We start from the raw sequence: 57,671 nt of genomic DNA on the forward strand, positions 1-57,671 counted from the left end.
TGTTCTGCGCGGTGATCGCGGTCAGCACGCTGGCGCCGTAGACCCCGAGGGCTGAAAATGTCTTGAGGTCGGCTTGAATGCCCGCACCGCCGCCGCTGTCGGAACCGGCGATCGTCAAAGCAATGGATGTCATCGGCGCAACTCCAGTGCGGCATCGATTTCGTCACGAAAAGACTTTGTGGTCATTGTAATATCGGGGGTGCGGAACAGCGCCGAAATTACCGCGACGCCATCTGCGCCAGCGGCGATGACGGGCCGCACCCGTTCCAGTGTGATACCTGCGATGGCACCGACCGCCATTTCGGGTCGCGCCTGTCTGAGATAGCTGCGCAACTGCCTGAGACCATCCAGCCCCACCGGTGCATCCGGGTTCACTTTGGAGATCGTTTCGAAAACACCACCGATGCAAGCGTAATCAGCGGGTGCCTGCGCCGCACGTTCGGCATCCGCGAGGCTCTTCACCGTGAGTCCGATAATCGCATCCGCTCCAAGCAAGCGCCTTGCCGTTTCGGCATCCATATCATCAGCACCCAGATGAACGCCATCGGCCCCCGATGCCAGCGCCACATCGACGCGATCATTGATGACGAGCGGAACGCCTGTCGGCTTCAAGGCATCTAGGATGCGCTTGGCCTGCTCTATCATCGCGCGGGTTGTAGCCTGTTTGTCGCGATACTGGATAATGGTTGCCCCGTTGCGGGCCGCTATAGCCGCGAGATCCGGCAGCGGCGCAATGTCGGTCAACGAAGCATCCACAAGGGCGTTCAGCCGGTAGTCAACGGTCATCATGTTCAATCCTTGCATGGGCGATAATGTCTGCTGTGTCGATGGCGTTGAGCGCATCGAGAAAGGTGGCCTCGAAGGTGCCGGGCCCGCGCGCGTGTTCGGCGGCCAGTTGGGCCGATACGCCGGTGACTGTCAGCGCCGCCGTGGCCGCCAACATCGCATTGGGCTCTACCGCCATGAAGGCTGCAATCACCCCGCCAGACAGGCACCCGGTGCCCGTAACCTTTGCCATCCACGGGTGGCCGTTCCTGATCGTTACCACGCGTGTAGTCTCGGCAAGCAGGTCTTGCGGACCTGTCTGAATGCGAAGGGCACTGCCGACATCGCCGATGACATCCATTTCCGCAGCGTTTCCACGCACGATCGTGGGCTTGAGTGCGATGAGTTCGCGCGCGAAATCCAGTCGGGAGGGCGAGTAATCGCAATGCACCGGGTCGATGATCCAAGGCTTGCTTGTGGCATTCGCCACCTTGACCGCCGTCCGAATAACGTCACGGCGGGCAGCGTCCAGTGTTCCCAGATTGATGGTGAGAGCACCAACCTTGGCCACGAAGCTCTCGATTTCCTCCTGCGATGACGTCATGGAGGGGACCGCGCCAACGGCGGTGATACCGTCTGCGGTAAACTTCTGCACGACGGTATTCATCAGGCAGTGAACCCGTGGCCTTTGTTCGCGCACCCGTGACAGAACGTCTGCCACCGCTTGCGCCGTCGGAAATTTCGCCATCGGTATCGCACTCCAGATATGACATCACGGAGATCCGGTTATGACGAAGAAAAGAAAAGCATGGCCAAGGGGCGACTGTTCCGTTCCTACGCCGGCATGACCCGGATCAGGTTCAAGGGTCCGGCTCAGCGCCATCTCAGCATCGTCAGATGCTCCCCTCGGAATGTCTGGAAAGTGTCGTTTTTTGCGCCCGCTGTCAATGGGCGGGTGAGGGGCGGAAAACGTTGTTTCCGCCCGTCGATATATGGATCAGACGATCTGGACGACGACTTTTTCGCGTGCGGATTTCAGCGCCGCATCGGCGAGTTTCAGCGCGATCAAGCCGTCATGGGCCGATGGTGATGGCGCCACGTTGTTTTCGATGGCGTCGATGAAAGCCTTGATTTCTGCGGCATAGGCTTCCGTGTAGCGTGTCATGAAGAAATCATGCAGCGGCGGGCGCGTATAGCCGTCCTTGGTCGCGATTTCGATGGAAACCGGGCGCTGGTTTTCGGCAGCGACGGAGCCGAGCGATCCGTGCACTTCGATACGCTGATCGTAACCATAGGTCGCGCGGCGCGAGTTGGAAATGATAGCCTGGCGTCCGCTGGCAGTGGTCAGAATGATGCTGGCGCTGTCGAAGTCGCCCAGTTCGCCGATCTTCGGATCGACCAGCACGGACCCTGTCGCGAACACACTGACAATGTCTTCTCCCAGCAGGAAGCGGGCGATGTCGAAATCATGGATGGTCATGTCGCGGAAAATGCCGCCGGAGACCTTGATGTATTCGGGTGGCGGTGCGCCGGGATCGCGGCTGGTGATCGTCACCATCTCGACCTTGCCGATCTGGCCATCATCGATGGCCTTGCGCACGGCGCGGAAATGCGGATCGAAACGGCGGTTGAAACCGAGCATGATCTTCGCATCGGTTTCCTTGACCACCTCGATGCAGGCGGCAGCGCGGGCGACATCCAGATCGATAGGCTTCTCGCAGAAGATCGCCTTGCCAGCGCGCGCGAACTGCTCGATCAGATCGGCATGCGTATTGGTCGGTGTGCAGATGATGACGGCGTCGATCTCTGCATCTGCCAACACGGCATCGATGGTGCTGATTTTGCAGCCGGTCTCATCAGCAATCGCCTGAGCTGCGTCCTGAAAGGCATCGACAACGGCAACCAGTTTGGCGCGTTTGTCGGCGGCAATCGCCTTGGCATGCACTTTTCCGATGCGACCCGCACCCAGCAAAGCCAATCTCGTAACCATCGTTTTCCTCCCGATGTGAATGCCGGGTTCCGTTATGACTGTCGTCTCGCCTGGAACGGCAACGTGCACAATAGACCCATTTGGAATATATGTTCCATCTTGCTAGTGCGCCATTTCATTTGTGTCAAGCCACCGATGAGCGGTCCTGCGGTGGCGTACAGGAGGGAAATATCCGACCGCAGATATCTACGCAGATGCACGGGTTCAGGCGGCGCGGGCAAGTGCCGTCTAACGTCAGTTGTCAGGCATGCCGGGAATGCGATTGACCTCGATCATCTGCCGGATGGTGCGGTCCGCGACCCGTTCAGCACGGGCTTTGGACTGCTCCACATCTTCGGGGAACGTATAGGTCATGTAGGATAGGGATGTTTCGAGGTCGTTGTTGTTGTGACCGAGGATGGCTGCAAAGTAGCTGTTTTTCGTCACGCTCGATTGCGCAAAATTGCGATAGGCGATTTCCGCATAGAGATGGCGCAGGCCGTAGGGCTTCGGGGGTTCTTCCTTCGGCCAGATGTCCTCGAATTTGGCCATAACGGCGTCGCGTAGCGGCAGGCGCACTTCGGCTGTGAAATCATCGACATTGAGGCCGAGCCATAGCTTGCCATCGCTGCTGTTGCGCAGGCGCCCATAGGCATCCAAAACGATTTTCGATTGTTCCAGCACCGGGATTTCATAGGTAACGCCAAATTTCGTGCCTTCGCCCTGCTTGGTTTTGGCCTGCCCATTGAACAGCACGCTCCATTTGGAAACGCCTTTGCCATAGGGCGCGGGTGTCAACTCAGCCTGGGTGAAGATTTCATAGGGACGACGCCCGGTGGTGCCCATCAGGCCTATGGCGATCGTCATAGGGTCCGAGGAGTGCAGATAGCGCCGACAGCGTCTCATGACTTCGGCATAGTTCTCGAAGGTAATGAGCGATCCGTGCTTGGTGGCGATCTTCGCCATTTTTATCTTGCGGGCTTCGTCGTAAAGCTGAGGCGTACCAGCGGCGATGCGCAACATCGGGTGGTCATCGCCGAAGGCTTCGCGAACGGCATTGCGGTATTTGGTGATGTAGGAAATGACGGTCGCCTGCGCCTTGTCGCCCATGGACGCCATCTCGGCATCCCACAGAGTCTGCATCTCCTGTTTCGTCGTCAGCCCGTTGGTGGCCGCGATGAAGTCCGACACGCGCAGCAGAAACCGGGGTTTGCGGCCTGCCATGTTGCTTTCGGCACGCTCCAGCTTCTCCTGAATGGAATTGGCAACCCCACGCAGCGGGTATTCGACCGTTCGGATATAGGTGTCCAGCCGCTCCCGCAGTTTTTTCATGTTGCAGATGGCAAGCGGTGTCGTCTTTGGCCCGAAGGCATCCTTGAGCGCGTATCTATATTTTACGATGTAGAGTTCAAGCGTCTTTTCCGTGCGGCCATTGTCGAAATGGAAGCGTACTTCTTCATTCCATAGGGCACTGATCTTCTTGGGATCGAACGTGCCATCCGGCTTGCGCGTGAGCTTCACCTTCTCGATGAAATCCGCGATACGCTCGACCAAAACCGGTGTTTTTGTTTTTCTTTTTTCGGCCACGGGCATCGTCAGCTCCAGCAATATGATTCGCTTTTAGAAAAGTATATTTTATATACATCACTCAAGGGCATTGTTGACTGCGTTTTTTACGCGAATGGGTCCGTAGGCGAGTTCGCGGGCTGCGTGAACCAGTGCGCGCCATCGTGGTCCATATAAATATGGTCTTCAAGGCGAATGCCGAAACGGCCGGGATAAACGAGCATGGGTTCGTTGGAAAAACACATGCCCTGCGCGAGCGGGGTGGTGTTTCCGCGCACGATATAGGGAGCCTCGTGAATTTCGAGCCCAAGCCCATGACCGGCGCGATGGGGCAGGCCCGGAAGCTGATAATCCGGGCCCAGACCGTGCCCGGCCATGACACGGCGGGCGGCGTCATCGAGTGCACTGCATGGCGTGCCGAGCTTGGCCGCATCGAAAACCGCCTGCTGCGCCTCGCGCTCGATGGCCCAGGCCTCTGCGAAATCCGGCGATGGTTCGTCGATCATGTATGTCCGCGTCAGATCGGAATGGTAGCCATCGATGCGCGTGCCGGTATCGACGAGGATCGCGTCTCCTGGCTGCAAAATCTGGTCGCCATCCGCACCATGCGGCAGGGCAGTGGCAGTGCCGAAGGACACGATGCAGAAAGACGAGCCGCCTTCGCCGCCGAGTTCCAGATGCTGCTCATCGATGAAACGCACGACCTCGGATGCGCGGATGCCATGCTTCATGATGCCATGCGCCCGCTTCTGTACGTCGAGCGTCAGGTTCATGGCATACTGGATGATGGCGATTTCGGTCGTGGATTTGCAAGCCCGTAGGCTGCCAATCATCGGCCCGCCGTCACAAAGCCGGTCCTGACCCAGTTCTCTGGCAAGGCTGTGATAGATGAAGAGCGGCAGCGCATCGTCAAGTGCGACGCGACCCGTGGCGCCAACGAGAGAGGCGACCAGTGCTGCCGGGCGCTCCTCTTCCTGCCAGATGTGAACCTCGCCATCGAGATGGGGCAAGGTATCGACACGGCTTTTTTCGAAACCGGGCACGACATAATGCAGTGCATCCTGCGTAACGACGGCGCCCAGCAGGCGTTCACTCTGATGCCAGACGAGACCGGTGAAATAGCGCAGGCTTTCCGACGAACCCAGAAGCAGAGCGCTAACACCTTGTTGCTCCATCAGGCGGCGCAGGCGATCCAGCCGCTGCTTGCGTTCCGCATCGCCAATCAGGTCCGGCTTCATTCCCAGGAGCATCGTCGTTCTTTCTCTGTCATCGCACGGGGATGGAATACAGAAATGCTGCCTTGTATTCAATATGTCGACAGACGTTTGAGCGAAGAGTTTTAGGGTTGTAGCCGCTTCTTCAGAGAGGCCACGATCCGTTTCGTCAGCGCTTCGTAATCCTCATCGAAGTGGTGGCCGCCGTCGATGCCGATGATCTCGGCGCCCTTGTCCTTCAATGCCGGGCAGGCAGCGTCTTCATCATCTGTGCCGTAGACGCACTGCACGATTTTCGGATCGACCTTCTCCAGATCGGTGACGGGGTCCTGCGTGCCGGAGCCGGAGACGCCAAGCCAGCCGCCCACCGAAATTTCGTAGGAGACCTCATGGGACAGCGACAGCAGGCTCATCTGCACGACGCGGCTTTTGTCCTTTTCCGGCAACAGGTTATAGGTTACGGGAATGACGTCGGCACCGAAGGAATAACCGATCAGCACAACGTTCTTGACCTTCCACTCCTTGCGGTAAGTGTCGATGATGCGGGACAGATCATCGGCGATGTCCTGAGGCTTTTTTTCGGACCAGAAGTAACGCAGCGAGTCCACGCCGATTGTCGGCACGCCGTCCTGTTGCAGGAAACTGCCGACATCCTTGTCCAGATCGCGCCAGCCACCATCGCCGGAGTAGATGATCGCCATCGTATCCATGGTTGGCTTTGCTTCCAGCACGGTCAGCGGCAGACCGAGCGGATTATCCGTATTGCCGGCGGCATCGATGCGATCCTGCAAGGCTTCGGCAAGCGCTGCCTGCGGCTCGTCGGTGACGTCCTTGATGTCGATGTCGGAATGGGATTTCAGCAGTTCTTCGACATGCGCGCGACCCTTGGCATCGGCCTTGGGCGTGAAGACGACGCTAACGGGCGCGGGTAGGGCGCCGTCGGTCAGGCCGTAAATCGTGCGGTTGCCGTCTTTCTGCTTGGTGGCGGGGGTGCAGAGGATCTTTTCAAGTGGAATACCTGCAACAGGATCGACGGCCACGGCCTCGCCGATGGTGGCAGCCGGGCTTTGCGCAATCATGGCCAGCGCCAACGTCGCGCCATCACCCATACCTGCGATAATCGGCGGGCGGTAGTTGGAGACATTGGCCTTGCGCTGAATTTCCTGCGCCAGTTCCTCGATGTCGGAGATCATATAGACGCAGTCATCATCGTCGGCCTGAAGAGCCGCCATATATTTTGGAAAATCGATTCCGACGACTGCCGCACCCTTTTCCACCAGCGCTTCGGCTTCGGTCTGCTCCTGCTCACCCCAGCCGCTCTGGCCGGAGATCAGGAAAATATTGGCTGCCACGTCGCCATCCGGCAGCATGATGTGATCTGGCGGGATCATGCCTGTCTGAAAGCCGTTGGCGTCCTGTGCCGACACTGAAAACGGAATGGAAAGTGTCGCTGCTATCAAGGCGGCTTTCAGATATGTCAGGCCTGTCATTTACCAATCACTCCTCTGACGCCGCCGCTGATGAGAACGGTTGCGTCCATAAGCGCCAATGCGGCGCTGGTACCGTTGGAAACCGCGACATAGCGTGGTTCCCATTTCGGGTGAAACTTAGACTTGAACGCTCTTAATCCCTTGAAATTATAAAAACGTTCGCCGTGTTCAAACAAAGTTCCGCCTATCCGGTCCCAGACCGGCGCAGCGTCACGCTTCGACATGCCGGAAAGCGGGGCCATCCCAAGGTTGAAATAGGAGTAACCCTGTTCGCGCATATATTCAATAATGCTGACGAACAGAAAGTCCATCGCCCCACGCGGTGCATCGGGTGAAAAGCGCATGAGATCGACTGTGACTTCCTGCTTGGTCTCCGTCATCAAAAGGTTGGCGAAAGCCGTGATCTGACCGTCTTTGTAGAGGACGGCAACCGGCTGAGACAGGATGTAGTCCTTCTCGAAAGACCCCAGGGAGAACGTCTTTTCGCGGGTATTGTGGTGCGCAAGCCAGGATTCCGAGACGCGCTTGAGGTCCTCGTAGACTTCTGGAACCTGCGGCGTGTCGATGACCGAGAAGGTCAGGCCATCGCGGGCACCACGGCTGAGCGACTGTCGCAGATTGGCGAGCTTGCCGCCCTTCAGTTCGAACTTGGTAAGGTCAACCATGGCCAGTTCGCCAAGCTTGAAAGCGCGCAGACCGGCATCGGCGCAATAGGTCAGGATGGCAGGTGAAATCTGGTAGAAGACCGCGCGACCACCGGAAGAGCGTGCCGTTTCCACGAACTGCCAGACGAGATCGGCAAAATCCTTTTCGTCGCCAACAGGATCGGCAAGAGCAATCCAAGAGCGGCCACGAATGCCGTACATGATAAAGGCGTTGCCGCTTTCCGACAGCATGACGTGCTTGTCACCCATGCGGACGAGATTGGCGTCGGCGACATCCTGCTTCTGGACGATAGCAGTGGCTTTTTCGACATCATCAGGGTGAATTTCGTCCGGTTTGTAGATGACCGGGCGTAGCAGGCTGAAAATCGCAACCGTGGACGAGGCGAGAACCAGCCCCAGAAGCGCGCGCAGGCTTCGCGGTGCTTCCTCGGAAAACTCGAACTGCCACCACAGCGTCTGGCTGTAATCCGTATCGCGGTAGACGAAGAACAGAATGGTGGCGGCACCGGCAACGATGACGGCCATGGCGGCAAGCCATGTGGGCCCGAGCGCCTGGCGCAGCAGCGAGGCGTGGCGTGTGAAGCTTCTGATATTGAAGAACAGCGCAACGATGAAAATGCCGAGGAAAATCGCCTCGAAAACCGCGATGGCCTTGATCAGCGACAGGAACAGACCACCGGCAGCCGCCACCAGTGCTACCCACCATGCGCCATCGAGACGCTGGCTGAGGCCGCGTGAGGCAACAACCAGCACGAGACCGAGGATACTCGACAGAAAGTGCGCGGCCTCGATGATCGGCAGAGGTACGAAGCCGGACAGGAAGTCCAGGTTGCTATCTGGTGTTGGCGTCACGCTCGAAAAAATAAGCATGGTGCCGAGAATGAGGGCGTAGGCAGACAGCAGAGAGGGCGCAAGCCGCCCGGCCAGATTGCCGATATCGGCCATGACAGGCTTGGAGGCGAACTGTTTCATCTCCGTTGCCAGCATCAGCATGATGGCGACGAGAAGCGGCAGGACGTGGTAGATCATGCGATACAGCACGAGGCCGCCAAGAAGCTGATCAAGGCTGATGGCATTGCCAAGGCCCGCGACCATCACCGTTTCGAACACGCCGAGACCCGCCGGGACGTGGCTGAGAACACCAAGACCCACCGCCGTCGCATAGATCGCGAAAAAGCTTGGCCAACCGACATTCGTCTCTGGCAGCAGCACGTAAAGCACCGAGGCCGACGCCGCGATATCGAGAGCGGAAACCAGGAACTGGCGGGATGACGTTCTGCTATCGGGAAGGCGAAGTTTCAGACGCTTGATTTGAAGCACGCGGCCATTGCGGCCCAGAAACATCAGTGCCGCCATGATGCAGATGACGACAAGTGCGGCACCCCGCAACCAGATGGCATCAACGCCGATGATGGCGGCTACGCGCGGCGCAACGATAAGGGTTGAAAGGGCGCTAACGGCCAGCAAGCCGAGACCGAAGGACAGGGTGACGAAAGCGATGATGCGCGCAATATCCGAAGGCGTCAGCCCCATGCGCGAATAGGCACGGAAGCGGATGGCACCGCCGCTGAGCGGCCCGAAGCCCGCCGTGTTGCCCACGGCATAGGCGATGAAGGCGGTGGCAATGACCGACGGTGTCGGGACCTTCTTGCCAATATATTCGATGGCGTTGGCGTCGTAACAGATTAGCGCTGCGAAGCTCAGTCCCGTGAACAGGATGGCAAGTGCGACCGCGCGCCAACTGGTATCAGCCAGGGCATCGACGATGTCGTCATAGCGCACTTCCGATGTCAGCTTGTAGATGGTGAAGGTCATCATCACGAAGACGATCGTCACCGCGATGGATGTGATATGCGGCCTGTACCGCTCAAAAAAGCCTTCAAGACCGGCTTCGGCCTCTTCGATCTGCGCTACGTCTGTCTTCTCTGTCATAGGCTTTTCCACAGGATCAGATTGCTTTTTGCGAACCACAACATTTTGACGCTAGTTCGTTGTGTTTTCACAAATACGAAGATTTGATTTTTATTTCATAAATTCGTTGAATGATCGGCGCGGCGACCCAGCAACCGGTCTTGTTGCGTCGGTTTGATCCTGCATGGACATGAAAGCAATATACCGGCGGCTGTGCGACGGTATATTTTTAACCGGTCATGCGCCCCAGGTCGCTTCGAGCACCCGGACCCAGTTGCCGTGGCAAATCTTTTCCAGCGAGGCCTGCTCGTAACCGGCATTTCGCAGGGCATCCACGAGAAGCTGGAGATCGGCGACATCTCTCATTGCAGCGGGAATGGTGGTGCCATCGAAATCCGAACCGAATGCGACGTGGTCGATACCCATGCGCTCCACCATGTAATCGACGTGCCGCACCAGTTCGCCAAGGTCCGTATCGGCATTCTTCACACCATCCTGGCGCATGAACAGCACGCCGAAATTAACACCGGCGAGCCCGCCCGTGTCCTTGATGGCATCCAACTGCCGGTCGGTGAGATTGCGGCTGTGATTGCACAGCGCGTGCGCGTTGGAATGGGACGCGACGAGAGGGGCATCGGAGATTTTGGCGATATCCCAGAAGCCCTGCTCGTTCATGTGGGAAAGATCGACCAGAACCTTCAACGCGTTGCAGGTCTTCACCAGTCGCACGCCCGCTTCGGTGAGGCCGGGGCCGATATCCGGCGTTGAAGGGAAGCGGAAGGGAACGCCGTGCGCGAATATATTGGGGCGGCTCCACACCGGGCCCAGCGTGCGCAAACCCGCCTGATGCAAAACGTGCAGCGCATCCAGGTCGGCATCGAAGGCTTCGACACCTTCGATGTGCAGAACCGAGGCGAACGCGCCACGATCCATCGCGCCGCGAATATCTGAAGCACTGCGGCAGACCTTGACCGCGCCGTTCGAGGCGGCTTCGATTCGAAACAACAGGCTGGCCATGCCGAGTGTGGTCGCAAGCGCATCCGGCTGCGCAGGCGCGATGAAATCGCCATTGGCATCGAAACCGCGCGGGGAGGGGACGTAGATCGCGCAGAGACCACCGGCTAGACCACCCTTCCGCGCCCGCGGCAAATCGATATGCCCCGCCGCGTCGCCGTTCAGAAACTGTTCTTCCGGTACCGGATAATCGGACAGTTTAAGCCGCAGCAGGGTATCGTTATGGCCATCGAAGACGGGTACGGCGGTGGAGCTGGTCATGAGGCGTTCGCTTTCGGAAAGTGTATCACTGGCATTGCTGTATGCGTCAGATAGGTGCAAATGCAATGCCGCAACAGGTCTGAACCCGCAAAGCGGGAAGCATTTGAACGGAAAATACATGCTGGATGACAATGACTGGAGCGCCGCATCGGCGGTTGCGGAGCAATTTGCAGGTCAGTGGAAAAACGACGAGCCGGGCGGTGCTATCATCGGTTTCGACATCAGCGGCATCCGGTTTTCAAAGGCTGGTGGCGTTGAGAGCATGGCGACGAAGGCTCCTTTCACCGCCCGCAGCATCGTGCGCTACGCCTCGGTGACCAAGCATGTGTTTTCTGCCATGGTGCTTGCAAACAGCGATCTCATCGCGCTTGACGATCCCCTCGGGAAACATCTGTCAGAGCTGCAATCCCCGCTTGCCGATGTGACGGTTGGGCAGGCTTTGGACATGAGCGGTGGCCTGCCGGATGTCCGCGAATGTCTCTCTCTCCTTGGGCTCTCGGTCTACACGGAGACGAAGGCAGGGCCGCTGCTGGACTATCTCTCACGCCTCACCCGCCTCAATTTTGAGACCGGGCATGAGGTGTCCTATTCCAACACCGGATATCGTCTGGTCGAGGCTGCGCTGGAGCGCAAAGGGCGACGGTTCGATGATTTCGTGCAGGAGAACATCGCAGGCCCGCTCGGCATTTTTCTCAAGGCGCCGGATGTCTGGAACGATCCGGTCGATGGTCTTGTGCCGGGTTATTGGCGAAATGACCGTGGCTGGCAACTTTCGGCGGCGGGCCTGCATCTCTCGGCATCCGGCAGTCTGGCTGGCAGCGCGGAAGCGCTGGTGCGCTGGCTTCAGACGCTGCTGAACGGTGAGCAGGGCTTTGCCGGTACGTTGCAGGCGCTTTCGGTGGAACGTACCCTCGCCAACGGAGCACTGAGCGAATACGGGCTTGGCGTGCGCTGGTCGCATCTGGGCGAGCGGCGTTTTGTGGGGCATGGCGGCTCACACCCCGGGTACAAGACATATTTCCTGCTGGACCCGGACCACAGGAAAGGCGTCGTTGTCGTCTCCAACCGTGAGGACACCAACGGTTTCAAGATCGCTCTGGAGACCATGGCGGCACTGACCGGACTGCCGTTACCGCGACCGATGACGGGGTTGCCCGAAGGCCTCTATGTCACGGAAACGGGGCTGTGGTGGCTGGAGATCAAGGGCAGCACCTGCACCTTCATCGATGCCGACGATACGCTCTATGACGATGGTGACGGCTGGGCGTCGTCGCGGTCCGCCTCGTCTCCCATGCGGCTGCGGCTGGATGGAAAGGCATTGGTCGGTGAAGCCGGGCATGCACCTCGCCGATTTCTCCCGGTCGGCAAACACGAGGTCGATCCCGCTCTTGCAGGGCGTTGGCGCTCGCCGGAAGGGTCGGAATTCGAGATTGCCGATGGCGCTTTCACGACGGGAATTGGCCCGCTTCGTACCACCACGCCGCTGAAGGCACTCGGCAACGGACGCTATCTTTTTACCCTCGTGGACGGCCCCTGGACCAAAAGAGTGTGCCTGCACATGTTGGACAAAGACCGTATCGAACTGGTGTCCAGCCGCGCGCGGATGATCGAATACCGACGCTCGACCTGAAAAGCCCGAGCGTCGATCGGCGTTAGATCGCCGTCTTCAGCGCATGCTCGAGATACAATTCACGCAGACGCGTGACGAGCGGGCCGGGCTTGCCGTCGCCGACGGCTTGGCCGTCGATTTTGGTGACGGACATCACGAAGTTACCGGCGCTGGTGAGTGCCGCTTCCTGAGAAGTCAGCGCTTCTTCAAGTGTGAAGGCGCGCTCTTCCAGCGTCAGCCCTGATTCTTCAATCAGTTGCAGAACCGCCTGACGGGTGCAGCCGGGCAGCGTCTTGTTGCTGTTGCCGCGCGTCACGAGTTTTTTGTCAGCGGTGATGATATAGGCTGTCGATGAGGCGCCTTCAGTGACGAAGCCGTCTTCGATCATCCATGCCTCATCGCAGCCCTCGGCCTTGGCAATGCGCTTGGCCATGACCTGCGGCAGCAGGCAGACGGACTTGATGTCGCGGCGGGCCCAGCGCTGGTCCGGCACGGATTTCACCGACAGTCCAGTTGCTTCCTGCGGCGTGCCGACCAGCTTCTTTACCTGCGGGAACATCACGAGTGTCGGGGCGAGATCGTCGGAGAACAGGAAGTTGCGGTCTTCGGCACCGCGCGTCAGTTGAAGATAGATCAGACCTTCCGTCAGATTGTTATCCCTAATCAGGCGCCGTTCAGCCTCCACGATCTGCTGCGTCGTGACCGGCAGCGTGATGTCGATTTCACCGGCGCTGCGTTGCAGCCGGGCCATGTGCAGATCGCTGTCGATCAGCTTGCCATCAATGATGGATGTCACCTCATAAATGCCGTCGCCGAAGAGAAAGCCGCGATCGAATATGGAAAGCTTGGCTTCGGATTCGGGGAGGAACTCGCCGTTGAGATAGACGATGCGGTCGGTTGCGCTGGGCATGGTTAGGTCCTTCTACACTCGGCGTTTGGCCGAGACTCATGGTCTGACATATGGCCAAGCATTAGCGTGATTTGCGGCAAAACGGCAGTGCAAACAATGTCGTTTCTTCCCGCAAACCGCTATTCGAATTCCATAATGATCTCATCGACGGCAAGGCTATCGCCGGGGCCGACCGCAATTCTGGAAACTTTCGCACGCCGCTCGGCGCGAAGAATGTTTTCCATCTTCATCGCTTCCACGGTTGCGAGCGCCTGTCCCGCTTCCACGGTTTCTTCCTCCGACACCGCTATGGTGGTAATGACCCCCGGCATGGGGCAGAGCAGCAGTTTGGAGGTATCCGGCGGCAGCTTTTCGGGCATCAGCCTTGCCAGTTCGGCAATCCGGGGGCTTCGCACGCGCGTAACGAGATCGCTGCCGCGCCAGCGCAGACGGATGGTGGATGGCGTGAGATCGACTTTGACGGCCATCTGCGTGTCGCCGACGGTGAAGATGCCGAGTGTCTTGCCGGGCAGCCAGTCTGTTTCCACGGATAGCGATATGTCACCTTCCAAAACCGCTGACATACCACCCGCGGAGATTTGAAGACAAACGGTGTGGTGGATCTTTCCGAACGCGACCACCCAATCGTCGCTTACGACACGGCGATGATTGCCGATGGTGCCGGAGATTTGCGTGGCCCGGGTCTGGATGCGATGCTGGATGACGGCGGCTATGACCGCGAGTTTTCTTGCCGCGTCCTCATCAGGCTCAACGCCAGTGAAGCCATCGGGAAACTCTTCGGCGATGAAGCCGGTTGTCAGCCTGCCGTCCTTGAAGCGCTGGTTTTGCATGACTGCCGACAGGAAGGGCAGATTGTGACCGATACCCTCGACTTCGAAATGGTCTAGCGCTTCTCCCATGGCCGCGACGGCGCGGTGCCGGTCCGGTGCCCATGTGCAGAGCTTGGCGATCATCGGATCGTAATACATGGAAATTTCGCCGCCTTCGAAGACGCCGGTGTCGTTGCGCAAAATGCTTTCGTTAGGCTGCTTGCCCTCCTGCGGCGGACGGTAGCGCGTGAGACGACCGATGGAAGGCAGGAAGTTTCGGTAGGGGTCCTCGGCGTAAAGTCGGCTCTCGATGGCCCAGCCATCGAGCCGCACATCTTCCTGTGAAAACGTCAGTGGCTCACCGGATGCAACGCGGATCATCTGCTCGACCAGATCGATGCCGGTCACGAGTTCGGTGACCGGATGCTCCACCTGCAAGCGGGTGTTCATTTCCAGAAAGTAGAAGTTTCGGTCGCCATCCACGATGAATTCGACGGTGCCCGCCGAGTGATAGCCGACCGCCTGCGCTAGAGCCACCGCTTGTTCGCCCATGGCCTTGCGGGTCGCTTCATCGAGAAATGGCGAGGGAGCCTCTTCGATGACTTTCTGGTTGCGGCGCTGAATGGAGCATTCGCGTTCACCCAGATAAAGCACCTTGCCATGCTGATCGCCCAGCACCTGAATTTCGATATGGCGCGGTTGCGTGACGAATTTTTCGATGAAGATACGGTCATCCCCGAAGGACGATTTCGCTTCGTTTCGGGAGGACTGGAAGCCTTCGCGCGCCTCTGCATCATTCCATGCGATGCGCATGCCCTTGCCGCCACCGCCCGCTGACGCCTTGATCATGACAGGATAGCCGACCGTTACGGCGATCTTCACCGCCTGCTCGGCATCCTCGATCAACCCCATATGACCCGGCACGGTGGAGACGCCAGCCGCGGCAGCCAGCTTCTTCGATGTGATCTTGTCGCCCATCGCTTCGATGGCCTTGACGGGTGGACCGATGAAGATGACGCCTGCCTTCTCCAGAGCAGCGGCAAAAGCAGCGTTCTCCGACAGAAAACCGTAGCCGGGATGCACGGCGTCTGCGCCCGTCTTTTTTACGGCGTCGAGTATCTTTTCGATGACGATATACGACTGGTTGGATGGGGCCGGGCCGATATGCACCGCTTCGTCGGCCTCGCGCACATGCAGGGCATTGGCATCGGCATCGGAATAGACCGCAACGGTCTTGATGCCCATGGCTTTGGCCGTACGGATGACGCGGCAGGCAATTTCACCACGGTTGGCGATGAGGATTTTGGAGATCATGGGTGCAGCCTCAAAGCGGAATGGTGTCGTGTTTCTTCCAATGCGTCGTCACCTGTTTGTTGCGCAGTGGAGCGAAAGCACGGGCGATGCGGCGACGGGAAGAATGCGGCATGATGACCTCATCGATAAAACCGCGCTCTGCGGCCACGAACGGGTTGGCGAAGCGTTCTTCGTATTCCCGAGTGCGGGCGGCGATCTTGTCCGGGTCTGACAATTCGGACCGGTAGAGAATTTCCGCCGCACCCTTTGCGCCCATTACGGCGATTTCCGCCGTCGGCCAGGCGTAGTTGACGTCGGCACCGATGTGTTTGGAAGCCATGACATCGTATGCCCCGCCATAGGCTTTGCGGGTGATCAGCGTCACCAGCGGTACGGTCGCTTCCGAATAGGCAAACAGCAGTTTCGCGCCATGCTTGATGACGCCGCCATATTCCTGCGCCACGCCGGGAAGAAAGCCGGGTACATCCACCAGCGTCAGGATGGGGATATTGAAGGCATCGCAGAAGCGGACGAACCGGGCGGCCTTGCGTGAGCTATCGATATCCAGACAACCGGCCAGCACCATGGGCTGGTTCGCAACCACGCCGACCGTCTGGCCTTCCAGCCGAATGAAGCCGGTAATGATGTTCTTGGCGAATGCTTCCTGTATCTCAAAGAAATCGCCCTCATCGGCCAGCGCGTGGATCAGTTCCTTCATGTCATAGGGCTTGTTGGAACTGTCGGGAATCAGCGTATCGAGACGCTGCTCCAGCCGTGCCGGATCATCATGAAACGGGCGGGCAGGGGCTTTTTCGCGGTTGTTGAGCGGCAGGAAATCGAACAGCGCCCGCACGGCCTCCAGTGCCTCGATATCGTTTTCATAGGCGCCATCGGCGACCGATGATTTTCGGGTGTGGGTGGACGCACCGCCCAGTTCTTCCGCCGTGACGATCTCGTTCGTCACGGTCTTGACGACGTCCGGCCCGGTGACGAACATGTAGGACGTATCGCGCACCATGAAGATGAAGTCTGTCATAGCAGGAGAATAGACCGCGCCGCCCGCGCAAGGCCCCATGATGACGGAGATCTGCGGCACGACGCCGGACACTTCGGCATTGCGGCGGAAGACCTCTGCGTAACCGGCCAGTGAAGCGACGCCTTCCTGAATGCGCGCGCCGCCACTATCGTTGAGGCCGATGACAGGGGCGCCGACGCGGGCTGCCATATCCATGACCTTGCAAATCTTCTGCGCATGGGTCTCGGAAAGAGAGCCGCCCAGAACGGTAAAGTCCTGGCTAAAGACGTAGACCTGTCTGCCGTTGATGGTTCCCCAACCGGTCACGACGCCGTCGCCAGCGACCTTCTGTTCGGCCATGCCAAAATCCACCGCGCGGTGGGTGACATACATGTCGTATTCTTCGAAGGAGCCTTCATCGAGCAGAACGTCCAGCCGTTCGCGCGCCGTCAGCTTGCCTTTGGCGTGCTGGGCATCGATGCGCTTTTGCCCACCGCCGAGCCTTGCCTGCGCACGGCGTGCTTCCAATTCTTCGAGAACCGTCGGCATGGCTCCTCCCTCATGCGAATTTCAGAACCCTAGACTTAGACAGGAAATCCAGAATTGAAAACAGCTTATGAGGGAGATGGCGCCTATTTTGCCATGGTCAAAGGGACTGCGCCGCATTGATGGACGACACGAAGCGCCGCGTGCGCTCCTGCGTCGGTGCGCGGAATATGGCGTCTGCCGTGCCGGTTTCCACCACCTTGCCCGCTTCCAGAAACACGACGTTGTTGGCAATGCGAGACGCCAGACGCAGGTCATGCGTTGCCATGACCATGGTCGTTCCTTCACGCGCAAGCTTGCCCAGCACGTCAACGACTTCTTCGGATAGTTCCGGGTCGAGGGCAGATGTGGGTTCGTCGCACAACAGCACTTGCGGGGAAGGCCCGAGCGCGCGGGCAATGGCGACGCGTTGCTGCTGGCCACCGGAAAGGTTGGCGGGCCAAGCATCCGCCTTGTGTGCCATGCCGACCTTGGTCAGCAGTTCCATGGCGCGATCTCTCGCTTTTTCGCGCGACCACTTCTGAACGATCAACAGGCCCTCCATGACGTTCTCGATGGCGGTGCGATGCGGAAAAAGCTGGAAGTTCTGGAACACCATGCCTGTCTGGCGGCGAATTTTCTGGATGGACTGCCATGGGGTTTTCTGACCTGCGGTAAAGGACGTCGTGGCGTCGCCGATGCGCACGGTTCCTTCTGTGGGCAGTTCCAGCAGGTTGATACAGCGCAGCAGCGTGCTCTTGCCACCACCGGAGGGACCGACGAGTGCGGTAACGCTGCCTTCGGGAAAGCTCAGCGAAATGTCTTTCAGGATAACCGCATCGCCGAAGCGTTTTTCGATGTTGGAAAGCTCGATCATCGGCTGTTCTCCATCATGCCGCCATAACGGGCAAAGCGCACTTCCAGCCGCGCCTGCAAGGTGGACAGCACGGAACTCAGCGCGAGATAGATGATCGCTGCCTCGATGTAGAGGATGAGCGGCTCATAGGTGTTGGCGACGATACGTTGGGCGGACTGAAACAGTTCGGGCACGGTGATGGCCGCGGCAAGGGATGTGTCCTTGACCAGCGAAATGAAGGTGTTGGACAGCGGCGGCACGGCAACGCGCCCCGCCTGCGGCAGGATGGTGCGTTGCATGGCCTGACGCCAGCTCATGCCTGTCGAAAACGCGGCTTCCCACTGACCCTTTGGAACGGATGAGATGGCTGCGCGGATGATCTCGGACGTGTAAGCGCCGACATTCAACGTAAAGCCGATGAGCGCTGCCGGGAATGCATCCAGCAAAATGCCGATGCTGGGCAGGCCGTAGAAGATCACGAAAAGCTGGACCAGCAGCGGCGTGCCTCTGATGACCCAGACATAGAAACGCGCCAGCAATCGCAACGGCGTTGGTCCGAACAGCCGAGCGACTGCGGTTGCCAGCCCGAGGATCAATCCGAAAAAAAAAGAAAGCAATGTCAGTGGTATCGTGAACTTCACGCCAGCCCAGAGCAGGGTCGGCAAAGAGTCCATCATCAATTGCAGCCAATGCGGCACGGCGAGCCCCTCAATAAAAACGAAGTCCGGCGCGAACGCCGGACTGTCTGGTCTTGTTCTGATCATGGCCTATTTCCGCAGGGGAGAACAGGCCTGTATGACGCCTTACTTGGAGACGTCCTGACCGAAATACTTGTCGGAGATCGTCTTGTAGGTGCCGTCTGTCTTGATGTCGGCCAAGGCCTTGTTGATGGACGCCACCAGATCGTCGTCGCCCTTGCGCACAATGATGCCCGAGTAATCGGCATCGGCCTTTTCAGCAACGATCTTGACCGGCGCCTTTGGCTGCTTCTTTTTGAAATCATAGAAGGAAAGGCTGTCATTGATCGTCGCGTCGGCGCGGCCCGTCAAAACGAGCTGGATAGACTGGTCGAAACCATCCGTGCCGACCAGTTCAGCGCCTGCTTCCGTGGCCAGCTTGCCAAAGTTGCTGGTGAGAGACTGCGCGGACTTCTTGCCCTTCAGGCCTTCGAAACCCTTGATGTCGTCGTTCTTGTCGCTGACGATCAAGACGGCTTTCGATGCGATATAGGGCTCGGAGAAAGCATATTTCTGCTTGCGTGCCTCGGTGATGCCGACCTGGTTGATCACGGCGTCGTAGCGCTTGGAATCGAGACCGGCAATCAGGCCATCCCATTTGCCTTCCACGAACTCGGCCTTCACGCCCAGCTTCTTGGCGACAGCCTCACCAATTTCCACGTCGAAGCCAACGAGCTTGTTGCTGGCATCGTGGAACGTAAATGGTGCGTAGGTGCCTTCGGTGCCGATCTTGATCACGCCAGCAGATTTGATCTGGTCAAGATTTTCGCCAGCGAAGGAAGGTGCGAAAATGGCAGCGTTGACTGCGGCGGCGGTTGCGATTGTCTTGAGCCAGCTCATCGGTTTTCCTTTCAGGAATTTCTAATAACGTCTCATCCCATAAATCCTGCCCGTTTAAACGGCAAAAAGACGCAAAAAGATGCAGCTTGGGAGAATATTTTTCTCTTCCTCAACGCTTCGCCCGGATTGCTTGGTTGAGTGCTCGACGAACACTCTCCGAAAACGCGTCAAGCGCTCTCTCACAGCGCAGAATCACTTTAAAAATCAGCGGTATGGCCTCTCGAGAATTTGCGCTGTCAAGGCGATCTTGAGGTTAATTTCTCGCCCTCGACACAGGGCGCGTTAACCATTTATTAACCACATTTGCGGTACCTCATTATCAATGATTTGTTTACCAAGATGACCAAAGTGCTAACAGACACCTCACGCTCAATTCGTATAAAAGGCCGATCGTTTCTCGCGGTCGTGCTGTCGCCTGAGCAGCCTCTGGACCAGTGGCTGGAGCGGCTTGATGATCTGGCAGCGCGGTCTGCCGGTTTCTTCCTGTCGCGTGCCGTCGTGCTCGATGTCGCGGATCTGAAACTCGATAAGGCAGGTCTCAAGGGGCTGATAGCCGAACTCGTTTCGCGCAACGTTGCCATCATGGGGATCGAAGGCGCACGCCCGTCCATGATCGAGGCGGGCATGCCACCGGCACTCAAGGGTGGAAAGGCTGCCTCGGATATCGAGGTCGAGCCTGTCTCGCTCGCCACCACCGAAGTGGAGGAGGAGCCAGTGCGGGTTCCTGTGACGGAGATTCGCAGCACGGTGCAGTCGCTGATGATCAGCGAGCCGGTTCGCTCTGGTCAGTCGGTGATCTTTCCCGAGGGCGATGTGACCGTTGTCGGGTCGGTCGCCTCGGGTGCGGAGATCATCGCGGGCGGGTCGATCCACATTTATGGAGCGCTGCGTGGTCGTGCCATGGCAGGTTCGCTTGGAAATGCTTCGGCGCGGATTTTCTGCAAGAAGCTGGAAGCCGAGCTGCTGGCCATCGATGGTGTCTACAAGGTGGCTGAAGATATCGATCCGAAGCTGCGCGGCCAGGCCGTTCAGCTCTGGCTGGAAAACGATACGATCAAAGCCGAAAAACTCAATTAAGCCGTAAGCGGCAGAAAACAGGAGAGCAGGATGGGGAAGGTAGTTGTCGTTACTTCCGGCAAGGGAGGCGTAGGCAAGACCACGTCGACTGCCGCGCTCGGTGCGGCGCTGGCACAGAACAAGGAAAAGGTCGTCGTCGTGGATTTCGACGTCGGTCTTCGTAACCTCGATCTGGTCATGGGTGCGGAACGCCGCGTTGTTTACGATCTGGTCAACGTTATCCAGGGCGATGCGAAACTGCCGCAGGCGCTGATCCGCGACAAGCGTCTCGACACGCTGTTTTTGCTGCCTGCCTCGCAGACACGCGATAAGGACAATCTGACGCCCGAGGGTGTCGAGTGGGTTATCGGCGAACTCAAGAAGCATTTTGATTGGGTCATCTGCGATAGCCCTGCCGGTATCGAACGCGGCGCGACGCTGGCCATGCGCCATGCGGATGTTGCCGTTGTGGTGACCAACCCGGAAGTCTCTTCCGTACGCGACTCCGACCGCATCATCGGTCTCTTGGATTCCAAGACGCTGAAGGCCGAACGCGGCGAGCGGATGGAAAAGCACCTGCTCCTGACCCGCTACGACTCCGTTCGTGCAGAGCGTGGCGACATGCTGAAGGTCGAAGACGTGCTGGAAATTCTCTCCATCCCGCTGATCGGCATCATTCCTGAGAGCATGGATGTTCTTCGCGCCTCCAACGTCGGTGCGCCTGTTACGCTGGCGGATGCTAAGTCCCCACCTGCTATGGCTTATTTCGATGCGGCACGTCGTCTGCGCGGCGAAGACGTTCCGATGATGATCCCCGGTGAAAAGCGTGGCATCTTCGCCAAGTTCTTCGGGAGGGCCGCATGAGTATCTTTAACCTTTTCCGCAAACAGAAATCCGCGCCTCTTGCGCGTGAGCGGTTGCAGGTTCTGCTGGCGCATGAACGCAACGGCGTGGGCAACGAGCTTGTTGCTTTGCTGCGGGAAGAAATTCTCGCCGTTATCGCCAAGCACGTACAGATCGATAGCGACAAGGTTCACGTCAAGATGGACAGCGACGAGCATGTCTCGCTGCTGGAAATCGATGTCGAAATCCCTTTGGCTGCCAGCCTGCGCGCCGCCTGATCACGTCTCTTCAAATGAAAAGACCGCCCGGATGACAATTCGGGCGGTCTTTTTGTGTTTTGCCGTCAGGCTGCTTTTCTGCGGCTCGGCAGTTGCGGCAGGAAGACTGTGAGCAGGCCGAGAAGCGGCATGTAGGAGCAGATGCGGTATACGAACTCTATGCCTTCGCGGTCTGCGAACACGCCGAGGACAGCGGCGCCGATGCCGCCGAAGCCGAAGGCAAAGCCGAAGAACATGCCTGCGATCAAGCCCACGCGTCCCGGCACCAACTCCTGCGCGAAGACGACGATGGCCGAAAATGCGGAGGAAAAGACGAAGCCGATCAGCACCACGAGAATGGCAGTCCATGTCAGGTTTGCGTAAGGCAGCAACAGCGCGAACGGTATGACGCCGAGGATCGAGAACCAGATGACGACGCGCGAACCGAATTTGTCACCGATGGGGCCACCGAAGAACACACCGGCAGCGGACGCGCCGAGGAACAGGAAGAGAAGCAATTGCGCGCTTTGGACCTCAAGACCGAATTTCTCAATCGTGTAGAAGGTGAAATAGCTCGACAGACTTGCCAGATAGGCATTCTTGGTCGCGGTCAGGATGAGTAGAACGACAAGCGTCATCAACACCTTGTTTTTCGCCATCGGCAGCGCGCGGCTGACGGGTGGACGACCCGCATTGCTGCGGCGGTGACGGCTGTACCAGACGCTGACCCAGGAGAGCACGGCAAATCCGGCAAGGGCGATCAGCGAAAACCAGCTTAGGCTCTGCTGACCCATCGGCAAAACGACGAACGCAGCGAGAAGCGGACCAATCGCCGTTCCCGTGTTGCCGCCGACCTGAAAGAAGGATTGTGCCAGACCATGGCGCCCGCCTGATGCGACGCGGGCAACACGCGACGCTTCCGGGTGGAAGATGGCCGAGCCGATGCCGATCAGGCATGCGCCAATCACGAGAACCGGAAAGCTATGTGCATAGGCCAGTGTGATCAAACCGGCGCAGGTGGACAGCATGGCAACCGGCAGCGAGAACGGCATGGGCCATTTGTCCGTGGCAATGCCGACGGCCGGTTGCAGCAGTGACGCCGTGACCTGAAACGCGAAGGTCAAAAGGCCGATCTGGACGAAATCCAGCGCGTAATTTGCCTTGAGAAGCGGATAAAGCGATGTCAGCAGCGACTGCATGATATCGTTGAGCATGTGGCAGAAGCTTGCAGCAGCGATGATCGAAAACGTCGTTTTTTCAGCGGAAAAGCTCGTGCTGGTCACACTCGCCATGGGTTTCTCTCCAGATCGTCGTCGTCAGACGGTATTTTGTTATGGAATACTCCGCGGGCCTTATAGGCGCATTGTTTGCGGCCTGCTTTTGTGCTGTGGTCTAGTTTTTACGAGAGTGGGCCAAAATGCCGCGCTATGATTTCGAAGAACTCGGCTTTCTGAGCGGTGATCAGCATGAAGAAATGCTGAGCTTCATCGATGGAAACAATGAATCGGTGCTGGCGCTTCGTCGCCTCTATCCCGAAGGTTTTCAAAGCCCTGTTCACTCGCACCGCAAGACACAGCTGTGGTTTGCCCGCAGTGGTGTGGTCGTCGTCGGTACAGCCAAGGGCCGCTGGATGATACCGCCGGGGCACGGCCTGATCATTCCAGCCGGACTGGAGCATTCCAGCGAAATGATCAGTCAGGTGGAGATGCATTCCGTCTATGTCCACCCAGACGTCATCGCTACGGAGCGACCGCGCGTGGTGGAGGTGACCGTTCTTGCGGGCAATCTCATCGAAGAACTCGTTCGCGATGATTCCAGACGACAAAATACCAGACGTCGCGAACTGGTGATGGAGCTTCTGGTGGATGAAATCAGCGTACTTCCCGAACAGCCGCTCGGGCTTCCTTTTCCCGCCCATGCCAGCATTGCAGGGCTGTGTCGTCGCTTTTTGAACGCGCCCGCCGCCAATGCCAGCATCGATGACTGGGCGCAGACATTGGGCATGAGCCGCAGAAGCTTCACGCGCCTGTTTCGCGCGGAAACCGGCGTCAGTTTCGTCACGTGGCGGCAGCAGGCCTGCATTTTCGCCTCCTTGCCCCGGCTGGCGAGCGGCGAAACCGTGACGAACGTGGCGCTGGATGCCGGTTACGAAAATGTCTCCGCCTTCACCACCATGTTCCGGCGTATGCTGGGCAGTTCACCCAGCGCCTATTTGAAATCATCGGGCTTGAAGCGTTCGCGACCCGGCGTGGCGATGTGAGGGGCCATCAGGCCTGTAGCAAAAGCCAGTCTACCAGCTTGCCCGCAGCGGCTTTCCTACCCTTGGAGCCCACCAGCCAATAGCCGCGATCAGGGGCTTCCAGCGTAGGGCCGACGCCGACCAGGGCGCCGCTTTGCACAAGGTCATCCACCAGCCCTGCCCAGCCCAGCGCCACGCCCTGATGCGTGATGGCTGACTGCACCACGAGGGAATAGGTGTTGAAACTGATATCGCCTTTTTCTTCACCGGATTGTCTTTTGACGCCGATGCCTGCGAAATAACTCGGCCAATCATGCCATGTGGAGGCCCAAGAGCTTTCCAGATGGATGAGTTTGCTGGCGGAAAGCTGCTGCGGAACGTCCTTTTCAGCCAGGTTGTCCAGAAACCCCGGCGCGCAAACAGGGCGGACTTTTTCCGGCAGAATCAGCGTCGCGTCGCTTCCCGCTTCGACCTGCGTGCTGAAGATGATCAGCACGTCATTGTCACCCGCAGTCTGACGGCGCGGGTTTTGCGACGCGGCAATCTGGATATTGATATCAGGATGGCGTGCGCGAAAATCCTGCATGCGCGGAATGAGCCACAGCGAGGAGAAGGCATAGTCGGTGTGCAGCCGAACTGTCGGCCTTTCATGGGCCTTGAAGTCGTCGGTTAAACGGTCGATCTCGCTGACCTGCTGGCTGACGAGATCGCACAGGCGACGCCCTTCCGGTGTCAGTTCCACGCCGCGATGCTGGCGCGTGAGCAAGCGGGTGGCCAATTGCTCTTCCAGCCGCCGCATCTGGTAACTGACCGCTGGCTGGGTCAAGCCCAGTTCTTGCGCGGCAGCAGTTAGGCTGCCACGTTTGCCGATTTCCATCAGCACCCTCATCCATCCCAGATCGACCGGCCTGTCTGCCATAAAAAATCCTTTTATCAGATATCGAAAATTATCTGCTTCACGACAGAGATCAATCCGTTGTTCACTAAAATTCTCGAATAACCGGAGAACAGCAATGATCAGGAACTCTCGTATCGGGCACATAGCGTCAGGCCTCCTTCTCATGACTGCCTGTTTTGCTGGCAACGCGCAGGCCGCAGACGACGCAAGCTGCAAGACGATCCGCCTTAGCGATCCCGGCTGGACGGACATCACCGCCACCAATGGCGTGGCATCCGTTGTCCTGACCGCACTCGGCTATACGCCCGATGTGAAGACGCTTTCGGTGCCGATTGGCTATCAGGCGATGAAGAACGGTGAAATCGATGTGTTCCTCGGCAACTGGATGCCAGCACAGAAATCCTTCATCGATGATCTGACGGCCGCAAAGGCTGTGGACGTGATCGGCCAGAACCTCGAAGGTGCCAAGTTCACGCTCGCCGTGCCTTCCTACATGGCGGAAAAAGGCATCAAAACGTTTGCCGATCTGGCAAAGCACGGCGATGAATTCAACCACAAAATCTACGGCATTGAGCCGGGTGCGCCTGCAAACCAGAATATCCAGAAGATTATCGCCGACGAGAAATTTGGCCTGAAGGGTTGGGAGCTGGTCGAATCCGGAGAGCAAGCCATGCTTTCGCAGGTGGAGCGCGCCGGAAAATCCAAGAAGGGTGTCGTGTTCCTTGCCTGGGCACCGCACCCGATGAATGAGAAATTCTCAATCGAATACCTTTCCGGCGGTGACGATTACTTCGGCCCCAACTACGGCGGCGCGCAGGTTTACACCCTTGCCCGCACCGGCTGGACCGCGCAGTGCCCCAATGCTGCTGTTCTGTTCAAAAACCTGAAGTTCGATGTCGGCATGGAAAACAAGCTGATGGGTGAAATTCTGGGTGGCCAGACGGCACCCGATGCCGCATCCGCTTGGTTGAAAGCCAACCCGCAGGTTCTCGACACGTGGCTATCAGGTGTTACGACACTCGATGGCAAACCGGGCAGCGACGCGGTAAAGGCTGCTGTCGGTCTTTGATTCCAGGGTAGCATTGCATGGCGCGTCAGAATTTCCTCATCCTCATGGTCGATCAGTTGAACGGCACGTTCTTTCCTGACGGACCGGCGGATTTTCTTCATGCGCCGCATCTGAAAGCTTTGGCGGAGCGCTCCACGCGCTTCGCCAACACCTATACGGCAAGTCCTCTGTGCGCGCCCGCGCGCGCGTCCTTTATGTCCGGTCAATTGCCCAGCCGCACCCGCGTCTATGACAACGCTGCCGAATTCGCCTCCGACATCCCGACCTACGCCCACCATCTGCGCTCTGCCGGTTACTACACTGGCCTTTCAGGCAAGATGCACTTCGTCGGTCCAGACCAGATGCATGGTTTCGAGGAGCGATTGACGACGGACATCTATCCTGCGGATTTCGGCTGGACGCCTGACTACACCAAGCCGGGCGAGCGGATCGACTGGTGGTACCACAATCTCGGCTCTGTCACCGGCGCTGGTGTCGCTGAGATCACCAACCAGATGGAATATGATGACGAGGTCGCTTACCACGCGACCCGCAAACTTTACGATCTCGCGCGCGGACTGGACGAACGCCCCTGGTGCCTGACCGTCAGCTTCACGCATCCGCATGATCCCTATGTCGCACGCAAGAGGTTCTGGGACCTTTACGACGATTGCCCGGCGCTGGACCCGCAGGTCGATGCGCTACCCTTCGCGCAGCAGGATCAACATTCGCAGCGGTTGCTTGAAGCCTGCGATCACCGCGCGTTCGATATCAGCCGAGAGCAGGTGAGGCGGGCCCGGCAAGGGTATTTTGCAAATATCTCCTACATCGACGAGAAAATCGGTGAGCTGCTGGATGTGCTGAAACGCACGCGGATGGAGGACAACACCACCATCCTGTTTCTGTCCGATCACGGCGACATGCTGGGTGAGCGTGGCCTGTGGTTCAAGATGAATTTCTTCGAAGGCTCTTCCCGTGTTCCATTGATGATCGCCGCACCCTCTATGGACGCAGGCCGGATCGACACGCCTGTGTCCACCCTTGATGTCACGCCGACACTATGCGCATTGGCAGGGCTGGATATGTCGATGCTGAAACAATGGACCGATGGCGAGGAGCTTTCCCCCTTCGCCAGCCGAGGCCCTGTGCCGATGGAATATGCCGCCGAAGGCTCCATAGCGCCGCTCGTTGCCCTTCGAGATGGCCGCTACAAGCTGACCATTTGCGAACAGGACCCGCCGCTGCTGTTCGACATCGAGGCCGATCCGCACGAACTAAACAATCTGGCCGTCCGATCAGAGTACGAGTCAACGCTTGCTTCTCTCTTGGAACAAGTCCGCAACCGCTGGGATTTGCCCGCATTCGACAGGTCCGTCCGCGAAAGCCAGGCCCGCCGCTGGGTGGTCTACAAGGCACTGCGCAACGGCGCCCATTACCCTTGGGATTACCAGCCATTGCAGAAAGCGTCCGAACGCTACATGCGAAATCACATGGACCTCAACGTCCTCGAAGAAAACCAGCGGTTTCCCCGTGGCGAATGAAGCACGCGCAATATTCGAAAAGGGCGTTGCCGAATTCGCTCCAATGGGGTATCCAAGCGCCGTGAAACAACTGAAATGTCCACGTAGCTCAGTAGGATAGAGTACCTTTAGGGGCAAAAATCTTACCGGTTGGCATGGAGCCGTTGAAAGGCCGAGGTTCTGGTGCCCGGTAAACTTACCGGTACATCTGGATTGACAATATGCAGGCGCTTCCGTTAGCAGTGAGGCGTAAAACAACAGAATGTCCACGTAGCTCAGTCGGATAGAGCACAGGATTCCTCAATTGGGGGTTGTATTTGGAAACTTTTACAATCGAACCGCTCAAAGTCGGGGGACGCTTCGCTGGAATTTCCGGCATGCCAATCCCGAGCCAAGCCCTGGAGAAATTCGGGGAAGTGTGTAGAGACTGGACGGGCGGCACCTAACAGCTTTGGCTCATGGTGAAGGGACAGTCCAGACCACGAACGCGGAAGCGGCGGCGAAAGCCGAAGTGGTATGAATCCTGGGGTCGGAGGTTCGAATCCTCTCGTGGACGCCATTCCTAGTGCTGACGGCGCTCCTGATGGAGGCGGTTGGACCCGATCGTATTATCCGAGTTTATGTATCCTAACATCCGCATCGGAACATTGGCCGTCGCGGACGGTTCTCTTCTATATCAAATGAGGAGAGCCCGATGACGACGATGACAATGGAAGAGCTTTCAGGAAAGCTGGCCAAGATCGATTTTTGCATGCTCAACACTGCGGGTTCGGGGCGTATCAATACCCGCCCGATGAGCAACAATGGCGATGTCGAATATGATGGCGACTCCTGGTTCTTTTCTTATGAAGCGACAAAGAAAATCGAGGATATCGAGCGCAACAGTGGGGTAACCCTGACGTTTACCGCGCCGCCAAGCCTTCTCGGTAAACCGGGCATTTTCATCGCCTTCGATGGTGAAGCGCATCTTATTCGCGACAAAGCGCAATTCGAAAAGCACTGGGTGAAGGATTTGGATCGCTGGTTCCCGGATGGTATAGACACCCCCGGCATCATCCTGATCAAAGTCTCGGCACGCACGATTGAATATTGGGATGGCGAAGACAATGGTCGTCTCGACGTATCGAGCACAAGTGCCGTTAATAAGGGCGCTGTATGACGTGTAGGCTGCAAAATGATCTCAGCCGTTGACGCTTTGAGATGGGATATCCATTTATATCGTCATGGCAAAGAAGACTAACGCCGATAGCCTCGAACTGATCAAAACATGGTCGCTAGACACGTCCGCGACCTTTGGCTCCGTCGTGCGCATAAAGGGCATCGTGCAAGAGGTGAGGGCCCGCCTTCCGTTGGCGGTTCGAAAATCGCTCGAACAGGAAGCGAATGTCCTCACCTTGGCGATGCCCGGTAAATCCAGAGCAGTTTTTCGCGCTGCATCTGCTACCGTTACGGATATTCTCGCCGATATTGTAAGGCTTTCCGTTATACCGCGTGAGATCGAAGACATCCTCACGATCACGACGACGGAACGCCGTCGCTGGCTGGAGGACGGTCGTCTGCCGTCTGCTGGAACTCGCACGGTTAAGCTTAGAGGGCGAGCTCGGGCGATAACCTTCCACGTCTTTGATCCGTCAACGGTTGCTGACATTCTGGACCGTGGCCTCGTCGATGAATGGCGGGAAGACGATGTTGCCATGGCCGCGGAAAACAGGCGGAAATCCGCCATGAAGGCGAAGTTGACGCGCTCTCTCAACAAGCGAGATAAGACGAAGTCTCCATCCGATGCGGGTGCTGATCAGGGCGCAACGAAGCTACGCGGTTGGGACGACTTCGTCGGCGACGGGCTGTTGCGGTAGCGAACCCTCCCGTTAGGCCTCATGACGTAACGTGACTGGTTGCCAAACGGCCACATTGGTCGGCATAACTTCGCCATCTTTTTCAATTTTCAGCTTCAAAGTTATTGCAGCTTAACGTCTTGGTGCTATTCCTGCGTGTAGGTGATTCTTGCTTGGGGAATGGGAATGAAAAAGGCTGTTACGGTTCTCCTGTTGGCTTTGTTGAGTGGATGCGCAAAGCCTTCGGATGGGCCGACTGCGGGCAATATCAGGTCTGCCACTCTTCCCAACACCAACGAGAAAATTCGCGTGGTCGAACTGGCCAATGCTCCGACCACTTCCGCCTCCCCATCCATCATGGACAGCGCCACGGGGCCTGGCCTGACGGCACTTCGCAACACGGGTTATAACTCGCAGCGTTTGCGGCGTGGCGACGTGATCGACATTACCGTGCTGGATACGGGCGAGGATGGCCTGTTTTCGTCCACACAAAGCAAGACACTCAATCTCGGACGCTTCACGGTCGATCAGGGCGGCAGCGTCAATCTTCCTTTCATTGGCAAGAAGCGGGTTATCGACTCCACGCCAGAAGGCTTGCAGTCACAAGTCGTCACGGGCCTCAAGGGCTCTGCGGTCAATCCGCAGGCGGTCGTGACCGTTGTCGACAAGCCGACGAGTGCTGTGATGATGAGTGGTGCTGTCAAGACGCCAGGCAAGATTGCCCTGACGGCGCGGCAGGAGCGTGTGCTAGACGCCATCAATCAGGCTGGTGGTCCAACGGTTGCGCCGGGTGCTGCAAGCGTGACCGTGGTTCGCGGTCAGCAGCGCGCTTCGGCCTCGCTCGACCGGATCATGCGGGAAGATCGCCAGAACATTCGCCTTTCGCCCGACGACCAGATCATGATCGATGGCGATGCCTCAAGCTTTACGGCTCTTGGCGCTTTCAAGAGTGCGGGCGAATTCCAGTTCGAAACCGGCAAGATGACGCTGGCACAGGCGGTTGGCCGCGCGGGCGGGTTGCTGGACGACCGTGCCGATGCGCGCAATGTCTACGTCTTCCGCAACGAAGTCGTGCAGGTAACCTCGAAGTCCACGGCCATCACCAAGGACCCGGTTGCCGTAACGACGACCATGCGACCGGTGATCTACCACGTCAATATGCGTGATGCCTCGAGCATTGCGCTGATGCAGCTGTTCCAGATGCAAAAGGGCGACGTGCTGTATGCCAGCAACGCGCCGCTGGTGGATTCTGCCAAGCTGTTGACCGTTTTCCAGAAGAGCGTGCCGACTGCGGCTGCACCTCAGCCGGGCAGCGCCAACTAATCAGGTGAGCATGTGGCAGGTGTTGAGTGCCTGCCACGACCTACAGCAGAATGCGGAGTGCTTCACCGGCAGATTGAGGGCGCTTTGCAGCGTCTCCATCCGCGCAAGTCTTTGCAAATCGCGTCAAGGTTTCGTCATCATCGATCCCTCCAGCGTCCAGCAGACGTTGCGTTAGCCTGCCCAAGGCATAGATGTCTTGGTGCGGATGGGCTGGCATATCCGAAAGCTGCTCCGGTGCCGCATAGTCCGGCGAGCCGGCAACCTCCACGCCTATGTCTGCATGCCGCTCGCCGATCTTCAAGGCAATGCCAAAGTCACTCAACCGAGCCGAGCTCAGGTTATCTGCAGACAACAAAATATTCGCTGGGCTGATATCGCAGTGGACATAGCCAGCGGCATGGACAGCGGCAATGGCATGCACCATGCGTCTGAGCAGATGCTTGATATCAGCAGCGGAGGGAGGTTCTGCCGAGAGGCGCGATGCCAGTGATATGGGTGCCCATGGCTGGAGCAAGCCGGGCCGTCCGTCCGTCAGCCGCAGAAGAGCAGAGACTTCTTGAAGACAGGGATGGCGGAGCTCCATGCCGATTTCCGCCTCTCTGCGCAGGCGTTGCTCCAGCGAAGCGTCGCCACGCTGGTCTTCGGGCATTGTCTTGATCGCAAAGCTCCTGCCGAGATCGCGGTGGCGGACCTTCAGGATGAGGGTGCTTTCCGTCTGGTGGGCAACGCTTAAGACCGTAAAACTGCCCTCGATGAACGTCGGCTGCTGCCGCGCCAGCGTGTCGGCTTTCCGGTCGAGCGCGTCACGGATGCGGTCTATCAGGTCCTGCGGACGTTCCGAACTATGGATCGCACGCCAGAGGTCGCTGAAATACTGGGCGACCTCGCTTTCAACATCGTCACCGTTCAAGGCGGCTTCCGATCACGACGGCGCTGATGTTTTCGCGAACATTTTCGATCAATGCTTCCTGCATCAGGGCATTGGCGCAGTCGGGAATGGGCGTGTCATGCACAATTTCCGAAATCACCCGTTCCTTGAGTGCCTGCATCAGCGGATAGCTGCACAGCAGCAGGCGATCGTCTTTGCCCCACTCCTGCGTCGTCACACTCGGGCGGAACTGCTGCGAATGGCCAACGCACTGCGAAAGCTGTTTCTTCATGCCGACGATGACGTGATCGCGGGACAAAAGATGCATCGTGCCATCGCGAAGCAGATAGGCGCGCGCGTCGCCTGACCACAAAGCCGTCAGCGTCGTGCCGATGATGGAGGCAACCACGACACTCGCCATAGGCCTCACGGCTCCCTCTTGTATCTGCCGTGATAGCAGCAGACTGTTGACGGTGCCGAGTTTGCCCTTGATGTCCTGCGTCAGGAAGTCGACGTGGTCGCTATTGTCCATGTCTTTCAACGCATTGGTCGTCAATCGCGCTGCCTCGACAGCGGCTCCGGCGTCCCCCAAGCCGTCGGCTATGGCAAAAAGTGCGGGCTCCTTGGATACGAACAACGCATCCGCATTGACGGTCAACCGGGTGCCGGGGTGAGTGGCGTAGCTGTAGATGACAGACGCTGGGGCGCTCGCTATGGGCTCGGGCGCCAAATCGCGAACGGGTGCGACGACGGGTTTGGGTTCAGCGGCAACCGGTTTCGGGACAGGTTTGGGCTGCGGGGGGGCGGATGCTTCGTCTTCGCCGTTGGTCTTTTCCTTGAATAACCGCACGAAGTCCGCCGCCGCCGGTTTGCCTTCGAACTTGAAACCACGAGGGCGACGGCTGGTGGCATCGATGTACCACCAGAGGCTCGTTGGTTGCGCCGATGGTTTAGAGAAGCCTGTATCCTCGTCATCGTCGCGTGGCTTTGGCATGCGCAAGCGCTTGATGGATGTGGTGAAGCGGGCCATGTCGAAATCGAGGGTCATCGATGTCTCGGCCAAAGCTTCCGCTGCCATGAACCAGGTATCGTCGAGATAGAGTGTTCTGGGGTGCTGTCTGAAATCGACCATCTGCGCCAGAATGACGAGTGGATATTTTCGCCCGACGCGGTCCTTGCTGGGTAGGAGAACACCGACATAGGCGCTGCGTCCCCAGATCCCGCGTTCGATGATGAAACGCATGGGCGGGCACGTCGTGAAGATGGAATCCCAGCGGCCTGCGAAAACATCTGCGCAGGCGTGCATGCCCGCACGGATCCACGCATCGAGCGAGGCGATGAGTTCGCGATCCATGCCCTCGGAAATGAAATCTCCGTGGCTTGGAATTTTCCCGTAAAAGCCGATCCTGTCGGTTTCGACTGCGGCTTTTACGGGCTTGGTAACCGGCGTGGCCATCAGTCAGATACGGCGGCGTTGTAGCGAGGTTGCGGCTTGGTCATGATCTCCTCCTGTATTCTTTTTGAACCGGCGCATGATTCAGAACTGCGCCGGGCATGCGAAGTTTGCGATGGCATCCAGTTTGAATGGGTTGAGAACTGACCCGAACTGAATGTCGAACTCAGCGACCTGACCGCTATTTTCGAACCTTGCCCTTAACAAATCGCCTGCCTGATTTTCGATTTTCGCATCGTCGAACAGACGGAAGGGTGACCAGTCACCATTTTCCGTTTTCGCCTGCTGCCAGCCACCGGGCTGAAACGCGATGCGTGACAGGTTCGCAGAGTTGCTTTCCGAAGGCCAGGTAATCGATTTTGCCTGCACCGGGCCGTGGTAGTAAACCACGCGTTCGCCTTCGATTTCGAGCATGACGGCGCTCGACTCGTTGGTTAGCGAGACCGGTTTGACGTTGATGGAGACCGCCGGGACCTCGCTGCCATTCGGGAAGAATGCCCTGAAAATCTTGTCGGCATTCTCGAACTGGGCGATTGCGTCGCTTGGCATTCCCGTCGCGCCAAATGTTCCCTTCCAGCCCCATGGGGTTGCCGTCTTGTCGACGAACGGCTCCATGCGCTGTTTGAAAAACGTCTGGAATGTGCCGGTTGGCCCGAACAGTCGCGTGAAATCCGCCATGGCGACATCACGCGTCGAGGTACGGTCGAAAGGATAACGGCCCGCAACGATGGATGAGCAGAGTGATGCCCCTTCCGCCGCCCAGAGATCGGCAATGCGGCCGCGCGCCGATTTGACCGCAAGCGAACCGACATCTGCAGCAAGCCCGGCCACCCAGACGTCAAGCGGTGCCGGAAGCTGACGCGCCTGTTGCAGCAGGTCTTGGTTGGCCTTGGTCAGCTGGCTATCGACGTCGAAGACGCGCGCGACCTCGTCTGAAGTAGTGGATGAGCGCGCCAGTTGTTCATGCAGAGCCTTGATGTTTGCCAGCAACTGCTCGGATGGCGAACCCGCCTGCTTGCTCCCATTGCCTGTAGCACTCTCTGTCGGTTGCCCAGAGCCCGGGCCCTTGGCTGCCAACATTTCCCGCAGGCGGGCATAGGGATCGGCGGCATCGACCGTGGCCGAGAGGATCGCGGCAGTGCTATCGCCATCTGCCGTGGAGGCAAGCGTCGTCAGGCTGTCGCCCGCATTCGGGCGAAGATCGGTGGCATCGGCAATGGATTTTGCAGCTTCGATGACGAGATTCCGGTCATTGGCCAGAATACGTGTCGTTTCCACCGCATCTCCAAGGCTTTGGGATGGCTTGATGCGGACGTCCGTCAAAATCTCATTCCACCGTTTTTCAAAGCGGTCGAAATAAATCTGCAAGGCGGCCTGGGCCACATTTTCGACCGTTGCGCCACGAATAGCATCATCTGACCCGCGCACCCACGCCTCCGAAAGCGCGACACGGGACGCATAAGCAACCTGCGAAATGACGACTGCGCGGTAACCGTTGGCCGTGAACAGACCTTCGATACCGTCCACCATCGGTGCCTTGCTTTCACGCTCCACCGCCCGCTCGCCCAAGGGGCCGAAGGCACCCGAGGGGCTCCATTCGGGCAGCGCACGTGCCTGCGGCAGGCCTGCCAGAATGTCATAGGCGCGGGCTCCGACTGCCTGCTGTTTGATGGTATCACGGGCCTTGGAAATCAGACGGGCATCAAGCTCGATCGGTGCCAGCAAACCGTCGGAGAGCGCCTGTGCGTGCCGATTCAGGGCATCTCTTGCCGCTGCTCTGCCGTCACCGGGATAAAGCGAGGCAAACATATCCTGCGACTGCACTTTCAGGAAATCACGGTCCAGCGTTCCCAGCCCACCCAACATTCCGTAAAGTTTGAGGGAGTTGAACGTGCGCGTGACATCGTTCTGGTCTTGCAACTGTTTTTGCAATTGCACGATCATGCGGGGCAAAAGCAGCGCGTTGAGTGCCCGTTGATAGGCATCACGCTGGCGTCCGGCGATCTTCTCTTCCTGATCAAGTCCAAATCCGACCTTCCAGACGCGGTCCGTATCGAAGCCGGAATTGACATCGCGCAGATTGTCGAGCGCGGGGAGAATGCGCAGGAAGTCTGCGTCAGACACGTCACGTACATTGATGCCCTGCACCAGTTGTTGATAGGCGTTCAGCTTGCGATCGGCTTCGGCCAGTGCCTGGGTGTTGGCAAAATAGGTCAGAATCCAGCCGGTGAAGACGATCGTAACGACGGCTGCGGATAGACCGTAGGCAATGCGTCGGACCAGAAGCTGCCTGCCCGAAAGCCGCTTGTCACGCATGACCAGCGCCGCTTCTGGAAAGATGACTTCCTTGAACAGGCGCGCGAGGAAATAGCTGCGGCGGGCGCGAGGTGCGGCCGTTCCGGCCTCCGGTTGTGTTCCAGATGCGAGGTAGACGCCGCGCAGGAGAGGCGCCTCGATGAGAGGCGAGCTGGCGCACAGTTCGCTCAATGCCTCGTGCAGCCGGTCCTTTAGCTTTGCCAGTTCCGCCGGGAAACGGAAGATGCGGCCACGGATTTCCGCATTCTGCTCCTGTTGAAGCCGCTCGATCAGCATCGCATCGACGCGTTGTTGCAACAGCTCGAACTCTTCGAGGAAGCGTTGCGGCAGGTCCTTCGCCGCATAGCTTTCATCCAATTTGAACGTCGTTCCCCAGACCTGATGGCGATCCGTCTTGTTGAAGCCATCGAAGAATTCGACGAATCCATCCAGAAGATCGGCCTTGGTCAGCACTACATAGACAGGAACGCGAGCGTGGAGATATTCATCCAGTTCGGCCATGCGCTGTCGCACTGAGCGCAGTTCCTGCCGCTGCTCTTCAGGGTCCCGGCTGAGCAGGTCGGGGATGGATAGCGTGACCAGCGCGCCGTTGATGGGCTGGGACCGGCGATAGCGGCGCAGCAGATTGAGAAAGCCTTCCCAACCGGCCTTGGACGAGCCGTCGAGATCGTCCTGCGTGGTGTATCGGCCAGCGGTGTCGATGAGGATCGCCTCATCCGTGAACCACCAATTGCAGTTGCGCGTGCCGCCGATGCCTTTCACGGCAGTTTCACCGAGCGCATCGCCGAGCGGAAATTGCAGCCCGGAATTCGTCAGTGCCGTGGTCTTGCCTGAACCGGGAGCGCCGAAGATGACGTACCAGGGCAGGTCGTAAATATAGCCGAACCGCTTCTTGGTGACGCGCCGCAGCAGCGCCAGCGCTTCCTTAAGCCGGGTCTGGATTTCACCGACTTCGGCCTGCCGGTTGCCCAACGCCTCCTGCTCGATGCTATCGACCAGTTCCTTGTCCTGCTTACGAGCGCGAAACAGGGTAACGGCAATGTAGATCACCCAGATCAGCAGGATGATGCCAATCGCGATCAGGCGTTCCTGTGTCGTGTCGAAGGGTTTAAAGTTTCCGAAGCTGACGAGATAACCGTAAAACCAGATGACGACGCACAGCGCCACGGCCCACAACAGCGAGATGAAGCGCCTGCCGATGATCGATGCGTAGCTATCGACGTAGGACCGGATCGTATAAAAATAACTCAGCGGGTTCATTGCTGGGTCTCTCCTGGTTGCTGTCCGTTTGTCGTTGTGACGGCTGGCGAGAGAATGCCCGCCTCGCTAAGTTTTTCGCCAGGATTGGTCAGCACCATGATCTCTGTTCTGCGGTTCTTCTCGCGGCCCTCTGCCGTATTGTTGTCGGCAATGGGGTCGCTGTCCGCACGTCCCTCGGTCAGAATTGCATCCGGGCCGGTATAGTTGGACAGGAGATCGCCAACGGCTTTTGCGCGGGCCTCGGACAGGTGCCAGTTGGACGGAAACTGGACGGTCTTGATGGGCACATTATCGGTATAGCCGATGACTACGGCGCGGAACTTGTCCGCCGCAAGTGCACCGCCAATGCGCTGGATCAGATCGCGGAATTGTGGGCTGACATCTGCGCTGCCGACATTGAAGAGGCCGGAGTTGTTGATGCGCACGCGCAGGCGCCCGTTGACGTTGGCGAGCGTGACCAGATTGCGCTGCACCTCTGGCTGCAGAAACGCCATGAGGTTGTCCAGCCTAGTCGGTTTCATCTCGACAATTTTTGGCGGCTGCTCGGGGATCACGGGCTCTTCCGGTTTCGTCACGACTTCCTGGGGTGGCTCCGGTGCTGCTGCGATCAAGACACTGGGTGTGTCCGTCGGAGGCAGTGACGCCAGCCGCTCGAATGTTGCATCGGACGCGCTGTTCAAAGTCAGCGTGAAAAACAGATAGCCGAAGGCGAAGGCGAGCGCGATCAGGGACAGCAGCGTCCACAACGCCGCCATGGTGCGAAGCGGAGTGTGACGTGCCTCCACGCCCTGCCAGTGGGGTGATAATTCGCGTTCGAAAACGCCGTACTGGCCGATCAGCGTTTTATAGAGGCTGTCGCGAATGCGCGACAACTCTAGAGCACCCTTGGCGGACACCCGTGTTCGTCCTTCGAAAGCCAGTGACAGGCAAAGATAGATCAGCAGCAACAGGTCTTTGTTGGTACCGGGAGATTGGTGGAAATGGTCAAGAATATCGAAGAACCGGTCACCGCCGGTCACATCATTATGAAATGTGGATACGAGGCCGGACCGAGCCCAGCCTGCGCGCACGCCCCACGGCTTGCTCAAAATAACGTCATCAACGGTTGCGCACACGGCGTAATGCGCCGCCCTTGCCCGTTCGGGGCTAATGCGTGCTGACGCCAAATCCCGCTCGTATCGGGTGATGGCTTCCATGCAGGCACGGCGAAGATGGTCCGGGTCCGGCTGTGCATCAGAAAAGCGCAGCACATGGGCAAGGTTGAGCAGCGGCGCTGCCGATTGCACCAGTGTCGGAACTTCCTCTCCACCAAAGCGAAAGTTCGCGAGAAGCGCATCGATCGGCAACGCGCTATCGCCTTGCGTCGCACGCTTGGGTGCGTCGTCGCCATCGACGATGTCATCGAGGATGGCCGCCATGTTGCGGGCGTTCTGGTTTCGGCGACGACTTTCTTCGGTGATCTCGACCACCGTTGGAAGGTCCTGCCAGGAGGAGGGCGTGTCATTGCTCATTCGCGTAATGCCCACATTTCCATCTCGAGACCGGGGAATTCACCAGCGAGATGCAGCGCAATGGCGCCGGAGGTTTCGAGCTGCTTCCAAAGTGGTGTCTTGGTATCGATTTCGAAATAGATCGTGCCCGAGCGATACGGCAACTGACGCGGCAGTACCGGCAGCGAACGCACCGGAATGCCGGGCAATGCCACGTTGACGAGTTCGGAAATACGCTCCACAGGTCCGACCTTGATCTGGGCTGGAAGTTTGCGCCTGATATCTTCGGCAGACATGTCTGCCCGCACGGCGAGCACGAAACCCGCATCGCGCAGCAAAGTGCGGTCGTGGATAGTGCCGACACGCACGCCGTGCCTGCGCTCTACGAGTTCGATTGCCACCGCCGCCTGTTCCAGCACAGCGGAAAGCGAGGTGCGCAGATCATCGAACACCGCCGCAAAGCTCGCCTTCAAGTCATCGTGGCGATAGGGCGGGAAATCCGTGGCGCGCTTCTTGTCGGTGGTGAACGTGGCCAGTTCACCGGCAAGCTGAATGCAGTCTTCATAAAAACGGATGGGGTGAAACCGCGTGGCATTCGCCGAAAGATGCGCCAGCAGCGGGTCCGCCCTGTTGAGGATTTGCAGGAGGAAATAGTCGCCCACCTCCGCTGTTCCGCGGATTGTGGGATCACCGATCCGCTCGGATATCGCCTGCGCCCGGTGCCGAACAATGCCGAGCAATTCGGTCAGCAACTCGCTCAGGCGCGATGAGGCGGCGCAGTTGAGGGAGGGGGGAATGAAATCGGGATCGAGAATGACGGCGCGATCCGACCGTACCTCGATAATCCGCGCCAGCCCGATCAGGTCGTAGCCTGAAAGATCATCGCCCGTCTTCAGAAATTTCAGGCTGAGGCGACCGACATCGATGGGGGCGACGAAGTCCGTGTCGACATTGGCATCCGACGCCTCGTAGGTCGTGGCGACGACACGCACGCTGTTGGTATCTGCCTTTGTGCCACTGGACATGTCCGCCTTGCCGGGCTGCCGTGCGGGCAGCGCGAGGTAGACGATGGCATTCTTGACACCTTCATCTAGGTCGAGCGGCGGCGGCAGATCGGAATCTTCGGGCGCTTCGAACGGCGTGCCATCCGGCAGGATGCCCCGCAGGTTGGACAAGGCGAACTGACCAATGGCGAGCGCGCTACGATCTATACCGATTTCCGCCACGCCCCAGGGGTAGGGCGAGAGATTTCGCGTAGTGTTGCGCACCAAACGCTCCGTCCAGCGGTCCGATTGCTGAAAATGTTGAACGCGAAGGAACATGCCCTCGCTCCATGCGACGCGGTTTTCATGCCTCATCTTGGTTGCTTACCCCCTTGATATTTGTTTGAAGCGCATCGCAGGGCTCAGCCTCGCCCTGTGCTGCGCGTTGCAAAAACTGCCGGACCGATAATTGTCGGCCCTCGTCTTCGAATTGCTGTTTGAAGGTGGACCAATAGTCCGTTCTCGCGATGACAGACCGCCATTCCTTGCGCGCCAGCTTGTCGCGCCAGTCGTTCTGCGCATCCGCTCTTGCTTCCACCAGTCTCGGCTCCAGCTTTTGCGTGCAGGTCTGGATCAGGTTTTCCAGAGAAGACGCGAGCAGACGTTGCTGGCGAATGAGAGCCTCCAGTCGCGCTCGGGCCGACGCACCGTTCGGTTCAGCACCGATGGATGCCGGATCGATATCGAGGACCGCGAGACATTCGGCGCTTTCCTTTTCCAGCTGAAGAAGGAGATCATCGACCGGGTCGCTCGCCATGGGCGCGACAGAGGCTTTCGGCTCGATGTCGTCTGGCTCATCCGCATCCATGAAAACGGCATCGAAGTCTTCCACCGGCGGTTTTTTTGCGGGGCGGGAAACGAGAACGGGAATGTTCATGGCATCGGTATGTTCGTGCTTGCTGCTTTCGACCGGTTCTTCATTCCAGTCATTGGGCAGCACCGCGCCGACACCGGCAGTGGAGGGCGGTGCGTTCCAGCCGACTTCGACATTACGGGAAATGGACTTGGCTTTTTTGCCGGTCAGACTGGGCGCAGCGTCGGCCCAGTCATCCTGGGTCATGCCTCCGGCAATCACGCCCCGTGCGGAGCGACCATTGGGGGCGATATCCGAAAGAATGGCCGAAATCGTCATGTGCTCGTCGCTCACTCTCAGCGAGCGGTCAGGATCGCCGAAATCCATTTCGGCCTCACCGCTGATAACAACGTCGAATGTCTGTGCGCCGATGCCGATTTGTGATCCATCGCTGAGCCGGGCGGTCTCGCCTTCCAGCAAAAGGCGGCCATCCACCTGGGTGCCGTTCGCGCTGCGGTCAGTGATGAAGAAGCCTTCGCGGTCGTAACTCAAGGTGCAATGCTGTTTGGAGACGCGACGTGCGTCATCGGCGATCTGCCAATTGCAATCCGTCGAGCGACCGATGGTGCGGCTGCCTTGCTCGAAACTCCATTGTGCAGGCTTTGCGCCGCCAGAAGGTGTCTTTTCTTTCAGAACAAGTTTCATCGTTCCATCCTCACGCTGAAAGTGCCGAGCCTTCGCGCTCGGTCACGATTGCGTCGGTACTGTCTTTCTGCGCTGGCGCCAGTCGCGCCCAGCTGTTCCAGCCCAGCCGTGCCGGTGCTTCTGTTGCGCCGAGCTGGCAGAAGGGAATGTCCTCTTTTCTCAGGATCACCTGAACGTCGAAGTCGAAACCGCTGCCAGCGAAGAGCCGCGCGACGGCGAAAATTTCCGCAAGACGCTTCGAGCCCGGCGTCAGCGCCAGATAATCCGCATAACCGACGGGGCCGATCACGATGCGGAAACTGCCGCTGAAATCCTCGATTGCGCTTCCGGCGGTGACATTCTGTCCCAACCGCAGGCCTCCGCCTTGGCCAAACTGACTCTGTTCATGCACCGGCAGCGGCACCCAGCGCCTGCGGAACTGCTCGACCTCGACATCGAGACCAGTGAATTCACACAGCATGGAGGTCAGCGCGGTGGCATTGCGGTTGCGATTGGCGAGCAGACCGCTGAAGCGCAGCAGCACGTCCTGTTTGACGCCGACTTTTTCGCTCAGACCTGCGGTACCGAATCCCGTGAGCGACAGCAGCGTCTTGCGGAAGGCATTATCCTGATGGTTGCGTGCCCAGCGCAAACCCCGTGCCAGCCGGTATTTTTCGGTTGCCGAAACGAACAGCTCGCTAAACCGGGCTGCAAAGAGATTGAAGAAACTCGTCAGCGCCTTCGAGCGATTGCGCTCTTCCCGCTGCTGCAATTCCGAATAACTCGGCGGCAAAGAACCGAGTGGTCCGATAATGGGAGCAAAGGCCGACCGCAGCTCCGCCTTGCCGTTCTTGCTGCGGAAGCCGCCGATGGCGACGGGTGTGGGGCGCGCACCATTGTGGGAGCCAACCGTCAGTTCGTCTTCGAGAGCAAGATGCTGGGCCACCCTAAACGCGGTTGCCGGATCGAAACTGCCCGGATCGCTCGCCAGCAGCGCCGTCTGTTTTTGTCTGATGTCGTTTGCCGCTTGCTGCATCGCGAACTCCTAAAGCAACGGACGGTCTGCCGCGCGGGCAGGCCACCTGGCCAAGGGTTCGGATTGCCCGCGCATGGTCACGGTCAGGCGGGTGAAGCTGTTGATCGACGTGTAAAGGCCGAAGAAGTGATTGAGAACGCTCGAAAACACGAAGGCTGCGGCTCTGTCGATCAGCGCCGGGTCGAATTCCAGCGTGATATCCGTGCCAGGCACCATGGCAGAGCCGATCCGGGCATGGGAATTGCGAGCTTCCACAGAGGTGATGGCCTCAACGAGCTGGCGCGTTTCGGGCGTGTCCCTGAACGCATAAAGCGATAGAATGTCCTTCAACGGCGCACCACCATTATCGAACAGCGACAGGTGGTTCAAAAGCAGATGCGACACCAGCCGCCATTCGCGCGCCGATCGCTCGTTCATCCGCACAGCAGATGTGGGCGGCATGAGCGCATGAACGGAGTTGACGGCCTCGTTGCCAGCGGACAGTTGCAGAAACGGATGGCCGCCGCCAAACGGCAACTGGCTGGGCAGTTCGCGATTGATGCACAGCGTATCGACGCTTGCGACCACATCCAGTGGACCCAGGGGTCCGCGTTGCGCATCCACGAAGGCGATGTCCGTATCGGATGAGCCATCGTCATCATCGAAGCGGCGGTAGGTTTGCCAGAAGACGTTGGAGCCGTTGCTTCTCTGCGTGCGCCCAAAGAAGGGCGAGGTCTTTTCGATCTGGCCGGAACGGCTGGTCAGTTCGACCTTTTCAACGCCGTAGATTTCACGGGTCCGCTGGCGTCTCGCATCCGGCAGAAGACGATATTCCGTTCGCGTGCCATCGAGGCTCAACGGCTCGCAGCTTTGCTGGAAGAGATTGATGACAGGCGAGGCATTCAGCACGAAATCCTTAGCCGAAACCATACGCTCAAGCCGGGTTTCTGCGGCATCAAGATAGATATAAAGCTCGCAATCACCACCATTCCAGCGGTCCAGTCCATCGATATCGAGGAACAGGAACTTCTGTGGCAGCGCGAAAAATTCCGTCAACAGCCGGTAGCCATCGAAGCTGTTGGCGGGATAAGGCAGCATGGCCTGATCGCGGGAAAAGCCAGAGGGTTTGAGGTTGGCGGCTGGCAGGAACACCGCGTTTCGGTCCTCCGAATGCTGGGCAAGAGCCAAGCCCACGCAATGGTTGGCCAGCAGCTCATAGAGCGCCGTTGCCTGCTGCCATGCAGAGGAAATGAATATCTGTAGCGATTTTAGCCCGATTTCGTTGAACGTGGACGGACGCGGCGATGTCGTACGCAGCGACAGTTTCAGACAACTAGCCGCACCGGCGGATGTTGCCGAGAACGGCGCATCGATAGGCTGGCTGGCCAGTGTTGCTGCGGCAATCTCCAGCGGAACGATGGTCACGTCCTGCGCCGTGCGGAACCTGCAACTTTCACCGCCAATTGGCTCCGACAATATCTCGCTGTGGCGCGGCAGGGTCTGCGCAGTCGTCAATGCGGGGCTCGGCGCAAAATGCGCGACGCTCATGGATGGAAGCGGTGCCAGATAATGGGGGTAAAGCGTCTCCAGCAGGCTGTCGGAAAGTTCGGGAAACTCGTCGTCCAGCTTCTGGCGAACGCGCGCGGCGGAATAGGCAAAGCTCTGGATCAGTCGTTCTACATGCGGGTCGTCGGCTACATCTCCCGTCATGCGCAGGCGGCCCGCGATTTTGGGAAAAGCGGCGGCGAAGCGTGAGGCGCGTTTTCTCAGCGCAAAAAGCTCGTCATTATATTTTTCCAGAAAACCGTCAGCCATTGGCTGTCTCCACCAGAAAACGTTGCGTGGAAGGATCGATCTTGGATTCGAAGCTGATCGGCGGCATGCCTTCGTGCAGGCGGAACGTCGCCTGAATGCGCATCCGCAACGCGCGGTCGCCATCGTTGCGGTTCTTCATGATGGTCACGCGCACATCCGACAGCCGCGTTTCGAACATGGAAATGCGCCGCTCTATGGTGTTGGCCAGCTTGGCTTTCGAAGCATCCGTCACCAGATTTGCAGACAAAATACCATCGACGCCGTAGCTGACGAGTGCATCCGAAAGCTCCTTGAAATCAGCAGGCGGACCAGCGGGATTGCGCCTCGTATTCAGCAGGGATTCCAGATCGCGTCTGATGACCTCGCGCATTTCCCGAACCTGATCCGACAGGCTCGCAGGCGGATCGTTCTCCATATCGGGCGCATCGTCCAGCAAACGGTCGAGCACCGAGCGGGCCAGCGTCCTCTGTTTCGGGCGATACTGCTCGAGCGGATCAACCACGCGCTGTCTGCCTTTCCCTGGCTTCGGTTGGGGCCGAAAGGCTCGAGATTTCGTGGAAGGGCACCAGATCATCGCCGATCAACACGCAGCGCTGGCCACGACCTGTCACCAACGGGCCATCGTCCTCGCTCCATTCCGTCTCGCGACCAAGCAGCAGCGTCGGCCTGCTGTCGCCGCTGTGATAGAGGGCTGGCAGTAGGACAGAGGCAACGGAACCGTCCAGCAGTGTGATGTCAGCCTGCCGGAACGCCAGATCCCGCGGACGCGTCATTGGCTCAATGACGACAGTGTCGATGCGGTTGAAGTCGATCCAGAGATACTTGCCGCCATTGGTCAGCACCTCGAGTGCATGCGGAATACGGTCGTCAAGATCGCGGATGTCGCCTGCCGCCCCGTCGTTCAGAACGAGTTGCACCTCGCCGCGTTTTTCATCCAGTTCCAGCAGCGCCTTTGTTGCCTCGGCATCGTTGCCTTCGCGTGTGGCGACATTGGCTTTTATGGCCAGTTGGTCGAGTTCGGAAGGGCCATGGATGAAGTCCGGCAATGCACCGGTCTCAAACCACGCAACGCGTGCGGCCATCGCGCGCAGATGGTTGCGAAACAGCGAGAAACCGACCGCGTCCTGCGGTGCGAATGTCGATGCCAGATTGCACTGTGCATCGGCCTTTTCATAGTCACCGGCAAGGATCAGCAGATCGATGTACAGATAGCGCGCTGTCTTGTCGGACGGTGTCGCCTTGACCTGTTCCCGGGATTTCGCGATGGCTTCATCGAGCTGGTTATCGTCGAGCAGGCGGGAAATATTGTCGCGCAATGTCATGCGGGTATCCTTTGTGGCTCTGCCGACGAACGCGCAATAGAGGCTGCGGATGTGTTTGTTTCGGCGATGAGATGAAAACTGGTGGAGACGTCATCCAGCTGGAAATGCGGCTGGAGACGCACGGTGCAGGAAAAACTGCCCGGCTTTCCGGGAATTTCGAAAACCTTGATTCCGGCTGACCGTAGTGGATACCGTGTGCGAAGGGCAGCCTCCGCATCGTCGTTGCCCAGCGTGTAGGACGACAGCCAGTTTTCCAGCTTGCGCTCGATGGTGATGGCGTCGCTGAGCTGGCCGATATCATCGCGCATGATGACTTTGAGATAATGCGAGAAACGAGAGGCACACAGCACATATTGCAGCATGGCAGCCAGTCGGGCGTTCTGCCGCGCGCTTTCCTTGGAATAATGCCCGGGAGCGTGCAGCGACTGGTTGGCGTTGAAAATCGCCATGCTGGAGAGATATGTCGTGGAAACCGGGACGATGCCGAGATCGGAAAACTGCTGTTCCTGACCCATGGTCAGCTGCATTTCGACCGGCGGCTGCGCTGAAAGACCATTGCTTTCGATGCCAAGATCGAGCGGCGGCAATTGCGTAGGCGACAGCATGCCCCCGTCCACCTCATCCTGCGTCACGCCACGAATATCTGCAAACCAGCCGCTATCGGTGAAATTGCGAATGACGACAGAGGCGAAGGCGAAAGCCGCATTGCCCCACAGCAAAGACTGCCCGTCTTCCGATACGTGTTCGCGAAAGGGAAACGGATCTTCGCGGCGGCGCGAGTACGGCTTGTGCGGAGAGCGCAGCAGAATACGGGGTGCAACAAGCCCGACGAAACGGCTGTCATCACGCGCGCGCAGCGCGTTCCAGCGCAGGCGGCTTTTCTCCTGCTTCAGCCAGGAGAAATCCTGGACGCGGCTCAACTCGGAAAAGTCTTCCAGCCCAACGGTGGCAGGGGCCGCTGCCGCGATGAACGGGCAGAATGCGGCGGCGGCCACCATTCCGATCTGCGCCAGCGCGGTGATGGAATCGATGCCTTCGAAGTCATCTGGAGAGAAGGTATAGTCACCCACCAGAAGCCCGACGGGCTCACCACCCGGCATGCCGAATTCACGGTTATAGATGATTTCGAACAGATGACTTTGGTCGAAATCCGTCGCGCGTTCCATGCTGCGGGCCAGTTCGCGCCAGCTTGCGTTCAGCAACTTGACCTTCACCTCAGGGCAGCGGCTGGCCTCGCGCACCACCATGGCAAGCCCCCGCCATCTTGCTTCCATCGCCTGAAACGCGGCGTGGTGCAAGATGGCGTTTACCTGACCGTTCAACGCGTCGTCTATCAACGCGATGAGCTGGTCGGCCTGACTGCGTATGTCCGAAACGGACCTGGGCGTCATGAATGGGCTCCGGGCGGAAATGAAAGGCGAGGGGCATGTCTGCCCCTTGCCCTGTTCAGTTCTTGGTTGGGATGCGGGCGACCATGCGAAGCGAGGTCGTCAGCTCTTCCATCTGCAACCAAGGACGCATCCAGGCGACGGCGTTGTAGGCGCCTGGCTTGCCGGGAATTTCTTGAACAGTCACTTTCGCATCGCGCAGCGGATACTTTGCGCGGGATTCCTCGCCAGCCACATCGTTGGCGTTGACGTAATTGGATATCCAGCGGTTCAGCCAGACTTCGCAGTCAGACGCCTCCATAAAGGAGCCGATCTTGTCGCGGCCCATGACCTTGAGGTAGTGGGCGAAACGCGAGGTCGCCATCATGTAGGGCAGGCGGGCAGACACGGCGGCGTTGGCCGTTGCCTCCGGGCGGTCGTAAAGCTTCGGCTTGTGGGCGGTCTGCGCGCCGAAGAACACAGCGTAATCGGTGTTCTTGTAGTGGCAGAGCGGCAGGAAGCCCAGCTTGCCCAGTTCTGCATCGCGACGGTCGGTAATACCGACTTCGGTCGGGCATTTCAGATCGAGGTCGCCGTCATCGCTGGAGAAGACATGCATGGGAAGGTTTTCCACCTTGCCGCCGTTCTCCGCACCGCGAATGGCCGTGCACCAGCCATGCTTTGCAAAGGCGTCGGTCAGCTTAGTGCCCATGACATAGGCTGCGTTCATCCAGCAATATTCATCATGTTGCAAATCGCCATTGGCCGAGCCTCGGGTCTCGTCATAGCCGAATTCGTCGATAGGGCTGGTCTTCGGGCCGTACGGCATGCGGGCGAGCACGCGGGGCAGTGCAAGCGTTACGAAGCGTGAATCGTCGCTTTCGCGGAAGCTGCGCCATTTGGCGTATTCCACGGTGTCGAAAATCTTCTCAAGATCGCGTGGTCGTGCCAAATCGCGGTAGTCCTCGAAGCCGAACATGTGCGGGCTTGCAGCCGAGATGAAGGGTGCGAAGGCCGCAGCAGCGATGGAAGAAACACCCTGCAGAAGCTGGACGTCATCGAAGGAGTTGTCGAACTCGTAGTCCCCGATGATGGCGCCCATGGGCTCACCGCCAGGCGTGCCGAACTCATCTTCGTAGATCGACTTGAATAGACGGGACTGGTCGAACTCTACCGCTTTTTCGAGATCGCGACCTACATCACGCTTCGACGCGTTGAGAACGCGGATCTTGAGGTTGACGCTGGTTTCGGAATTCTTGACGAGATAGTTGAGGCCACGCCACGTGCCTTCCAGCTTTGCGAACTCCGGTGCCTGCATGATCGCCGCAAGCTGCGCAGAAATCGCGCGGTCGATCTCGGCGATAGCGTGATTGAGTGTAACGGTCAGGTTGCGATCGTACTTGACGGTGCCTTTCAGCGCCTGATCGGTCAAGGTGCGCAACAGGTTCTGCGCGCGGTCCGGTTCGGTCTGACGGGTTGCGGCAACCACCTTGGACAACAGGCCGGTCTCTTCGGCGGTTGTTGCCTGTGCATCGGGTTTCAGCAGGCTTTCAGCGCTCATGGTTAAATCCTTCCAAATGCGGCTCTTGTCTGGCCGCGAGAACAGATGAAGCCCCGATGCCGGGGCGTCTCAACGAAGCAGTCCTCAATGGGCGAGGTCAGTTGCCTGCACTGTTTTTCTCTTTCAGTTCGGATACGAGCTTTCCGAGGTCAGTCTTGTTCTGGAGAATGTCTTCCAGAAGACGCTCCAGATCTTCGGAGCGGTCGGCCTTGGACAGCAGATCGCGAAGCTCATTGCGCGCATCCAGAAGCGCTTTCAGCGCCGGAACCTGCTCCACAACGGAAGCTGGCAGGAAGTCGTCCATGCTCTCGAATTTCAGATTGACCTGAATGTCGGTGCCGTCATTCTGCAGCGTGTTTGGAACCGCGATGTTGAGGCCCGGTGTCATGCGGCGCATCACTTCATCGAAATTGTCACGGTCGACCTGAACGAACTTGCGTTCGCCGAACGGCTTCAGCGGCTGCGTTGGATTGCCAGAAAAATCACCGAGAACGCCGACGACGAACGGCAGTTCTTTCACCACCATCGCGCCTTCTGTTTCGACTTCGTATTTGATGTGAACGCGAGGCTTGCGGACGCGCTCCAGCTTTTCGTGTACACTTGGCATTCAAACCTCCTTGGTGCCCTCCGGGCACGACTGACTTTTGAGGAAGCGCCAGGCTCCCCCTGGTTTCACTATTTTCCGTTGGTCTCGCTTTCGGGCTTTATCCCCGCTGCCGTCAAAACAGCGTGGCGTGCCTGCGCCTCGGGTAAAAGCTCTGCGAGCAGTTCTGAAAAATCCATGCGCCCCCTGCGAACCAATGTTTCAATAGCCAGCGATATCGGAGAATGCGGCTCCGTCCGGCGGAAGTAACGCGCAACTTGAAGAAGAGTTTCAAAAGCTTCGTCACGTGAAGCGATTTCTTCTGGCGCCGAAGGTGATTTTTTTTGAACCTCGGGCTGTGTTTCGTGAGTATTGCTGTCCGTTATCCGTGTATTCGGTGTTTGCGCGGGTTGGCTGTCGTCCCTTCCACCCAGCGTGCGGATGGCCGCCGCAGCCTCGATCAGCGTATTTCTGATGTTGGAACTGGCAGGTGCATTGTGGCCGCAACGCTCCGTCAGAATGGCGGTGATGGAGTCGAATGTCGAAAGACATGCGTTCACGTCTGCCAGATGCGAAGACATGGCAGCAATGCCAGCTTCGGAGGCAGCGCTATACAGGTCTTCCTTGCGTTTGCTCTCGCCGGACCGCTGCGCGAGCTGAAAATCCCAAAGCGTGTGCTCTCCAAATTTGCCTTCGGGAATCAGCGAGCTTAGGCGCAGGGGCTGGATAAGCGTCCCCTCGCTGCCAATACCGTTCAATCCAGCGAAAGGTGCGAATTTTTCCTCGTCATCATCGTCGCTGATGGAACGCAGAGAATCCCAATGGTTGCAAAATATATCATACGTAACCCGGTAAACTTCTCGCAGACCGCGAAAGCCTTTCAACCGGAGTTCTGCTTCCGCCAGCCATGCCAATATTTCAACGTCTCGACTTTCAGAATATATAATATGCAATCCGAGATTGCTGACTTCTGCCCAGTTGCTGGAAACCCTTAGAACTTCCTGTGGCGAAACTGTGCGCTCTTCTGCCCGTGCTTGGTTTCTTTCATCCTTAATTCTATAGTATATTTCACGAGTTCTTGCATTGCTTCGAATATTTTCTCCGCAATCACTCGTGTATTCTATAACTTGGACCGGCTCTTGCGCACTCAATGTCAGTTTATCCCTCATTAAGTATGATAGATATGTGTCTGTTACTTCCGTTACGTAAGGTTATTCACTAAACAGACTTATGGAAAACAAGGCAAAATTGTGGCGACTTGATTTTAAGCTCGTCAAATAAAAAAAGCAACTTTTGCTGGACAAGTGAGTTTTATCGACCTAACTATGCCACGTCACGTTGTGGATTGATCCAAACCGGAGGCTCGCTGCATGTCGCATATTGATCTCAATCGCCTTGTCGAAGCGCTTGAGCCAGAACTGCGTATATCGCTGGAAACAGCAGCTTCTATCGCTGCGCGGCGGGGTCAGCAGTTTGTCGATATTGCCCACTGGCTGAGTGCGGTTTTAGACGCTGACGCCTTCTCTGACGTCTTTGCCCGGTTGAAAATCTCGCAGGATGAACTGCGCGCTCAAATTGATAGGGCGCTCGATGATGCGGCTATCGGTGATGGCGAGGCGCTTTCGCTTTCCCAGAACGTTCTGACCGCTGGACGAGAAGCATGGTTGCTGGCTTCCTTGCAGGATGGCCGCTCGCATATCGCTGTAGTCCACCTGCTTCTGGCTTTGGAAGAAGAGACGTCGCTGCGCAGCATGGTGCGCGCCGCGTTTCCGGCGCTCAAGGCTATGGATCGCACGGCACTGGAGAGCCTGCGTGAAAGCGCTGCAAATTCAACCGCTTCAAAAGATGAGACGCTCCAGGGACTGGGTCAGTCCAAAGATCAAAACGAGTTCCTTCGCCTCTACACGCAGGACATGACAGAAGACGCCCGTCAGGGCAAAATCGACCCTGTAATCGGGCGTGACGACGAGTTGCGGCAGATGGTGGATATTCTCACCAGACGTCGGCAGAACAACCCCATTCTGGTTGGCGAAGCCGGTGTCGGTAAGACTGCGGTCGCCGAGGCTTTGGCGCTGGAAATCGTTTCAGGCAACGTGCCGGAAAAGTTGCGCGATGTTCGCCTTCTGACGCTCGATCTGTCGTTGCTTCAGGCCGGTGCCGGTGTGAAGGGCGAGTTTGAGCGGCGGCTCCATGGCGTCATCGATGCCGTCAAACGCTCACCGGAACCGATCATTCTTTTCATCGATGAAGCGCACGGCCTCATTGGCGCAGGTGCTGCCGCCGGTCAGGGTGACGCAGCCAATATTCTGAAGCCAGCTCTGGCGCGCGGTGAAGTTCGCACAGTCGCGGCGACGACTTGGAGCGAATACAAAAAATATTTCGAGAAGGACGCTGCGCTCACCCGGCGCTTTCAGCCGGTCCATGTGCGCGAACCGGATGAAACCACCGCCATCCGCATGCTGCGCGGCATCGCCGACACTTTCGTCAAGCATCATGGCGTGACCATTCGCGATGAAGCCATCGTCGCAGCGGTGCAGCTCTCAGCGCGCTACATGCCGTCGCGGCAGTTGCCGGATAAGGCCGTAAGCCTGCTGGATACGGCTGCTGCTGCCGTCTCTCTCGCGAGGCAGACTTTGCCTGAAAAGCTTCGCAACATGGAGAGCGAACGGCAGTTGCTATCAACAGAACATGAATGGCTGCTGCGAGAACCGACAAGTGAAGAAGCGACCTCGCGGATCGACGCTGTCGCAGCTGAGATTTCGGCACTCGATATCGGGATTGATGACCTGCGGACGCGCTTCGATGCGGAGATAACCGAGCTTACCGCAGAGGCTTCCAACGTCGCAACGCTGAGACCAGTTACGACGTCCCAAGATGGCGGCAGCGAAAAGCTGGTGCCGACCGTCGTGGATCGCGAGATGATTGCGTCCGTCGTCTCCCGCTGGACAGGCATTCCCCTTGGCAAACTGCTTGCCGACCAGATCGAAAGTGCAAAGTCACTTGATGATCGTATGAAACAGCGCGTCATCGGTCAGGATCTGGCGATAGGCCGTATTGCCGATGCCATGCGTGCCGCCCGCGCGGGCCTGTCGGACCCCCGCCGCCCACCTGCCGTCTTCCTGCTGGTCGGCATGTCAGGCACCGGCAAAACGGAGACGGCGCTGTCTCTTGCCGATCTGCTGTATGGCGGCAACAGCCATCTGACGACTATCAACATGTCTGAGTTCAAGGAAGAGCATAAGGTCTCGCTCCTTCTCGGTTCGCCCCCCGGTTACGTTGGTTTCGGTGAGGGCGGTGTGTTGACGGAAGCCGTGCGCCGTCGGCCCTTTGGCGTGTTGCTGCTGGACGAAATCGACAAGGCGCATCCCGGTGTTCAGGACATATTCTATCAGGTGTTCGACAAGGGCATGCTGAAAGACGGTGAAGGCCGAGACATCGACTTCAAGAACACGACCATCTTCATGACCGCAAATACGGGATCGGAACTGCTGACGTCGCTTGCGGCTGATCCTGACACAATGCCGGAAGGTGAAGCGCTCGAAGCTCTGCTGATGCCGGAACTGACGAAGCACTTCAAGCCAGCGTTTCTGGGTCGGACGGTCATTCTCCCGTTCATGCCGCTCGGACCAGAGCAACTGTCGCGCATCGTCGATATACAGATCGGCAAAATTGCCGAGCGTGTTCGCGCAGCTTACGGCACGGAACTGACGCTTTCTCCGGCGGCGCGAGAGGCGCTGGTGGGACGTGCGGGTTCCAGCGAAATCGGCGCACGCGCCATCGAAATCATGATCGGCAGGGATTTGCTACCGCCACTGTCCACCTACTTTCTCGAGAAAGTCATCACAGGGGACAAGGTCAAGCGGATCACTGTTGATTTTGATAGCACCGGGTTCGGTATTCACGCCGAAGCGGTTGGGGAAGCTGATGAATTCGCGACGGCTGCACCGGCTGGCGTGGATAAGGTTGCCGCGTCGGAAGGGAAGCCCCGACGCATGCGGCAGTAGTGGAAAGGCAAACCGGCCTCGGAGCAAGAGGCCTTTCAGTCATTACAGGAGTTTACAGTATGCCAATTTATTTGCAGCTCGACGGTATTCAGGGCGATGCGACCCATGAGGAACACCGCAAGTGGATGGATATCGAAGCCATTCACTGGAACGTAACACGCAACATGAACACATCTGCCGGTTCTGCGACGAACCGTGAAGCTTCTGAGCCCACGATTTCGGAAGTCATCCTGACCAAAGTCAGCGACTCGTCTTCCACGAAGCTGTTCCAGGAAGCATGCTCCGGTCGTCAGGGCAAACTCGCGACGATCCACCTCGTCACGACTGGCGATCCAGGTAACACGTACATCCAGTACCTGCTGACGAACACTCTGATTGCCAGCTACTCCATCGACTCCAGCGGTGACCGCCCTGTTGAGACAGTACGGCTCAACTTCACCAAGATGGAAGTCAAGTACACACCTGCTGATGAAAACAACACACCGCAGGCACCAATGATCGCATCTTACGATCTGGCGACGACAAAGGCTGGCTAACATCCTTTGAAACGGCAGGTGTCGGCATGATGCCGGCACCTGTTGTATCGCATGTGTGCTCCCATGTCCTGCACGCAGTCGTCATGCGGCTTTGCAGGTGACGGTGAATTTTATCCAGTTTTATCAATGGAGATGGTCGTGTCGCTGGCAAAAGATCGCTTGAACAATATCCTCCTCGAACTTCCGAAATACAAATCACAGTGGCAACTGAACATCGCGAGCCCTTATGTTCGCGCCTATGATCTTGCTATCGACAATTTTCAGCGCACCAGGAAATCGCAGGAGGCGCGCGACAAGTTGACGGCTGAACTGTTCGTCATGTCCGCCTCGATCCTGACGGGCAGCGTGATGATGGCGGCCTTCGCTACGAGTTCGCTCCGCGTGCTGGCCAGCCGCGCGGCTCTGCGCGTCATCTGCAACAACAATTTAAACAGAACCTTCGATGCGATGCATGCGGCGAACAACAACAAGGTGTTGATGTTTGCCCTCGGCGGCGTGCTGGATGAGGCAAAGAAGCTTGCCGGAAAGCAGATCACCAGCGCGGCAGAAGGTCTGGTCAGCAGCGCCTCTATCGCCTCTGCGCCGACAGCATTGAATTTTCTGACGCGTATCGAAGATTTCATCAACACGAACCACATTTGCGTGCACAATTTTGTACAGGGCGTACGCGACGACGATAGCGTCAGAGAAGCGGATAAAATGCGCATCGCGGAGTTGGTCAGCCAGACGCCGTTCTGCAATCCACCGGAAGGCCGCCGCATAGACGAGAACCGCCTGTCGCAGAAAATGGAACTTCTGTTCTACATGGACGCCGTTCTGGAATCCGACAAGCTCGTGACCTATGCCCCGGCCGTTGGTGAGAGATCGATGGGGCGTGACACGGAATATGGCAGCAAGCCGATTTCACAAATGCCATCAGCGGCAAATTACCCCAAGGCGATAGCGCCCAAGTTTACGGGCATGCCTTTTGCGCCCTATGAGCCAGGTCAGCGTGTGGAATACAACAATATCGGCTCTGCCGTCAGAGAGCGTATCGACACGCTCAGCCGAATGACGGGTAACTCGTCCTTTTACCCGGAGCAGAATTTTGCGGAGAGGATGCTGATCGACCCGACGAGCAGTGCTCAATTGCTCAAGGCCGAACAGGTCATCAACCGCCTTTCCGCTGCTGCGCGGCCAAAAGATTTGACCGATGTGAAGATGATTTAGGCCGGTGATTGCAATGAAGAATTCCGCCGTGATCATCAACGCCGCTCGCAAAGCTGCGCTTGTTATGGCAGTTCCGGTTCTGGCGCTTGGGCTGGCCGGTTGCGACGTGTGGGCTGCGAAATCGAAGGATACGGTTGATGATGCGCTGCTGCGCGCCGAGATGGTGGAGCAGCGGCTGACTCAGGCTGAAACCCTGATCCATACTGTCGCTGTTGCCAAAAAAGAAGCCGAAAGCATCGATGTGTCGGAAGCCGAGACGTCCCTTGTCAATGCGTCTCAAAAGGCCTTCGACCCCAACGTTATGCAGGAAAAAATCCGTTCGGCGCTTGAGGAGCAGAATGGTAGTTATGAAGACGCGGCTGCATTCGAGCACGCTGCCGCTGCCCTTGCCGAAGGTCATCGTACGGTCGATAAAATGTACGCCGACAAGGACGAAGCGACGGGTAAAAAGCTGCAAGAACGTCTAGCAGCGCCCGAAACAAAAACCACAATCGATGACATCGTTGGTCGCATGGCATCGCCTGCGCTCGCCGCCGAAACTGCCGTCACGCAGCAGGCGATCAACGTTTCACTGACGATGGAAGAGAAAACACTGGCGCCTGATTACTCGCCGGATGTGTATAAGGAACTCAAGGCAGACTTGCCCAATGTTCTCTCCGAGTTGCGCAAACGAAGCGAAAACGAGGGTGCTTACTCCAGGGACACGGCGCGGCTTGGCGCGACCACTATATTGACGCTCTCGCTTGCCACCCTCTCGGACGCCGATTTAGCCGCCATCCAGAAGTTCTATGCCAGCTCCTATGGTGAGGCGAAAACGAAAGCGCTTGTTTCAGCCTACGCGGAGGTCTGGAGCACTTCCACTGTCGCGATGATCAGCGCGTACATCGATGAACTGGCAAGCGCGAAGTCTAGCGCTGCGAAGGTGCAGTAGCCGGAACAGGCCTGTCTTCAACGCTGCTCTGAAAGCCAGGCATGAAGCTGGGTCTCTGTCTCAGCGCGTGTTGGCGTTCCTGCGCGACCGCCGAAAACTGTGCATTTCAGGGCAGCGGCAACCGATGAAAGCTGGATTGCGGGACGGCTTTGCATGCCTTCAGCGATGGCCAGTGCGAATGTGCCGTGAAAGACGTCGCCCGCCGCCAATGTGTCGATGGCTTTTACCGCCATCGTGAGCTGGTGATGAACTGTGGCTTCGCAGGGTTCGCACCAATAGCAACCGCCGGGACCTGCTGTTACCGCAAGGAAGGTCTGCGGATAGCGCTCGTGTAGGATATACAGCATAGCAGCAACGTCTGCGGTGCCGGTCAGACGCTCTGCCGCGGGTTCTGAGAAAATGATGTGTGAGGCGGCTGGCGCCAGCATTTCCAGTATATCGACCGGAGCAACATCTCCATCCAGAATGGCGGGCTTGCCGAGTGCGCGCGCGACGGTGAGCACATCAAGCGCCAGTTCCGGCCAGCGCACGTCCACCAACACTGCATCGAAGGGTGCTATGTCACCTTCTGTGCAGGGTCGTCTGGTGTCATGGAGCTTGGGATCGTAGAATGGCACGATCAGCCGCTCGCCGTTATCATCGATGATGATCGTGGACAGAGCGGAACGTGCGCCCTTCGCGATTGTCATGCCGGATGTGTCGGTGCCACTTTCCGTGAGTTCACGCAGAATGCGTACGCCCGTTTCATCGTCACCGACCGCACCCCACAGACTGGACCGGCCACCCATGCGGTGGACGGTGTAGGCCGCGCTCGACGCCATGCCTTCGGCAATTTGCAGCATCTCGTATGGCAGCACTTTGCCTTGACCGGTTGGCATGTCGTGCACGCGAAAGAGTGTGTCCAGCACGGCTGCACCGACGCACAGCACATGCTTGCCGAAATGTCTGGTCTCACCCATGGATGATCAGATCCGCTTTCCCGTGTTTTTGTCGAACAGATGGACGGAGGCCGGGTCGATGGCAATACGAACGGTATCCCCAAAGCGAATGTTCAATCTTTCGCGGAACAGGCAAGAAATATCCTCCCCGCCGCAATTGAGTTTGGCGTAGATTTCCGAGCCGGTCCCCTCAACGATTTCCACCCGGCCCTCGATGCCGTCTGTAGCTGCCCTGATGTGCTCCGGGCGAATGCCGTAAACGAGATCGCGTCCACCAAGCTCTGCCGGGTTCGCCGTCTGTGGCAGCGGTAGGGTGAGACCCTTCGCCGTGCGGAAAACGCCCTCTTCAACATGTCCACGAATGAAGTTCATGGCGGGAGAGCCGATGAAGCCAGCAACGAAGAGGTTGGCGGGACGATCATAAAGCTCCAGCGGCGCGCCGATCTGCTCGATGACGCCGTCATGCAGCACAACGATCTTGTCGGCCATTGTCATGGCTTCCACCTGGTCGTGCGTCACGTAGATTGTGGTGGTGCCGATGCGCTGGTGGAGAGCCTTGATCTCGCCGCGCATCTGCACGCGCAGCTTGGCATCGAGGTTGGACAACGGCTCGTCGAACAGGAAGACCTGCGGGTCGCGCACCAGTGCGCGGCCCATGGCAACGCGCTGGCGCTGGCCGCCGGAGAGCTGGCGGGGATAACGGTCCAGCAATTTGTCGAGGCCCAGAATGCCAGCGGCATTGTTGACCTTGGCGGCGGTTTCGTCCGCACTGACCTTTTTGAGCTTCAGGGCAAAGCCCATATTCTCCTTGACCGTCATGTGCGGATAGAGAGCGTAATTCTGAAACACCATGGCAATATCGCGGTCACGAGCGCGCAGATTGCTGACCTCGCGCGCGCCGATATGGATTTCGCCGCCGCTGACCTCCTCAAGGCCCGCAATCATGCGCAACAGTGTCGATTTCCCGCAGCCGGAGGGGCCAACGAGGACGACGAATTCGCCGTCATCGATATCGATATCGATGCCTTGGATGACGTTGACGGCGCCGAAGCGCTTTTGGACGTTCTGAATATTGACCGGTGCCATGGTTTTGATCCCGTAATGAAAGCAATTCCAGCAAAAGTGTGAAGCGGTTTTGCGTTCGGAATTGCGTTAAACAAAAGAGACAGAGCATGAAATGCTCTGATGAGTTAACCGCCCTTGACGGCGCCAGCGGTGAGGCCGGCTACGATCTGTTTCTGCGCGAACATGGTGAGCAACAGCACCGGAAGCGTGACGATCAGCGCCGCTGCCGCCAGCGGACCCCAACTGACCTGCTCGAAGGACAACATATTGTAGACCGCGACGGGCAGGGTGCGCGTTTCACGGCTGGCCAGCACGATGCCGAAGACGAAGTTGTTCCAGGAGAAGATGACGGCAAGAATGAAGGACACGACGATGCCGGGCTTGGCGATGGGCAGAGCCACTAGGCGGAAGACTTGCCATGACGATGCGCCGTCGATGCTCGCTGCTTCCTCGAGTTCTTTCGGCGTCGTCTCGAAATAGCCGATCATGATCCAGACAACGATGGGCACGGTAACGACCAGATGGATGATGATCTGCGGCCACAGCGTGCCGAGCAGGTTCAGCCATTGGAACAGGAGAAACAGCGGAATGAGGAAGGAGAGGCCGGGCGTCATGCGCGCGATCATGATAACGATAGCCGCTTTCTCCGCCTTCAATCGCGCGATGCCGTAACCGGCGGGTACGCCGATAACGAGGGCGAGGAAGGTGGCAGCACCCGTAACGAGCACGGAATTCCAGAAATAGAGGAAGAAGTTATTCTCCTCGAACACCTTTACATAGTTCGACCATGCGAAACGTTCTGGAATGAGAATGGGCGGATAGGCACCGTTGTCGATCTCGTATTTCAGCGACAGCGAGATCATCCAGAGGAAGAACAGAATGACGGGCGAGATCATCACAAGGGCGACGAAGAAGAGGCCGATCTGGTCGAGTGTTTTGCGTTTCATCAG

General features: G+C 58.2%; 49 protein-coding genes and 1 riboswitch (2 of these 50 running past the window's edge). Of the genes, 14 read left to right on the plus strand and 35 right to left on the minus strand.

Going from position 1 to position 57,671, the window contains the following annotated elements:
- The 9 genes from thiD to HRR99_RS21400 all read right to left on the minus strand — a co-directional run.
- On the minus strand, positions 1-133 hold the 5' portion of the coding sequence (gene thiD / locus HRR99_RS21360; protein ID WP_233124795.1) for a bifunctional hydroxymethylpyrimidine kinase/phosphomethylpyrimidine kinase. It extends 668 nt beyond the left edge of the window; only the first 133 of its 801 coding nucleotides appear in the window; the start codon lies at positions 131-133; its stop codon lies beyond the left edge, outside the window.
- Positions 130-789, minus strand: coding sequence for a thiamine phosphate synthase (gene thiE, locus HRR99_RS21365; protein ID WP_233124796.1), 660 nt, complete (start codon positions 787-789; stop codon positions 130-132). The genes thiD and thiE overlap by 4 nt, the downstream gene beginning before the upstream one ends.
- The gene (locus HRR99_RS21370) at positions 776-1,513 is read right to left on the minus strand and encodes a hydroxyethylthiazole kinase (protein ID WP_233124797.1); all 738 of its coding nucleotides are present in this window, start codon (positions 1,511-1,513) and stop codon (positions 776-778) included. Before HRR99_RS21370 ends, thiE begins: the two co-directional genes overlap by 14 nt.
- Before the next feature lie 66 nt (positions 1,514-1,579).
- Positions 1,580-1,682, minus strand: a riboswitch (TPP riboswitch).
- Positions 1,683-1,762: 80 nt separating this feature from the next.
- On the minus strand, positions 1,763-2,755 hold the full coding sequence (gene iolG / locus HRR99_RS21375) for an inositol 2-dehydrogenase (protein WP_233124798.1): 993 nt from the start codon (positions 2,753-2,755) through the stop codon (positions 1,763-1,765).
- Between the two features lie 234 nt (positions 2,756-2,989).
- On the minus strand, positions 2,990-4,327 hold the full coding sequence (gene telA, locus HRR99_RS21380; RefSeq protein WP_233124799.1) for a telomere resolvase TelA: 1,338 nt from the start codon (positions 4,325-4,327) through the stop codon (positions 2,990-2,992).
- A gap of 80 nt (positions 4,328-4,407) precedes the next feature.
- A complete protein-coding gene (locus HRR99_RS21385; RefSeq protein WP_233124800.1) occupies positions 4,408-5,550 on the minus strand; it encodes a M24 family metallopeptidase in 1,143 nt (380 codons plus the stop codon).
- 89 nt (positions 5,551-5,639) lie between these two features.
- Entirely contained in the window at positions 5,640-7,004 is a 1,365-nt protein-coding gene (locus HRR99_RS21390) for an AcvB/VirJ family lysyl-phosphatidylglycerol hydrolase (protein ID WP_233124801.1), read from the minus strand.
- Complete coding sequence (gene mprF / locus HRR99_RS21395) at positions 7,001-9,601, minus strand: bifunctional lysylphosphatidylglycerol flippase/synthetase MprF (RefSeq protein WP_233124802.1); 2,601 nt, start codon at positions 9,599-9,601, stop codon at positions 7,001-7,003. Before mprF ends, HRR99_RS21390 begins: the two co-directional genes overlap by 4 nt.
- Before the next feature lie 216 nt (positions 9,602-9,817).
- The gene (locus HRR99_RS21400) at positions 9,818-10,855 is read right to left on the minus strand and encodes a dipeptidase (RefSeq protein WP_233124803.1); all 1,038 of its coding nucleotides are present in this window, start codon (positions 10,853-10,855) and stop codon (positions 9,818-9,820) included.
- Positions 10,856-10,973: 118 nt separating this feature from the next.
- On the opposite strand from HRR99_RS21400, the gene HRR99_RS21405 reads away from it, so the two are divergent.
- On the plus strand, positions 10,974-12,485 hold the full coding sequence (locus HRR99_RS21405; protein WP_233124804.1) for a serine hydrolase domain-containing protein: 1,512 nt from the start codon (positions 10,974-10,976) through the stop codon (positions 12,483-12,485).
- Between the two features lie 22 nt (positions 12,486-12,507).
- Here the strand turns inward: HRR99_RS21405 and HRR99_RS21410 are convergent, their stop codons facing one another.
- The 6 genes from HRR99_RS21410 to HRR99_RS21435 all read right to left on the minus strand — a co-directional run bounded on the left by HRR99_RS21410 (position 12,508) and on the right by HRR99_RS21435 (position 19,449).
- On the minus strand, positions 12,508-13,374 hold the full coding sequence (locus tag HRR99_RS21410) for a D-amino-acid transaminase (RefSeq protein ID WP_233124805.1): 867 nt from the start codon (positions 13,372-13,374) through the stop codon (positions 12,508-12,510).
- 119 nt (positions 13,375-13,493) lie between these two features.
- The gene (locus HRR99_RS21415; RefSeq protein WP_233124806.1) at positions 13,494-15,497 is read right to left on the minus strand and encodes an acetyl-CoA carboxylase biotin carboxylase subunit; all 2,004 of its coding nucleotides are present in this window, start codon (positions 15,495-15,497) and stop codon (positions 13,494-13,496) included.
- Between the two features lie 10 nt (positions 15,498-15,507).
- Positions 15,508-17,040 (minus strand): acyl-CoA carboxylase subunit beta, encoded by a 1,533-nt coding sequence (locus HRR99_RS21420; RefSeq protein WP_233124807.1) that lies wholly within the window; start codon positions 17,038-17,040, stop codon positions 15,508-15,510.
- A 97-nt stretch (positions 17,041-17,137) separates the two neighbouring features.
- Positions 17,138-17,893: an amino acid ABC transporter ATP-binding protein gene (locus tag HRR99_RS21425; protein WP_233124808.1), complete on the minus strand. Its 756-nt coding sequence runs from the start codon at positions 17,891-17,893 to the stop codon at positions 17,138-17,140.
- Positions 17,890-18,570: an amino acid ABC transporter permease gene (locus tag HRR99_RS21430; RefSeq protein ID WP_233125001.1), complete on the minus strand. Its 681-nt coding sequence runs from the start codon at positions 18,568-18,570 to the stop codon at positions 17,890-17,892. Before HRR99_RS21430 ends, HRR99_RS21425 begins: the two co-directional genes overlap by 4 nt.
- 105 nt (positions 18,571-18,675) lie before the next feature.
- A complete protein-coding gene (locus HRR99_RS21435) occupies positions 18,676-19,449 on the minus strand; it encodes an amino acid ABC transporter substrate-binding protein (protein WP_233124809.1) in 774 nt (257 codons plus the stop codon).
- A 339-nt stretch (positions 19,450-19,788) separates the two neighbouring features.
- Here HRR99_RS21435 and minC point away from each other — a divergent pair, with 339 nt between their 5' ends.
- From minC to minE, 3 genes are read left to right on the plus strand one after another with little or no spacing between them, the layout of a single operon-like run.
- Positions 19,789-20,526, plus strand: a complete 738-nt coding sequence (gene minC / locus HRR99_RS21440) for a septum site-determining protein MinC (protein ID WP_162698359.1) — start codon at positions 19,789-19,791, stop codon at positions 20,524-20,526.
- 30 nt (positions 20,527-20,556) lie between these two features.
- A complete protein-coding gene (minD, locus tag HRR99_RS21445) occupies positions 20,557-21,369 on the plus strand; it encodes a septum site-determining protein MinD (RefSeq protein WP_045229301.1) in 813 nt (270 codons plus the stop codon).
- A complete protein-coding gene (gene minE, locus HRR99_RS21450; protein WP_045229302.1) occupies positions 21,366-21,626 on the plus strand; it encodes a cell division topological specificity factor MinE in 261 nt (86 codons plus the stop codon). The genes minD and minE overlap by 4 nt, the downstream gene beginning before the upstream one ends.
- Before the next feature lie 65 nt (positions 21,627-21,691).
- On the opposite strand, the gene HRR99_RS21455 is transcribed toward minE, so the two are convergent.
- Complete coding sequence (locus tag HRR99_RS21455; RefSeq protein ID WP_111841483.1) at positions 21,692-22,897, minus strand: MFS transporter; 1,206 nt, start codon at positions 22,895-22,897, stop codon at positions 21,692-21,694.
- Between the two features lie 125 nt (positions 22,898-23,022).
- Here HRR99_RS21455 and HRR99_RS21460 point away from each other — a divergent pair, with 125 nt between their 5' ends.
- Complete coding sequence (locus tag HRR99_RS21460; protein WP_233124810.1) at positions 23,023-23,865, plus strand: AraC family transcriptional regulator; 843 nt, start codon at positions 23,023-23,025, stop codon at positions 23,863-23,865.
- Positions 23,866-23,872: 7 nt separating this feature from the next.
- Here the strand turns inward: HRR99_RS21460 and HRR99_RS21465 are convergent, their stop codons facing one another.
- Positions 23,873-24,763: a choline sulfate utilization transcriptional regulator gene (locus HRR99_RS21465; RefSeq protein WP_233124811.1), complete on the minus strand. Its 891-nt coding sequence runs from the start codon at positions 24,761-24,763 to the stop codon at positions 23,873-23,875.
- Between the two features lie 94 nt (positions 24,764-24,857).
- Here HRR99_RS21465 and HRR99_RS21470 point away from each other — a divergent pair, with 94 nt between their 5' ends.
- The 5 genes from HRR99_RS21470 (at position 24,858) to HRR99_RS21490 (ending at position 30,468) form a co-directional block, all read left to right on the plus strand.
- Entirely contained in the window at positions 24,858-25,811 is a 954-nt protein-coding gene (locus HRR99_RS21470) for a choline ABC transporter substrate-binding protein (protein WP_233124812.1), read from the plus strand.
- 17 nt (positions 25,812-25,828) lie between these two features.
- Positions 25,829-27,331 (plus strand): choline-sulfatase, encoded by a 1,503-nt coding sequence (gene betC / locus HRR99_RS21475; protein WP_233124813.1) that lies wholly within the window; start codon positions 25,829-25,831, stop codon positions 27,329-27,331.
- Between the two features lie 673 nt (positions 27,332-28,004).
- Entirely contained in the window at positions 28,005-28,469 is a 465-nt protein-coding gene (locus HRR99_RS21480) for a pyridoxamine 5'-phosphate oxidase family protein (protein WP_233124814.1), read from the plus strand.
- Positions 28,470-28,533: 64 nt separating this feature from the next.
- A complete protein-coding gene (locus HRR99_RS21485) occupies positions 28,534-29,166 on the plus strand; it encodes a hypothetical protein (protein WP_233124815.1) in 633 nt (210 codons plus the stop codon).
- A 165-nt stretch (positions 29,167-29,331) separates the two neighbouring features.
- Positions 29,332-30,468 carry a polysaccharide biosynthesis/export family protein gene (locus tag HRR99_RS21490; RefSeq protein ID WP_111841476.1) on the plus strand — a complete coding sequence of 379 codons (1,137 nt, stop codon included), beginning with the start codon at positions 29,332-29,334 and terminating at the stop codon, positions 30,466-30,468.
- A gap of 40 nt (positions 30,469-30,508) precedes the next feature.
- On the opposite strand, the gene HRR99_RS21495 is transcribed toward HRR99_RS21490, so the two are convergent.
- The 14 genes from HRR99_RS21495 to tssA all read right to left on the minus strand — a co-directional run bounded on the left by HRR99_RS21495 (position 30,509) and on the right by tssA (position 49,189).
- Complete coding sequence (locus tag HRR99_RS21495; RefSeq protein ID WP_233124816.1) at positions 30,509-31,378, minus strand: protein kinase domain-containing protein; 870 nt, start codon at positions 31,376-31,378, stop codon at positions 30,509-30,511.
- A complete protein-coding gene (tagF, locus tag HRR99_RS21500; protein ID WP_233124817.1) occupies positions 31,368-32,792 on the minus strand; it encodes a type VI secretion system-associated protein TagF in 1,425 nt (474 codons plus the stop codon). Before tagF ends, HRR99_RS21495 begins: the two co-directional genes overlap by 11 nt.
- Positions 32,793-32,873: 81 nt before the next feature.
- The gene (gene tssM, locus HRR99_RS21505; protein ID WP_233124818.1) at positions 32,874-36,365 is read right to left on the minus strand and encodes a type VI secretion system membrane subunit TssM; all 3,492 of its coding nucleotides are present in this window, start codon (positions 36,363-36,365) and stop codon (positions 32,874-32,876) included.
- Complete coding sequence (tssL, locus tag HRR99_RS21510; RefSeq protein ID WP_233124819.1) at positions 36,362-37,876, minus strand: type VI secretion system protein TssL, long form; 1,515 nt, start codon at positions 37,874-37,876, stop codon at positions 36,362-36,364. Before tssL ends, tssM begins: the two co-directional genes overlap by 4 nt.
- Positions 37,873-39,213, minus strand: coding sequence for a type VI secretion system baseplate subunit TssK (gene tssK / locus HRR99_RS21515; protein ID WP_111841471.1), 1,341 nt, complete (start codon positions 39,211-39,213; stop codon positions 37,873-37,875). Before tssK ends, tssL begins: the two co-directional genes overlap by 4 nt.
- On the minus strand, positions 39,203-40,396 hold the full coding sequence (locus tag HRR99_RS21520; RefSeq protein WP_233124820.1) for an FHA domain-containing protein: 1,194 nt from the start codon (positions 40,394-40,396) through the stop codon (positions 39,203-39,205). Before HRR99_RS21520 ends, tssK begins: the two co-directional genes overlap by 11 nt.
- Before the next feature lie 10 nt (positions 40,397-40,406).
- Positions 40,407-41,411, minus strand: a complete 1,005-nt coding sequence (gene tssG / locus HRR99_RS21525; protein WP_233124821.1) for a type VI secretion system baseplate subunit TssG — start codon at positions 41,409-41,411, stop codon at positions 40,407-40,409.
- 9 nt (positions 41,412-41,420) lie between these two features.
- A complete protein-coding gene (gene tssF / locus HRR99_RS21530; protein ID WP_233124822.1) occupies positions 41,421-43,205 on the minus strand; it encodes a type VI secretion system baseplate subunit TssF in 1,785 nt (594 codons plus the stop codon).
- Entirely contained in the window at positions 43,198-43,707 is a 510-nt protein-coding gene (gene tssE, locus HRR99_RS21535) for a type VI secretion system baseplate subunit TssE (protein WP_233124823.1), read from the minus strand. The genes tssF and tssE overlap by 8 nt, the downstream gene beginning before the upstream one ends.
- The gene (locus HRR99_RS21540; protein ID WP_233124824.1) at positions 43,700-44,527 is read right to left on the minus strand and encodes a type VI secretion system accessory protein TagJ; all 828 of its coding nucleotides are present in this window, start codon (positions 44,525-44,527) and stop codon (positions 43,700-43,702) included. The genes tssE and HRR99_RS21540 overlap by 8 nt, the downstream gene beginning before the upstream one ends.
- Positions 44,524-45,918, minus strand: a complete 1,395-nt coding sequence (gene tssC, locus HRR99_RS21545; RefSeq protein WP_233124825.1) for a type VI secretion system contractile sheath large subunit — start codon at positions 45,916-45,918, stop codon at positions 44,524-44,526. Before tssC (HRR99_RS21545) ends, HRR99_RS21540 begins: the two co-directional genes overlap by 4 nt.
- A 55-nt stretch (positions 45,919-45,973) precedes the next feature.
- On the minus strand, positions 45,974-47,455 hold the full coding sequence (gene tssC, locus HRR99_RS21550; protein WP_111841464.1) for a type VI secretion system contractile sheath large subunit: 1,482 nt from the start codon (positions 47,453-47,455) through the stop codon (positions 45,974-45,976).
- 97 nt (positions 47,456-47,552) lie between these two features.
- Positions 47,553-48,062, minus strand: a complete 510-nt coding sequence (gene tssB, locus HRR99_RS21555; RefSeq protein WP_111841463.1) for a type VI secretion system contractile sheath small subunit — start codon at positions 48,060-48,062, stop codon at positions 47,553-47,555.
- Positions 48,063-48,130: 68 nt separating this feature from the next.
- Positions 48,131-49,189: a type VI secretion system protein TssA gene (gene tssA / locus HRR99_RS21560; RefSeq protein ID WP_233124826.1), complete on the minus strand. Its 1,059-nt coding sequence runs from the start codon at positions 49,187-49,189 to the stop codon at positions 48,131-48,133.
- Positions 49,190-49,408: 219 nt separating this feature from the next.
- Between tssA and tssH the strand changes: the two genes are divergently transcribed.
- The 4 genes from tssH (at position 49,409) to HRR99_RS21580 (ending at position 54,718) form a co-directional block, all read left to right on the plus strand.
- Entirely contained in the window at positions 49,409-52,042 is a 2,634-nt protein-coding gene (gene tssH / locus HRR99_RS21565; protein ID WP_233124827.1) for a type VI secretion system ATPase TssH, read from the plus strand.
- A gap of 59 nt (positions 52,043-52,101) precedes the next feature.
- Positions 52,102-52,578 (plus strand): Hcp family type VI secretion system effector, encoded by a 477-nt coding sequence (locus HRR99_RS21570; protein WP_111841460.1) that lies wholly within the window; start codon positions 52,102-52,104, stop codon positions 52,576-52,578.
- Between the two features lie 132 nt (positions 52,579-52,710).
- Positions 52,711-53,787: a hypothetical protein gene (locus HRR99_RS21575; protein ID WP_233125002.1), complete on the plus strand. Its 1,077-nt coding sequence runs from the start codon at positions 52,711-52,713 to the stop codon at positions 53,785-53,787.
- A 13-nt stretch (positions 53,788-53,800) separates the two neighbouring features.
- Positions 53,801-54,718 carry a hypothetical protein gene (locus HRR99_RS21580; RefSeq protein WP_233124828.1) on the plus strand — a complete coding sequence of 306 codons (918 nt, stop codon included), beginning with the start codon at positions 53,801-53,803 and terminating at the stop codon, positions 54,716-54,718.
- 17 nt (positions 54,719-54,735) lie between these two features.
- Here the strand turns inward: HRR99_RS21580 and HRR99_RS21585 are convergent, their stop codons facing one another.
- The 4 genes from HRR99_RS21585 to HRR99_RS21600 all read right to left on the minus strand — a co-directional run.
- Positions 54,736-55,677, minus strand: a complete 942-nt coding sequence (locus HRR99_RS21585; protein ID WP_233124829.1) for a sugar kinase — start codon at positions 55,675-55,677, stop codon at positions 54,736-54,738.
- Positions 55,678-55,683: 6 nt separating this feature from the next.
- On the minus strand, positions 55,684-56,742 hold the full coding sequence (locus HRR99_RS21590; RefSeq protein WP_111841457.1) for an ABC transporter ATP-binding protein: 1,059 nt from the start codon (positions 56,740-56,742) through the stop codon (positions 55,684-55,686).
- Positions 56,743-56,846: 104 nt separating this feature from the next.
- The gene (locus HRR99_RS21595) at positions 56,847-57,668 is read right to left on the minus strand and encodes a carbohydrate ABC transporter permease (protein ID WP_112501563.1); all 822 of its coding nucleotides are present in this window, start codon (positions 57,666-57,668) and stop codon (positions 56,847-56,849) included.
- Positions 57,668-57,671, minus strand: the end of a protein-coding gene (locus HRR99_RS21600; protein ID WP_233124830.1) for a carbohydrate ABC transporter permease. It continues 935 nt past the right edge of the window; only the last 4 of its 939 coding nucleotides appear in the window; its start codon lies off the right edge, out of view — the gene reads right to left on this strand; the stop codon is at positions 57,668-57,670. The genes HRR99_RS21595 and HRR99_RS21600 overlap by 1 nt, the downstream gene beginning before the upstream one ends.

The sequence above is a fragment of the Agrobacterium vaccinii genome (genome assembly GCF_021310995.1).
Lineage (GTDB): Bacteria > Pseudomonadota > Alphaproteobacteria > Rhizobiales > Rhizobiaceae > Agrobacterium > Agrobacterium vaccinii.

Coding starts and splice junctions, on each gene's coding strand:
- tssC (WP_111841464.1), bottom strand. CDS start 47,455: ATGAGCGCTGAAAGCCTGCTGAAACCCGATGCACAGGCAACAACCGCC.
- HRR99_RS21590 (WP_111841457.1), bottom strand. CDS start 56,742: ATGGCACCGGTCAATATTCAGAACGTCCAAAAGCGCTTCGGCGCCGTC.
- HRR99_RS21485 (WP_233124815.1), top strand. CDS start 28,534: ATGGCAAAGAAGACTAACGCCGATAGCCTCGAACTGATCAAAACATGG.
- HRR99_RS21405 (WP_233124804.1), top strand. CDS start 10,974: ATGCTGGATGACAATGACTGGAGCGCCGCATCGGCGGTTGCGGAGCAA.
- minC (WP_162698359.1), top strand. CDS start 19,789: ATGACCAAAGTGCTAACAGACACCTCACGCTCAATTCGTATAAAAGGC.
- HRR99_RS21570 (WP_111841460.1), top strand. CDS start 52,102: ATGCCAATTTATTTGCAGCTCGACGGTATTCAGGGCGATGCGACCCAT.
- HRR99_RS21585 (WP_233124829.1), bottom strand. CDS start 55,677: ATGGGTGAGACCAGACATTTCGGCAAGCATGTGCTGTGCGTCGGTGCA.
- HRR99_RS21455 (WP_111841483.1), bottom strand. CDS start 22,897: ATGGCGAGTGTGACCAGCACGAGCTTTTCCGCTGAAAAAACGACGTTT.
- tssG (WP_233124821.1), bottom strand. CDS start 41,411: ATGCAGCAAGCGGCAAACGACATCAGACAAAAACAGACGGCGCTGCTG.
- tagF (WP_233124817.1), bottom strand. CDS start 32,792: ATGGCCACGCCGGTTACCAAGCCCGTAAAAGCCGCAGTCGAAACCGAC.
- tssL (WP_233124819.1), bottom strand. CDS start 37,876: ATGAGCAATGACACGCCCTCCTCCTGGCAGGACCTTCCAACGGTGGTC.
- HRR99_RS21480 (WP_233124814.1), top strand. CDS start 28,005: ATGACGACGATGACAATGGAAGAGCTTTCAGGAAAGCTGGCCAAGATC.
- mprF (WP_233124802.1), bottom strand. CDS start 9,601: ATGACAGAGAAGACAGACGTAGCGCAGATCGAAGAGGCCGAAGCCGGT.
- HRR99_RS21420 (WP_233124807.1), bottom strand. CDS start 17,040: ATGCCGACGGTTCTCGAAGAATTGGAAGCACGCCGTGCGCAGGCAAGG.
- HRR99_RS21435 (WP_233124809.1), bottom strand. CDS start 19,449: ATGAGCTGGCTCAAGACAATCGCAACCGCCGCCGCAGTCAACGCTGCC.
- tssC (WP_233124825.1), bottom strand. CDS start 45,918: ATGACGCCCAGGTCCGTTTCGGACATACGCAGTCAGGCCGACCAGCTC.
- minD (WP_045229301.1), top strand. CDS start 20,557: ATGGGGAAGGTAGTTGTCGTTACTTCCGGCAAGGGAGGCGTAGGCAAG.
- HRR99_RS21595 (WP_112501563.1), bottom strand. CDS start 57,668: ATGAAACGCAAAACACTCGACCAGATCGGCCTCTTCTTCGTCGCCCTT.
- thiE (WP_233124796.1), bottom strand. CDS start 789: ATGATGACCGTTGACTACCGGCTGAACGCCCTTGTGGATGCTTCGTTG.
- HRR99_RS21460 (WP_233124810.1), top strand. CDS start 23,023: ATGCCGCGCTATGATTTCGAAGAACTCGGCTTTCTGAGCGGTGATCAG.
- HRR99_RS21370 (WP_233124797.1), bottom strand. CDS start 1,513: ATGGCGAAATTTCCGACGGCGCAAGCGGTGGCAGACGTTCTGTCACGG.
- HRR99_RS21540 (WP_233124824.1), bottom strand. CDS start 44,527: ATGACATTGCGCGACAATATTTCCCGCCTGCTCGACGATAACCAGCTC.
- minE (WP_045229302.1), top strand. CDS start 21,366: ATGAGTATCTTTAACCTTTTCCGCAAACAGAAATCCGCGCCTCTTGCG.
- tssK (WP_111841471.1), bottom strand. CDS start 39,213: ATGAGGCATGAAAACCGCGTCGCATGGAGCGAGGGCATGTTCCTTCGC.
- tssB (WP_111841463.1), bottom strand. CDS start 48,062: ATGCCAAGTGTACACGAAAAGCTGGAGCGCGTCCGCAAGCCTCGCGTT.
- HRR99_RS21490 (WP_111841476.1), top strand. CDS start 29,332: ATGAAAAAGGCTGTTACGGTTCTCCTGTTGGCTTTGTTGAGTGGATGC.
- HRR99_RS21520 (WP_233124820.1), bottom strand. CDS start 40,396: ATGAAACTTGTTCTGAAAGAAAAGACACCTTCTGGCGGCGCAAAGCCT.
- tssF (WP_233124822.1), bottom strand. CDS start 43,205: ATGGCTGACGGTTTTCTGGAAAAATATAATGACGAGCTTTTTGCGCTG.
- HRR99_RS21470 (WP_233124812.1), top strand. CDS start 24,858: ATGATCAGGAACTCTCGTATCGGGCACATAGCGTCAGGCCTCCTTCTC.
- betC (WP_233124813.1), top strand. CDS start 25,829: ATGGCGCGTCAGAATTTCCTCATCCTCATGGTCGATCAGTTGAACGGC.
- iolG (WP_233124798.1), bottom strand. CDS start 2,755: ATGGTTACGAGATTGGCTTTGCTGGGTGCGGGTCGCATCGGAAAAGTG.
- HRR99_RS21580 (WP_233124828.1), top strand. CDS start 53,801: ATGAAGAATTCCGCCGTGATCATCAACGCCGCTCGCAAAGCTGCGCTT.
- HRR99_RS21385 (WP_233124800.1), bottom strand. CDS start 5,550: ATGCTCCTGGGAATGAAGCCGGACCTGATTGGCGATGCGGAACGCAAG.
- tssM (WP_233124818.1), bottom strand. CDS start 36,365: ATGAACCCGCTGAGTTATTTTTATACGATCCGGTCCTACGTCGATAGC.
- HRR99_RS21410 (WP_233124805.1), bottom strand. CDS start 13,374: ATGCCCAGCGCAACCGACCGCATCGTCTATCTCAACGGCGAGTTCCTC.
- HRR99_RS21390 (WP_233124801.1), bottom strand. CDS start 7,004: ATGACAGGCCTGACATATCTGAAAGCCGCCTTGATAGCAGCGACACTT.
- tssH (WP_233124827.1), top strand. CDS start 49,409: ATGTCGCATATTGATCTCAATCGCCTTGTCGAAGCGCTTGAGCCAGAA.
- HRR99_RS21465 (WP_233124811.1), bottom strand. CDS start 24,763: ATGGCAGACAGGCCGGTCGATCTGGGATGGATGAGGGTGCTGATGGAA.
- telA (WP_233124799.1), bottom strand. CDS start 4,327: ATGCCCGTGGCCGAAAAAAGAAAAACAAAAACACCGGTTTTGGTCGAG.
- HRR99_RS21415 (WP_233124806.1), bottom strand. CDS start 15,497: ATGATCTCCAAAATCCTCATCGCCAACCGTGGTGAAATTGCCTGCCGC.
- HRR99_RS21400 (WP_233124803.1), bottom strand. CDS start 10,855: ATGACCAGCTCCACCGCCGTACCCGTCTTCGATGGCCATAACGATACC.
- HRR99_RS21425 (WP_233124808.1), bottom strand. CDS start 17,893: ATGATCGAGCTTTCCAACATCGAAAAACGCTTCGGCGATGCGGTTATC.
- HRR99_RS21575 (WP_233125002.1), top strand. CDS start 52,711: ATGGTCGTGTCGCTGGCAAAAGATCGCTTGAACAATATCCTCCTCGAA.